At 63.3% G+C, this 56628-nt stretch carries 55 protein-coding genes and 1 pseudogene (1 of these 56 only partly in view); 34 read left to right on the forward strand and 22 right to left on the reverse strand.

The features are described from left to right. A partial coding sequence (locus ACODTW_RS20845; protein ID WP_488948006.1) for an IS256 family transposase occupies window positions 1–700 on the reverse strand: 700 nt, incomplete at its 3' end. Between the two features lie 449 nt (window positions 701–1149). Then, a complete protein-coding gene (locus ACODTW_RS20850) occupies window positions 1150–3321 on the reverse strand; it encodes a malate synthase G (protein WP_488948007.1) in 2172 nt (723 codons plus the stop codon). A gap of 151 nt (window positions 3322–3472) precedes the next feature. Between ACODTW_RS20850 and ACODTW_RS20855 the strand changes: the two genes are divergently transcribed. The 3 genes from ACODTW_RS20855 (at window position 3473) to ACODTW_RS20865 (ending at window position 6706) form a co-directional block, all read left to right on the forward strand. Then, a complete protein-coding gene (locus ACODTW_RS20855) occupies window positions 3473–4300 on the forward strand; it encodes an IclR family transcriptional regulator domain-containing protein (protein ID WP_488948008.1) in 828 nt (275 codons plus the stop codon). A 120-nt stretch (window positions 4301–4420) separates the two neighbouring features. Then, window positions 4421–4786 carry a response regulator gene (locus ACODTW_RS20860; protein WP_488948009.1) on the forward strand — a complete coding sequence of 122 codons (366 nt, stop codon included), beginning with the start codon at window positions 4421–4423 and terminating at the stop codon, window positions 4784–4786. Window positions 4787–4834: 48 nt separating this feature from the next. Beyond that, complete coding sequence (locus tag ACODTW_RS20865) at window positions 4835–6706, forward strand: response regulator (protein ID WP_488948010.1); 1872 nt, start codon at window positions 4835–4837, stop codon at window positions 6704–6706. A gap of 22 nt (window positions 6707–6728) precedes the next feature. On the opposite strand, the gene ACODTW_RS20870 is transcribed toward ACODTW_RS20865, so the two are convergent. Continuing rightward, window positions 6729–10343: a response regulator gene (locus tag ACODTW_RS20870; protein WP_488948011.1), complete on the reverse strand. Its 3615-nt coding sequence runs from the start codon at window positions 10341–10343 to the stop codon at window positions 6729–6731. A gap of 230 nt (window positions 10344–10573) precedes the next feature. Here ACODTW_RS20870 and ACODTW_RS20875 point away from each other — a divergent pair, with 230 nt between their 5' ends. Genes ACODTW_RS20875 through ACODTW_RS20885 form a run of 3 tightly spaced genes read left to right on the forward strand, consistent with a single transcriptional unit; the run spans window position 10574 to window position 15439 of the window. After that, the gene (locus tag ACODTW_RS20875; RefSeq protein WP_488948012.1) at window positions 10574–12019 is read left to right on the forward strand and encodes an efflux RND transporter periplasmic adaptor subunit; all 1446 of its coding nucleotides are present in this window, start codon (window positions 10574–10576) and stop codon (window positions 12017–12019) included. Then, on the forward strand, window positions 12016–13998 hold the full coding sequence (locus tag ACODTW_RS20880; RefSeq protein WP_488948013.1) for a MacB family efflux pump subunit: 1983 nt from the start codon (window positions 12016–12018) through the stop codon (window positions 13996–13998). Before ACODTW_RS20875 ends, ACODTW_RS20880 begins: the two co-directional genes overlap by 4 nt. 19 nt (window positions 13999–14017) lie before the next feature. Then, window positions 14018–15439: an efflux transporter outer membrane subunit gene (locus ACODTW_RS20885; RefSeq protein WP_488948014.1), complete on the forward strand. Its 1422-nt coding sequence runs from the start codon at window positions 14018–14020 to the stop codon at window positions 15437–15439. Here the strand turns inward: ACODTW_RS20885 and ACODTW_RS20890 are convergent. Together ACODTW_RS20890 and ybaK are read right to left on the reverse strand one after the other, a co-directional pair. After that, a complete protein-coding gene (locus ACODTW_RS20890; protein ID WP_488948015.1) occupies window positions 15426–16466 on the reverse strand; it encodes a GGDEF domain-containing protein in 1041 nt (346 codons plus the stop codon). The two genes, ACODTW_RS20885 and ACODTW_RS20890, sit on opposite strands and share 14 nt — an antisense overlap. Window positions 16467–16577: 111 nt before the next feature. Continuing rightward, window positions 16578–17063, reverse strand: a complete 486-nt coding sequence (gene ybaK, locus ACODTW_RS20895; protein ID WP_488948016.1) for a Cys-tRNA(Pro) deacylase — start codon at window positions 17061–17063, stop codon at window positions 16578–16580. Between the two features lie 177 nt (window positions 17064–17240). Here ybaK and ACODTW_RS20900 point away from each other — a divergent pair, with 177 nt between their 5' ends. Next, window positions 17241–17972 (forward strand): response regulator, encoded by a 732-nt coding sequence (locus ACODTW_RS20900; RefSeq protein WP_488948017.1) that lies wholly within the window; start codon window positions 17241–17243, stop codon window positions 17970–17972. Further along, entirely contained in the window at window positions 17969–19396 is a 1428-nt protein-coding gene (locus ACODTW_RS20905) for a sensor histidine kinase (protein ID WP_488948018.1), read from the forward strand. Before ACODTW_RS20900 ends, ACODTW_RS20905 begins: the two co-directional genes overlap by 4 nt. A 4-nt stretch (window positions 19397–19400) precedes the next feature. On the opposite strand, the gene ACODTW_RS20910 is transcribed toward ACODTW_RS20905, so the two are convergent. The 4 genes from ACODTW_RS20910 to ACODTW_RS20925 all read right to left on the reverse strand — a co-directional run bounded on the left by ACODTW_RS20910 (window position 19401) and on the right by ACODTW_RS20925 (window position 24615). Continuing rightward, window positions 19401–21065 (reverse strand): YjbH domain-containing protein, encoded by a 1665-nt coding sequence (locus ACODTW_RS20910; protein ID WP_488948019.1) that lies wholly within the window; start codon window positions 21063–21065, stop codon window positions 19401–19403. A 76-nt stretch (window positions 21066–21141) separates the two neighbouring features. Continuing rightward, window positions 21142–22533 carry a glutamine synthetase family protein gene (locus tag ACODTW_RS20915; protein WP_488948020.1) on the reverse strand — a complete coding sequence of 464 codons (1392 nt, stop codon included), beginning with the start codon at window positions 22531–22533 and terminating at the stop codon, window positions 21142–21144. Beyond that, window positions 22530–23909, reverse strand: coding sequence for an aspartate aminotransferase family protein (locus tag ACODTW_RS20920; RefSeq protein WP_488948021.1), 1380 nt, complete (start codon window positions 23907–23909; stop codon window positions 22530–22532). The genes ACODTW_RS20915 and ACODTW_RS20920 overlap by 4 nt, the downstream gene beginning before the upstream one ends. Before the next feature lie 100 nt (window positions 23910–24009). Further along, a complete protein-coding gene (locus tag ACODTW_RS20925; RefSeq protein ID WP_488948022.1) occupies window positions 24010–24615 on the reverse strand; it encodes a helix-turn-helix domain-containing protein in 606 nt (201 codons plus the stop codon). Window positions 24616–24969: 354 nt separating this feature from the next. Here ACODTW_RS20925 and ACODTW_RS20930 point away from each other — a divergent pair, with 354 nt between their 5' ends. The 8 genes from ACODTW_RS20930 to ACODTW_RS20965 all read left to right on the forward strand — a co-directional run bounded on the left by ACODTW_RS20930 (window position 24970) and on the right by ACODTW_RS20965 (window position 31842). Beyond that, a complete protein-coding gene (locus tag ACODTW_RS20930) occupies window positions 24970–26469 on the forward strand; it encodes a CoA-acylating methylmalonate-semialdehyde dehydrogenase (protein WP_488948023.1) in 1500 nt (499 codons plus the stop codon). Window positions 26470–26567: 98 nt separating this feature from the next. Further along, window positions 26568–27707, forward strand: a complete 1140-nt coding sequence (locus ACODTW_RS20935; RefSeq protein WP_488948024.1) for an isobutyryl-CoA dehydrogenase — start codon at window positions 26568–26570, stop codon at window positions 27705–27707. A gap of 27 nt (window positions 27708–27734) precedes the next feature. Continuing rightward, window positions 27735–27938 carry a tautomerase family protein gene (locus ACODTW_RS20940; RefSeq protein ID WP_488948025.1) on the forward strand — a complete coding sequence of 68 codons (204 nt, stop codon included), beginning with the start codon at window positions 27735–27737 and terminating at the stop codon, window positions 27936–27938. 30 nt (window positions 27939–27968) lie between these two features. After that, window positions 27969–28751 carry an enoyl-CoA hydratase gene (locus tag ACODTW_RS20945; RefSeq protein ID WP_488948026.1) on the forward strand — a complete coding sequence of 261 codons (783 nt, stop codon included), beginning with the start codon at window positions 27969–27971 and terminating at the stop codon, window positions 28749–28751. Window positions 28752–28879: 128 nt separating this feature from the next. Continuing rightward, the gene (gene bktB / locus ACODTW_RS20950; RefSeq protein WP_488948027.1) at window positions 28880–30067 is read left to right on the forward strand and encodes a beta-ketothiolase BktB; all 1188 of its coding nucleotides are present in this window, start codon (window positions 28880–28882) and stop codon (window positions 30065–30067) included. Between the two features lie 126 nt (window positions 30068–30193). After that, a complete protein-coding gene (locus tag ACODTW_RS20955; protein WP_488948028.1) occupies window positions 30194–31111 on the forward strand; it encodes a ribokinase in 918 nt (305 codons plus the stop codon). 78 nt (window positions 31112–31189) lie between these two features. Further along, on the forward strand, window positions 31190–31594 hold the full coding sequence (locus tag ACODTW_RS20960) for a hypothetical protein (protein ID WP_488948029.1): 405 nt from the start codon (window positions 31190–31192) through the stop codon (window positions 31592–31594). Next, window positions 31594–31842 carry a hypothetical protein gene (locus ACODTW_RS20965; protein WP_488948030.1) on the forward strand — a complete coding sequence of 83 codons (249 nt, stop codon included), beginning with the start codon at window positions 31594–31596 and terminating at the stop codon, window positions 31840–31842. Before ACODTW_RS20960 ends, ACODTW_RS20965 begins: the two co-directional genes overlap by 1 nt. A gap of 38 nt (window positions 31843–31880) precedes the next feature. Here ACODTW_RS20965 and ACODTW_RS20970 read toward each other — a convergent pair whose 3' ends face one another. After that, window positions 31881–32423 carry a PadR family transcriptional regulator gene (locus ACODTW_RS20970; protein WP_488948031.1) on the reverse strand — a complete coding sequence of 181 codons (543 nt, stop codon included), beginning with the start codon at window positions 32421–32423 and terminating at the stop codon, window positions 31881–31883. 96 nt (window positions 32424–32519) lie between these two features. Continuing rightward, entirely contained in the window at window positions 32520–33365 is an 846-nt protein-coding gene (locus ACODTW_RS20975; RefSeq protein ID WP_488948032.1) for a class I SAM-dependent methyltransferase, read from the reverse strand. A 187-nt stretch (window positions 33366–33552) separates the two neighbouring features. On the opposite strand from ACODTW_RS20975, the gene ACODTW_RS20980 reads away from it, so the two are divergent. The 4 genes from ACODTW_RS20980 to ACODTW_RS20995 all read left to right on the forward strand — a co-directional run bounded on the left by ACODTW_RS20980 (window position 33553) and on the right by ACODTW_RS20995 (window position 35687). Then, the gene (locus tag ACODTW_RS20980; RefSeq protein ID WP_488948033.1) at window positions 33553–34314 is read left to right on the forward strand and encodes a response regulator; all 762 of its coding nucleotides are present in this window, start codon (window positions 33553–33555) and stop codon (window positions 34312–34314) included. Further along, window positions 34311–34844 (forward strand): hypothetical protein, encoded by a 534-nt coding sequence (locus ACODTW_RS20985; RefSeq protein ID WP_488948034.1) that lies wholly within the window; start codon window positions 34311–34313, stop codon window positions 34842–34844. The genes ACODTW_RS20980 and ACODTW_RS20985 overlap by 4 nt, the downstream gene beginning before the upstream one ends. A 153-nt stretch (window positions 34845–34997) precedes the next feature. Further along, window positions 34998–35471: a MarR family winged helix-turn-helix transcriptional regulator gene (locus tag ACODTW_RS20990; protein ID WP_488948082.1), complete on the forward strand. Its 474-nt coding sequence runs from the start codon at window positions 34998–35000 to the stop codon at window positions 35469–35471. A gap of 12 nt (window positions 35472–35483) precedes the next feature. Continuing rightward, the gene (locus tag ACODTW_RS20995; RefSeq protein ID WP_488948035.1) at window positions 35484–35687 is read left to right on the forward strand and encodes a DUF6898 family protein; all 204 of its coding nucleotides are present in this window, start codon (window positions 35484–35486) and stop codon (window positions 35685–35687) included. Window positions 35688–35835: 148 nt separating this feature from the next. Here the strand turns inward: ACODTW_RS20995 and ACODTW_RS21000 are convergent, their stop codons facing one another. Beyond that, a complete protein-coding gene (locus ACODTW_RS21000) occupies window positions 35836–36267 on the reverse strand; it encodes a Ros/MucR family transcriptional regulator (protein ID WP_488948036.1) in 432 nt (143 codons plus the stop codon). Between the two features lie 538 nt (window positions 36268–36805). Here ACODTW_RS21000 and rpiB point away from each other — a divergent pair. The 4 genes from rpiB to ribD all read left to right on the forward strand — a co-directional run bounded on the left by rpiB (window position 36806) and on the right by ribD (window position 40256). Next, window positions 36806–37240 carry a ribose 5-phosphate isomerase B gene (rpiB, locus tag ACODTW_RS21005; RefSeq protein ID WP_488948037.1) on the forward strand — a complete coding sequence of 145 codons (435 nt, stop codon included), beginning with the start codon at window positions 36806–36808 and terminating at the stop codon, window positions 37238–37240. 87 nt (window positions 37241–37327) lie between these two features. Further along, window positions 37328–38608, forward strand: coding sequence for a serine hydroxymethyltransferase (gene glyA, locus ACODTW_RS21010; protein ID WP_488948038.1), 1281 nt, complete (start codon window positions 37328–37330; stop codon window positions 38606–38608). An 80-nt stretch (window positions 38609–38688) separates the two neighbouring features. Continuing rightward, window positions 38689–39150, forward strand: coding sequence for a transcriptional regulator NrdR (nrdR, locus tag ACODTW_RS21015; protein ID WP_488948039.1), 462 nt, complete (start codon window positions 38689–38691; stop codon window positions 39148–39150). 11 nt (window positions 39151–39161) lie between these two features. Further along, window positions 39162–40256 carry a bifunctional diaminohydroxyphosphoribosylaminopyrimidine deaminase/5-amino-6-(5-phosphoribosylamino)uracil reductase RibD gene (gene ribD, locus ACODTW_RS21020; RefSeq protein WP_488948040.1) on the forward strand — a complete coding sequence of 365 codons (1095 nt, stop codon included), beginning with the start codon at window positions 39162–39164 and terminating at the stop codon, window positions 40254–40256. A gap of 20 nt (window positions 40257–40276) precedes the next feature. On the opposite strand, the gene ACODTW_RS21025 is transcribed toward ribD, so the two are convergent. Both ACODTW_RS21025 and ACODTW_RS21030 read right to left on the reverse strand, forming a co-directional pair. Continuing rightward, complete coding sequence (locus ACODTW_RS21025; protein WP_488948041.1) at window positions 40277–40591, reverse strand: hypothetical protein; 315 nt, start codon at window positions 40589–40591, stop codon at window positions 40277–40279. Next, on the reverse strand, window positions 40548–40775 hold the full coding sequence (locus tag ACODTW_RS21030; protein ID WP_488948042.1) for a hypothetical protein: 228 nt from the start codon (window positions 40773–40775) through the stop codon (window positions 40548–40550). The genes ACODTW_RS21025 and ACODTW_RS21030 overlap by 44 nt, the downstream gene beginning before the upstream one ends. A gap of 407 nt (window positions 40776–41182) precedes the next feature. On the opposite strand from ACODTW_RS21030, the gene ACODTW_RS21035 reads away from it, so the two are divergent. From ACODTW_RS21035 to thiL, 5 genes are read left to right on the forward strand one after another with little or no spacing between them, the layout of a single operon-like run. Further along, the gene (locus ACODTW_RS21035) at window positions 41183–41773 is read left to right on the forward strand and encodes a riboflavin synthase (protein WP_488948043.1); all 591 of its coding nucleotides are present in this window, start codon (window positions 41183–41185) and stop codon (window positions 41771–41773) included. A gap of 1 nt (window position 41774) precedes the next feature. Beyond that, window positions 41775–42917: a 3,4-dihydroxy-2-butanone-4-phosphate synthase gene (ribB, locus tag ACODTW_RS21040; protein WP_488948044.1), complete on the forward strand. Its 1143-nt coding sequence runs from the start codon at window positions 41775–41777 to the stop codon at window positions 42915–42917. A gap of 32 nt (window positions 42918–42949) precedes the next feature. Then, the gene (locus ACODTW_RS21045; protein WP_488948045.1) at window positions 42950–43414 is read left to right on the forward strand and encodes a 6,7-dimethyl-8-ribityllumazine synthase; all 465 of its coding nucleotides are present in this window, start codon (window positions 42950–42952) and stop codon (window positions 43412–43414) included. A 14-nt stretch (window positions 43415–43428) separates the two neighbouring features. After that, on the forward strand, window positions 43429–43983 hold the full coding sequence (nusB, locus tag ACODTW_RS21050) for a transcription antitermination factor NusB (RefSeq protein WP_488948046.1): 555 nt from the start codon (window positions 43429–43431) through the stop codon (window positions 43981–43983). Further along, on the forward strand, window positions 43980–44981 hold the full coding sequence (gene thiL, locus ACODTW_RS21055; RefSeq protein WP_488948047.1) for a thiamine-phosphate kinase: 1002 nt from the start codon (window positions 43980–43982) through the stop codon (window positions 44979–44981). Before nusB ends, thiL begins: the two co-directional genes overlap by 4 nt. A 12-nt stretch (window positions 44982–44993) precedes the next feature. On the opposite strand, the gene ACODTW_RS21060 is transcribed toward thiL, so the two are convergent. Beyond that, complete coding sequence (locus tag ACODTW_RS21060) at window positions 44994–45410, reverse strand: VOC family protein (protein WP_488948048.1); 417 nt, start codon at window positions 45408–45410, stop codon at window positions 44994–44996. Between the two features lie 283 nt (window positions 45411–45693). Here ACODTW_RS21060 and ACODTW_RS21065 point away from each other — a divergent pair, with 283 nt between their 5' ends. Continuing rightward, a complete protein-coding gene (locus ACODTW_RS21065; protein ID WP_488948049.1) occupies window positions 45694–47691 on the forward strand; it encodes a cache domain-containing protein in 1998 nt (665 codons plus the stop codon). Window positions 47692–47723: 32 nt separating this feature from the next. Here ACODTW_RS21065 and ACODTW_RS21070 read toward each other — a convergent pair whose 3' ends face one another. Continuing rightward, window positions 47724–48293: a PAS domain-containing protein gene (locus ACODTW_RS21070; RefSeq protein WP_488948050.1), complete on the reverse strand. Its 570-nt coding sequence runs from the start codon at window positions 48291–48293 to the stop codon at window positions 47724–47726. Between the two features lie 207 nt (window positions 48294–48500). Between ACODTW_RS21070 and ACODTW_RS21075 the strand changes: the two genes are divergently transcribed. Then, window positions 48501–48938 (forward strand): tetratricopeptide repeat protein, encoded by a 438-nt coding sequence (locus tag ACODTW_RS21075; RefSeq protein ID WP_488948051.1) that lies wholly within the window; start codon window positions 48501–48503, stop codon window positions 48936–48938. Between the two features lie 34 nt (window positions 48939–48972). Here the strand turns inward: ACODTW_RS21075 and ACODTW_RS21080 are convergent, their stop codons facing one another. Next, window positions 48973–49170 (reverse strand): (2Fe-2S)-binding protein, encoded by a 198-nt coding sequence (locus ACODTW_RS21080; protein ID WP_488948052.1) that lies wholly within the window; start codon window positions 49168–49170, stop codon window positions 48973–48975. Window positions 49171–49413: 243 nt separating this feature from the next. On the opposite strand from ACODTW_RS21080, the pseudogene ACODTW_RS21085 reads away from it, so the two are divergent. From ACODTW_RS21085 to ACODTW_RS21095, 3 genes and pseudogenes are all read left to right on the forward strand, one after another. Then, window positions 49414–50322, forward strand: a pseudogene (locus tag ACODTW_RS21085) (IS30 family transposase); the annotation flags it as partial. Window positions 50323–50522: 200 nt separating this feature from the next. Beyond that, on the forward strand, window positions 50523–51104 hold the full coding sequence (locus ACODTW_RS21090) for a carboxymuconolactone decarboxylase family protein (protein ID WP_488948053.1): 582 nt from the start codon (window positions 50523–50525) through the stop codon (window positions 51102–51104). Window positions 51105–51305: 201 nt separating this feature from the next. Next, window positions 51306–52349 carry a LacI family DNA-binding transcriptional regulator gene (locus tag ACODTW_RS21095; RefSeq protein ID WP_488948054.1) on the forward strand — a complete coding sequence of 348 codons (1044 nt, stop codon included), beginning with the start codon at window positions 51306–51308 and terminating at the stop codon, window positions 52347–52349. 204 nt (window positions 52350–52553) lie between these two features. On the opposite strand, the gene ACODTW_RS21100 is transcribed toward ACODTW_RS21095, so the two are convergent. The 5 genes from ACODTW_RS21100 to kynU all read right to left on the reverse strand — a co-directional run. Then, a complete protein-coding gene (locus ACODTW_RS21100; RefSeq protein ID WP_488948055.1) occupies window positions 52554–53345 on the reverse strand; it encodes an acid phosphatase in 792 nt (263 codons plus the stop codon). Window positions 53346–53432: 87 nt separating this feature from the next. After that, window positions 53433–55070 (reverse strand): AMP-binding protein, encoded by a 1638-nt coding sequence (locus ACODTW_RS21105; protein ID WP_488948056.1) that lies wholly within the window; start codon window positions 55068–55070, stop codon window positions 53433–53435. Between the two features lie 46 nt (window positions 55071–55116). Beyond that, the gene (gene kynB, locus ACODTW_RS21110; protein WP_488948057.1) at window positions 55117–55752 is read right to left on the reverse strand and encodes an arylformamidase; all 636 of its coding nucleotides are present in this window, start codon (window positions 55750–55752) and stop codon (window positions 55117–55119) included. Further along, window positions 55749–56582, reverse strand: a complete 834-nt coding sequence (gene kynA / locus ACODTW_RS21115) for a tryptophan 2,3-dioxygenase (RefSeq protein WP_488948058.1) — start codon at window positions 56580–56582, stop codon at window positions 55749–55751. The genes kynB and kynA overlap by 4 nt, the downstream gene beginning before the upstream one ends. Window positions 56583–56596: 14 nt before the next feature. Then, window positions 56597–56628, reverse strand: the end of a protein-coding gene (gene kynU, locus ACODTW_RS21120) for a kynureninase (protein ID WP_488948059.1). Its footprint extends 1207 nt past the window's final position; 32 of the gene's 1239 nt are visible here — the last part of the coding sequence; the start codon falls outside the window, past its right edge; the stop codon is at window positions 56597–56599.

A 56628-nucleotide genomic window follows, 5' to 3' on the forward strand; every position in this document is an offset into this window, starting at 1 on the left:
CCTTGATGCCCTCGTGGGCGTCGGAAATGACCAGCTTCACGCCCTTCAGGCCGCGCCGTTTCAGCTTGCGCAGGAAGTCGGTCCAGAAGGTTTCGGCCTCCGATGGGCCGATATCCATGCCCAGCACCTCGCGGCGCCCGTCATTATTGACGGCCATGGCGATGGTCACGGCCACCGACACCGTGCGCTTGTCCTGGCGGACTTTCACATAGGTGGCGTCGATCCACAGATACGGCCAATCGCCCTCGATCGGCCGTTCCAGGAAGGCCTTCACCCGGTCATCAATATCGGCGCACAGCCGGCTCACCTGGCTCTTGGAGATGCCCGACATGCCCATGGCCTGCACCAGATCATCGACGGAGCGGGTGGAGATGCCCTGGATATAGGCCTCCTGGATCACCGCCGTCAGCGCCTTCTCCGCCATGCGCCGGGGTTCCAGGAACCCTGGGAAATAGCTGCCTTTACGCAGCTTGGGGATGCGCAGTTCCACCGTTCCGGCCCTGGTTTCCCAGTCCCGCTCCCGGTAGCCGTTGCGCTGAACCAGCCGATCCGCAGACCGTTCGCTATGCCCGGCACCCGTCAGCCCCTGGACTTCCAACTCCATCAACCGCTGCGCGGCAAAGCCGATCATTTCCCGCAGAACATCCGCGTCAGCACCCTTTTCCAACATGCTGCGCAGTGCCATCATCTCATTGGTCATCGTGGTCACCCTCGGTTGGGGATTGTTGTGGTGACCAGACTTTACCGAAGAACCACGATGACCGCCCGCCGGGGCAGACCCTCCACCCGGCTACGCCGACCTCCAGGTCTGACCCGGCGCCAGCGCTCCTACACCACGCACGGGGACGTGATCCGGTCATGCTCACCCAGAGTTTGTCCGGTTTACGTTGAAGCATATTCTCCCGTCATCCCCGCGGAGGCCCATTGAGGCTAACTTAGTCAATTGCACCTTCCCTGCCTCCCCCGCGAAAGCGGGGGGCCAGGGGCCAAGGGCACCGAGATCTAGATCTTGTGGCCCCTGGATCCCCGCTTTCGCGGGGAAGGCACCTCATTCCAGGGGGCTAAATTAGCGCTTATATGCCTTCGCTGGGATGACGGAAAATGGGTGATTCGACCTTATAGTCTCCACTGCCCGTTAGGACACATGCCTCAGCCCCGCGCCTTCAGCGCGCGGCGATGCTTGTGCAGCAGCGGTTCGGTGTAGCCGCTGGGCTGTTCCACGCCCTTGAGCACCAAGTCACAGGCGGCCTGGAAGGCAATGGAGCCGTCGAAATCCGGCGCCATGGGGCGGTAGGCCGGATCGCCTTCATTCTGCTTGTCCACGACGGCGGCCATGCGCTTCATGACGGCCAGCACCTGATCTTGGGTGCAGACCCCGTGCAGCAGCCAGTTGGCGATATGCTGGCTGGAAATGCGCAGGGTGGCGCGGTCTTCCATCAGGCCGACATTATGGATGTCCGGCACCTTGGAACAGCCGATGCCCTGATCGACCCAGCGGACGACATAGCCCAGAATGCCCTGGGCATTGTTCTCCAACTCCTCGTTGATTTCCGCTTCCGACCAGTTGACGCCGCGGGCCAGCGGGATGGTCAGGATGTCGCGCAGGGATGCGCGGGGCCGGCTGGCCAGTTCGGCCTGACGGGCGGCCACATCGACCTGATGATAGTGCAGGGCATGCAGGGTGGCAGCGGTGGGCGAGGGGACCCAGGCCGTGTTGGCGCCGGCCATCGGGTGGCCGATCTTGGTCTTCAGCATGTCGGCCATCCGGTCGGGCATGGCCCACATGCCCTTGCCGATCTGGGCATGGCTGCGGAAGCCGGCAGCCAGACCGTTATCAACATTCCAGTTCTCATATGCCGTGATCCAGGCCGACGCCTTCATGTCCGCCTTGCGGATCATGGGGCCGGCCTGCATGGAGGTGTGCATCTCGTCGCCCGTGCGGTCCAGGAAGCCGGTATTGATGAAGCAGACCCGGTCCTTGGCGGCGCGGATGCATTCCTTCAGGTTGACGGTCGTGCGCCGCTCCTCGTCCATGATGCCGATCTTCAGGGTGTGGCGGGCCATGCCCAGCACATCCTCGATCCGGTCGAACAGATGGCTAGCGAAGGCCACTTCCTCCGGCCCGTGCATCTTGGGCTTCACGATATAGACCGAGCCGGCGCGGCTGTTGGACAGGCCGCCCGTGCGGCGCAGATCATGCAGCGCGATCAGGCTGGTGACGATGCCGTCCAGGATGCCTTCCGGCACCCAGGACCCATCCTCCAGCGTCACGGCATCAATGGTCATCAGGTGACCGACATTACGGATGAACAGCAGCGACCGGCCATGCAGCGTCACCGTGCCCGTGCCATCGGCGGCCGTGTAGACGCGGTCGGGGTTCAGGGCGCGGTCCATGGTGCGCCCGCCCTTTTCGAAGGTCGCCGTCAGGTCGCCCTTCATCAGGCCCAGCCAGTTGCGATAGACGGTGACCTTGTCGGCCGCATCCACGGCGGCGATGCTGTCCTCGCAATCCATGATGGCGGTCAGGGCCGATTCCAGCACGATGTCAGCGACACCGGCCGCATCGCCCTTGCCGATCGGGTGGCTGCGGTCGACGATGATGTCCAGGTGCAGGCCATGATGGGTCAGCAGGATGCTGGACGGTGCCGCCGCGTCGCCCAGATAGCCCTTGAACTGCGCGGGATCCGCCAGGCCCGTCACTGACCCGTCGGCCAGCGCCACGGCCAGGGCACCGCCCACCACGCTGTAGCCCGAAGCGTCCTTGTGGCTGCCCGTGGCCAGCGGGGCGGACTGGTCCAGCACCTCGCGGCCCTTGGCGATGACGGCGGCCCCGCGCACGGGATCATAGCCTTTGGCCCCGGGTGTGCCGACATCGCCCAGCGCGTCCGTGCCATAGAGCGCATCATAGAGGCTGCCCCAGCGGGCATTGGCGGCGTTCAGGGCAAAGCGCGTGTTCATCACCGGCACGACCAGCTGCGGCCCCGCCACCTGGCTGACCTCCGGATCGGTATTGGCCGTGGTGATGGCAAAGTCCGGCCCCTCCGGCAAAAGATAGCCGATATCGCGCAGGAAGGTCTCATAGGCCTCCGGATCGATATCCTGGCCGCGGCGGGCGATGTGCCAGCCGTCAATCTTGGCCTGCAGCGCGTCACGGCGATCCAGCAGGCGCCTGTTCACCGGGGCAAGGTCGCGGAACAGGGAGGCAAAGCCGGCCCAGTAGGCAGCGGGTTCCACGCCGCTGCCGGGCAGCGCCTCTTCCGTGATGAAGCGGTGCAGTTCGGCATCAACCTTCAGGCCATGGACATCGATATAGGCGGACATGGACATATTCCCTGGTGGCATGTTCGTTGTCATCAGGGGTAACAGGCCGATTGGCGCAGCGCAACAGGTCGTGGAAGACTTTCCACGATGTGGAAAGTCCGGCGCCACTATGCTATCAACAAGGTCTCACTGTCCCCGAAATGGTCATCACATGCCCAAAGCCAAACCTGATAATGCCGCCAAGGATGCCGAACGCAGCGGCAATGTGCAGGTGCTGGGGCGTGCCGTTGCCATCCTGAACCATCTGGCGCAGGCCGACAGCGGCGCCAGCCTGACGGAGGTGGCGAACGGTGTCGGGCTGGCGGCATCCACAACGCACCGCCTGCTGACTTCTTTGGAATCCGAACGATATGTGCGATTCGATGCGGAGACCAAGCTCTGGTCCGTGGGCGTGCAGGCCTTCATCGCCGGCAATGGCTTCCTGCGCACGCGCGATGTGGTCCGCATGGCCCGCCCCCATATGCGCAGCCTGATGGAAGCCAGCGGCGAAACAGTCAATCTTGCCATCGAGGATCAGGGGGCGGCCGTCTATCTGTCACAGGTGGAATGCCGTGAGATGATGCGCACCTTCGCCCGGCTGGGCGCGCGCGTGCCCATGCATTGTTCGGGTGTGGGCAAGGCGCTGCTGTCGGCGCTGGACGATGCTGCGCTGTCACGTCATGTCGCCCGGCATGGACTGGCGCAGATGACAGCCCGCACAGTGACCAGTCTGGCCGACCTGAAAGCCGATCTGGCCGGAATCCGCGCCCGCGGCTATGCCATCGATGACGAGGAGCACGCGGTGGGGCTGCGCTGCGTCGCGGCGACGGTGTTCAATGAACATGGTGATCCGATCTATGCCGTGTCGCTGTCGGGCCCGATGGCCCGCATTACCGACCTTCGGATCGCGACATTGGGAGCCCTGGTGCAGCAGGCGGCGGATCGGATCATGCGCGACATTGGCGGCACCCCGTCCGACCGAATGACATTGTCCACATGATGGAAGGGCACCGCACCTTAGTCCGTTCGCCATAAAGCACAGTGCTTAAAGCCTGAAGAGGCGGCAACGCGCTATCATGGTGCCGAGAAGGGGCCGAAGCTGCCATGCAAGGTCGCATACATGGGTGTTGAACAAAGAATTCTGGTCGTCGAGGACGAATTCCTGATTGCCATTCATGTCGCCGACATGATGGCCGATCTTGGATTCGCGGTGGCCGGACCTGTCGGCAATGTGGATCAGGCACTGGCTTTGATCTGCGAGGACCATATTGACGGCGCAATCCTGGATGTGAATCTTTCGGGGCAATTGGTTTTCCCCTTGGCCCAGGCATTGGCTGACCGCGACATACCATTCATCCTGACCAGCGGGTATGACACCAGCGGGTTGCCGGTGGAGTGGCGGAACCGTCCGCATTTGCGTAAACCTGTGGTGGAAAGTGATCTGGCGCGATTGGCCGTGGCCACCTTCCGGGGCGGCCGGGCATAGCAGATAGGGGACCTGTGCCCAGCCGCCTTCAGCCTTGGGGTAAGGAATTTGGCACGCATCCTTCTGGTTGAAGACAGCCCGACCCAGGCGTTGCGCCTGCGCCTTCTGCTGGAGGACGAGGGGTACGAGGTCGGGCAGACGGCCAGCGCCGAAGAGGCCTTGGCAGAACTGAACCGTGCCCCCCCGCACCTTCTGATCGTGGACCATCACCTGCCGGGGCTGCAGGGGGCGGACCTTTGTCGCCTCATCCGGTTGCATGTTGCCACCTTGTCCATGCCGATCCTGATGCTGACGGCCGACGAGACGCCGTTGCGGCAGCGGGAGGGGCTGGACAGTGGCGCCGATGATTTTCTGCCGAAATCCACCGATCCGACCCTGCTGCTGCTGCGGGTGGCCCAACTGCTGCGGCATGCACAGCGCGATGTCGATGTGGGCCTGCTGCCCCCTCCGCATTTTCGCCCGCCCCGCGTGTTGATAGCGGGTTTCCCGGTCGGGCAGGAGGTGGAACTGCGGGCCCTGCTGTTGGAGGAAGGCTGTCTGGCCGACCATGTGGACAGCGCCGCCGCGGCTCTGGCGCTGCTGCGCAAGACCCTATTCGACGCCGTCCTGGTGGCCGACAATCTGCCGGACATGGACGGGATGTCGCTCTGCACCCGCTGCGGGCAGGAGGCGATTGGTCATCCGTCGCTGATCCTGGCGCATGGGCACGGCGCCGGGCGAGAGGTGATCCAGCAGATTCTGGCCGCCGGCATCGACGATCTGTTCCGGGTCGATGAGCTGGCGCCGCTGCGCGCCCGTTTGCGCGCGCTGCTGCGTCGGCGCTTTCTGGAAGAGCAGAACCGGCGGCTGCTGGCGGATTTCCGGGCGCGGGAAGGTCGGGCATTGCGGTTGGAGGCAGAACGCAATGCCGCCCGCACCCGGGCGCAACTTGCCGACCAGTTGGCCTCGGCCAATCGCCGGCTGGCCGATCAGGCATTGATCACGACGACCATCACCCGCAATGTCCCGGCAGGTCTGGTCCTGACCGACGCGGAGGGAACACCCACCTATCTCAATCCGCCCGCCATGGCGATGTTGGGAGGGGATCTTCCGGGGACCACCTTGTTCGACCGCCTGGGACTGCCTCTGCTGCCCGACGTGCCGATCCCGGCCATCGCGGAGCAGGCAGCGGCCCTGACGGCACCGGACGGGCGCCATGTGCCCGTGCTGTTCTCCATCACGCCCCTGGATAGCGACCAGGGACCGTCCGGGGCCGTCATCCAGATTATCGATGTGACGGAACGCCGGCAGGCGGAAGAGCGCCAGGCCCTGCTGATGGCCGAGCTGTCGCACCGTGTGAAGAACACGCTGGCGACGGTAATTTCGATCGGCAGCCAGACCCGGCGCCGACATGGCGACATCGCCGGTTTCTGGTCATCATTCGAGGGGCGGCTGCGGGCCTTGTCGGAAACGCACAATCTGCTGGCCGACCATTTCTGGGAATGGGTGCGGTTGGACCAGATTGTCCGGCACGAGGTCACGCCCTATGCGCAGGAGGCCAGCGACGTCTCCCTGTCGGGCCCCGCGATCGAACTGCGGCCCAAGGCGGCGCTGGCCCTGGCACTCGTCTTCCACGAACTGGCCACCAACGCGGCCAAATATGGGGCCTTCTCGCAGATGGGCGGCAAACTGGACGTCAGCTGGTCGCTTCGCCGCGACCATGGGCAGGGCGAGACCGTCAGTCTGGACTGGAAGGAAAGTGGTGGTCCAGATTCCCGGCCCGACGGCGCCTCAGGCTTCGGGACGACCCTGATCCGTCGCTCCATCGCCTATGAGCTTCAAGGGCGTTCGGTCATCCATTTCGAACCGGCTGGCCTGCACTGCCATCTGGAATTCCCCCTGGACGACGCCATCCGGCATCGGGTGCCTTCGGAAGGGTGAAAAGCAGGGGCGGTGTACGCCGTCAGGCCGCCGGTGCCGTTGTCAGCTTGGCCGCGTGCCGGGTCGCCGCATCCCAGCCTGTCGGGGCCAGATCCAGCATGGCGGTCAGCAGACCGGTGGCATGATCGTGATCACCGTTGATGATTGCCATTTCAAGGTCACTCGCCAGATGCTGGATCTGGCGCAGACCCAGATTGCCGGCCAGGGAGATCATGCTGTGCGCCTCGCGCCGCAGGTCATCCCATTTGCCATCGCGGCGTAGACCCTCCATGCGGCTGACCCTCTCCCGGCCTGTGGCGATGAAACGGCTCAACAGCTGGGCCAGTTCATCGGCATCGGTGAAGGCCAGGAGCCCATCCAGGGCCTGGGGGTCCAGAACCGGGTGTCTCTCATGCGTTGAAGCCGCCGTGGCGGCAGCGGTGTTCATGATGTCTTCCTTGTTTGCTGTGGGGTCGGCGGGCGCAGGCGCGTCGTGACCGCTGGGCATGGCGTCGGGCGTAGGGGCCGTGTCGCGCACGCCGGCCCAACGGGCAGCCACCTGCAACAAAGTCATGGGGTCGTAGGGCTTGGACACATAATCGTCCATTCCCGCTTCCAGATAGCTTTCGCGCATGCCGACCATGGCGTTGGCGGTCATGGCGATAATCGGCGTGCGCTGATTGCCGGCCTGGGTTTCCTGGGTGCGGACCAGACGCGTCGCTTCGATCCCGTCCATACCCGGCATCTGCACATCCATCAGGATCAGGTCATAGCGGCAGGCGGCGGCAGCGGCCACCGCCTCCATTCCATCACCGACCAGATCGACGCCATAGCCGTCACGTTCCAGTATCAGACGGGCTACATTCTGGTTGACCAGATTGTCATCGACCACCAGGACCCGTCTTCCCCGCCCCCGCCCTGCATCCAGCACGGTGGCCATATCCGCCATCTGTTCGCCGCCGCTGAACAGACGGCCCAGCATGTCGCGCAAGCCCTGCAGGCGGACGGGCTTTGACACCACCGCGTCGAAAATGTCGGCCGCGGGGTCGCCCGCATCCAGCCCGCCGGCTGAGGTGACCAGCACCAGTTTCAGGCTGGCGAAATTGGGATGGTTACGAAGCCAGCCGCCCAGCGTGTCGCCGGCCATGCCGGGCATGGTGTGGTCGACCAGGATGACGTCGGGACAGGTATCCTCCTTATAGGCGCGGTCCAGTTCGGCCAGGGCGGCGGAGCCGCCATTGACCGGTATGGGCTTCATGCCCAACTGTTCCAGCTGCCGCGTCAGGATGCGCCGGTTGGTTTCGACATCGTCGATGACCATGACGCGCAACCCTTTCAGCCGCGCGGGGATATCGGTCTTGTTGGGCAGGGGGGCCGCCGCCGCCGGCAGCGGGACATTGAACCAGAACCGGCTGCCCTCGCCTGGAGAGCTTTCCACATGGATGTCGCCATCCATCAGTTCGACCAGTTGTCGACAGATGGTCAGGCCCAGCCCCGTACCACCGAACCGCCGGGTGATGGAATTGTCAGCCTGGTGGAACTTCTGGAACAGCCGCTCCAGGTGATCCGGGGTCATGCCGATGCCCGTGTCGGTGACCGTGAAGCGCAGACGCGTCGTGCCTTCGGGTGCCGGGCCCCCATCGACCGTGGGCCGTACATCGATCGCGACGCGCCCTTCATCGGTGAATTTTACGGCATTACCGGCCAAATTCAGCAGGATCTGGCGCAGCCGCGTGGGGTCGCCGCGATAGGCCCGGTTGATGGCGGGATCGACATAGGCGGACAGCGTAACGCCCTTCTGGCGCGCACGGGGGGCCAGAAGGGCCACGACGCCGTCGATGATCTCCTCCAGCGGGAAATCGATGCTCTCCAGATCAAGCTTGCCCGCCTCCAGTTTGGAGACGTCCAGGATGTCATTGATGATATAGAGCAGGGCATCAGCGCTTTCGCGGATGGTTTCCGCGAACGCGCGCTGTTCCGCCGTCAACGGCGTGTCCAACAGCAGCCCCGTCATGCCGATGATTCCGTTCATCGGCGTGCGGACCTCGTGGCTCATGTTGGCCAGGAACTCGGACTTGGCCAGATTGGCGCGCTCCGCCTCGCCCCGCGCGGTTTCCGCGGCGGCAGCTGCTGCCTCCGCCACACGCCGGGCACGATCCAGGTCGGCCGCCAGCGCCTGCAGGCTGTCCGCCTGATCACCCAACCTGTCGCGGGCGGCGCGGAGTTCCTGTTCCTGTGTCACACGCTCGCTGACGTCACGGGTGGCGGACACGATGCGCTGACCGGCCAGCGCATCGGCGGCCAGGGCAAAGGCGGTCTCCACCCAGATCCAATGGCCGTCGCCATGGCGGACGCGGTAGGTGACGGGCGGGCAGGGCATCCCCGCCAACAGGATCGAAAGGGACCGTTCGATCGTTTGGACATCCTCTCCATGGACGCGGTCCAGAGGATTCCCGCCAACCAGCTGTTCAGGGGCATAGCCCAGCATCCAGCCAGAGGTCGGAGAGACATAGAGATAAGTGCCATCCAGCGCATGCAGTGCCACGACGTCACTGCTCTGCTCTGACAAAAGCCGGTATTGGGCGTCGCGTGTGGCCAGTTCCGCGGTCTGCCGCTGCAGGCTGGCGGCCATGTCGTTCACTGCCTGGGCCAGGACACCGATTTCGCCCGGTCCTGTCGTCGCCCGCAAAGACAGTTCCCCTCGGCCCAGGCGTTGTACTGTGCTCAGCAGCTGCCGCAATGGCTCCAGCACCGTCCGCGACAGGCCCAGATAGAGGATGAGATTGGCCAGAACGCTGAGCGCGATGACAATCGCCATATGTCGGCGGAATTCAGCTGCCGCCGCAGCCAGGGCCTGTTCAAGCGGATAGGAGACGATGATGCGCATGCTGCTGCCGCTGACGGAAGCGAAACCCATCAACCGGGCCGTCTGGTCCAGGCCCGGTCCCTGCCAGGTGCCGGTATCCTGCGCCATGGCAGCGCGCACGAAAGGTGTGGCGGACAGATTTGTACCGTTCAGTTCGGCAACCGCTGGATAGCGCGCCAGCAAGGTGCCGTCGCTGTCCAGTGCGATCAGTTCCGCACCCGGCACCGATGCCAGGGCGCGGCCGGCGACGGAATCCAGCCAGTCCAGCAACAGGCCGGCCAGCGCGACCCCGACAACCTGACCATCGTCGTTCAGGATGGGCTGTGCCTGAACCATGATCGACCGCCCGTTGACCTTGGACCGCAGATAGCCGCTGGTCACGGGCCGGCCGGTGGCGACGACCTGTTGGAAGTACTCACGATCACCAAGATTGATCTCGTCATCCTCCGCGGCGGTGGAACAGCGGATGGAGCCGTCCGGGCGGGCGACGAAGATGTTTGATATCCATGGCTGCGTTCCCTTCAGGGTTTGAAGGGTGGTGGCGCATTCCTGGACTGATTGCATGGAAACGCGGGTGGCGGCGATGCGGACCAGCCGTTGCTGGGTCAACATCAGCTCTGTCTGCTGAGCTGCGGCGAAACGGGCGATATCCTGGGCCCGGATCATCGACTGCTGTTCGGCATCCACCTGACGCGCACGGTTTTCCAGCAGCAGAATAAGGGACAGCGCGGCAATGACCGCCGCCACCAGGAAGATCAACCGTGCCCGTAAAGAGAGAATCTGTAACGCCATTCCCGGTCCGCGCTTTGATCCGTCGCAAAAGCCCGCTGACAGATGAAGCGAGCATACGACGACTGGCCATTTCGCAGAAGGGTGCCGATCCGGAACCGAGACGGTTCATTGGGATAGGCGGTTCGTCGCCGTGAACTGACACAGAATTTAACACATTTTCAGCGAAGGGTTGGATGGCCTTCGGCGTATAAGGTTGGTCGAGAACCTGCTCACCTGTCTGAAGCCGAGAAATGCATTCCCAGAACGCCTTGTCATCAAAGCCCGCCGCGGGCCCCACGGGCCGTCGGCGTAAGCCATTTCTGTTTCGGCGCGGGCCTGTGCTGGCCATTGCCGGCATCGGTGTCGCCCTCTTTGCAGCATGGTGGTTCCTGGGGCGGTCAGGTTCGGCCGAGGAGGCCGCGCAATATCTGACGGCGACCGTCGATCGCGGCGCGATCGAGGACAACGTGACCGCTGTCGGCAATCTGCAACCGCGCGACTATGTTGATGTCGGCACGCAGGTTTCCGGCCAGCTGCGCAAAGTCTATGTGGAAATCGGTGAGGCCGTGACGCAGGGCGAGCTGCTGGCCGAGATTGACCCGACCGTTTACCAGACACGGGTTGAAGCCGATCGCGCCCAGCTGGAAAATCTGGAGGCGCAGCTGCTGCAACGGGAGGCGGAACTGGCGCTGGCCCAGCGGCAATTTACGCGGCAGAAGAACCTGCTGGCCGAGAATGCCACCAGCGAGGACAGTTTCCAGACAGCCGACAAGACCCTGCGCGCTGCTGAAGGGGCGGTCAAGGCCATCAAGGCCCAGATCCGCCAGACCAATTCGACCCTGCGCGGGGACGAAGCCAATCTGGGCTATACCAAGATCTATGCTCCCATGTCGGGCACGGTCGTTTCCCAAAATTCCAAGCAGGGCCAGACCCTGAACGCCAACCAGCAGGCGCCGATCGTGCTGCGTATTGCCGATCTGTCGGTGATGACGGTGACGACCCAGGTGTCGGAGGCCGATGTCTCCCGGCTGAAGATCGGCATGCCGGCCTATTTCACCACCCTGGGCCGTCCGGATCAGCGGTGGCGCGGGACGCTGCGCAAGATCAACCCGACACCGGAAACCGTGAACAATGTTGTGCTCTACAACGCTCTGTTCGATGTGGAGAATCCCAACGGCGATCTGATGACGCAGATGACGGCGCAGACCTTCTTCGTGGTCGCCGCCGCTGACAATGTGATCCGGGTGCCCGTTTCGGCCTTTCAGCGACCGCAGGGCCGGCCGGGGATGGGGATGCCGGGGCAAAGGCCCCCCAGTGGCCTGCCGGGCCCGCAGACGGGTGGCGGCCGGCCGCAGGGCGAAGGCGCTGTCGGCGCACCGCCACAGGATGCGCCGCGCATGGCGGCCGATCAGGCGCCCGGCAATGCCGAAGCGACCCGTCGGCCGCGCGAGGGCGGCCCCGATGGCAATGGCCACCAGCGGCCGCGCATGGTCCAGGTCCTCAAGGCCGATGGCACCTTGGAGGAACGCCGGATCATGATCGGGGTCAGCGACCGCGTGAATGCCGAGGTGGTTTCCGGCTTGCAGGAAGGGGAAACCATCGTCGTCGGTCGCAAGCCGACGGCTGCGCAATTGAAGATTCAGCAGCAGCAACAGCAGCAGAACATGCAGCGCATGCGTCCGCCGGGGATGCTATGAGCAAGCCGCAGTCGAGAGGGGAGGCGACACCGCTTATCGAGCTGGTGGACGTCACCAAAACCTATTCCAGCGGCGAGCTGGCCGTCCAGGTGCTGAAAGGCGTCTCGCTGAAGATCTACCCCGGCGAGTTCGTGGCCATCATGGGGGCCTCTGGGTCGGGCAAGTCCACCTTGATGAATATCCTGGGCTGCCTGGACCGGCCGACGACGGGGCAATATCTGTTCGATGGCCGCGACGTGTCGACCTTTGACCGTGACATGCTGGCGATGCTGCGGCGCGAGGCCTTCGGCTTCGTGTTCCAGAGCTACAACCTGATCCCGATGAGTACGGCCGCCGAGAATGTCGAGGTGCCGGCCATCTATGCCGGCATGTCGCGCGATGCCCGCCATCGGCGGTCCGTCGAGCTGTTGACGGCGCTTGGCCTTGCCGACCGCATGGATCACCGGCCCAGCCAGTTGTCCGGTGGCCAGCAGCAGCGCGTTTCCATCGCCCGTGCCCTGGTCAATGGTGGTCAGGTCATCCTGGCCGACGAACCGACGGGCGCGCTGGACAGCCGCAGCGGCGAGGAAGTGATGCGGCTGCTGACCGATCTGGCCGCCCGCGGACACACCGTCATCCTGATCACCCATGACCGGGACGTGGCCAACAATGCCCGACGGCTGGTGGAGATCAAGGACGGCCAGATCGTGGCCGACGGGCCCACACCGCATGCCATCGAGGACGGCCCCGTCGCCCCCGTTCCCGCCCGCACCATCGCGGTGCCGGAACAGGGTGACGACAGTGACTGGAACCTGGGGGAGGTGATGGAAGCCTTCCTAATGGCGCGCCGTGCCCTGTCGGCCAATCTTTACCGTACCGTTCTGACCCTGCTGGGTATCGTCATCGGCGTGGCCTCCGTGGTGACCATGCTGGCGGTGGGCAACGGGTCGGAAAAGGCCATGGTCGAAAAGATCAGCGCCATGGGCACCAACCTGCTGGTCATACGTCCCGGCGCCCCCGGCCAGCGCAACGCCAACGGTGTCGCCACCTTGGTCCCCGACGATGTCACGGCGGTGGCCAAGGTGCCCAACGTCGTCGTTGCCGTCCCGGAATATAATGGCAGCATGACGGCACGCGCCGGCAATCTGGACTATCAGACCACGGTAACGGCGACGAGCCCGGATGTGCAGCTTTCCCGGTCCTGGGAACCAGCCAGCGGGGTCTTTTTCGACAAATCGGCATTGGATCAGTACCAGCCGGTGGCCGTGCTGGGCCAGACAGTGGTGAACAACCTGTTCCCCGGCGTTGATCCCATCGGCAAATATATCCTGCTGCGCAATGTGCCATTCCAGGTGGTCGGTGTCATGTCGCCCAAGGGCGCCAATCCGGGCGGTCAGGATCAGGATGACGTGGTGTTCGTGCCCCTGACCACGGGCAGCTATCGCCTGTTCGGTCAGCGTAATCTGCGATCCATGACCGTGCTGGTGGACGATCTGTCCCGCATTGACGAGACGCAGGCCCTGATCACCACGCTGCTGACGACACGTCATCAGTCGGAAGATTTCCAGATCCGTAACACGGCTTCCTTCATCGACACGCTGTCGGCGATGCGTCAGACCATGACCATCCTTCTGGGATCGATCGCTGCCATCTCGCTGCTGGTCGGTGGCATCGGGGTCATGAACATCATGCTGGTCAATGTGACGGAACGGACGCGGGAGATCGGCATCCGCATGGCAACGGGTGCCCGCGCCCGGCACGTCATGCAGCAATTCCTGCTGGAAGCGTTGCTGGTCTCCGCTCTGGGTGGTGTCATCGGCGTCGTGCTGGGTATCGCTGTCTCACTGTTCCTGACCGTGTTCAGCGTCGATATCCAACTGACCGTGCCGCCCATGATGCTGGCATTCAGCTGTGCTTTCGCCACCGGCCTGATCTTTGGCTATGCGCCCGCGCGGCGTGCGGCTTTGCTCGACCCCGTCGTGGCTTTGGCCGCCGACTGACCTTTTCCGGATGATCCAGATGATCGCCCCACGTTCCCTTACACTTGTTTCGCTTCTGCTGGCCGGAACGGCGCTGCTGTCCGCCTGTGCCCACGGCGATTATGGCACGGTGGATAGCCCCGTCGCTGCCCCGACCGCCTGGAGCCAGGCCGAAGCTGACGCCAGGAACGGCGTATGGCCGGCCGCCGACTGGTGGGGTGGCTTCGGTTCGGCAGAACTGGTAACGCTGCTGGCCGATGCCCGCAGGGCCAATCCCGACCTTGCCGCCTCTGCCGCCCGCCTGCGTCAGGCCGACGCCCGTGCCCGCGCGGCCGGTGCTTCCCTGCTGCCCACGCTGGCGGCGTCTGCCGGTCTCAGCCGGCAGGAAAGCGACCTGTCAGGACCGGGCGGCAAAAGCGGGCGGACCAGCAGCAGCGCCGGACTGTCCGCTTCCTACGAGCTGGATTTCTGGGGCGCGAACCAGGCTGCGGCCGACAGTGCTGCCGCCAGCGCCCTGGGCAGCCGTCTGGATCAGGAGACGGTGGCCCTGACGGTGACCTCCACGGTCGCCAACAGCTATTTTCAGGTGCTGTCCCTGCGGGACCGGATACAGAGTGCGGAAGAAAGTCTGACGCTGGCTGAACGTGTGATGACCATTGTGGATGCGCGGTATCGCAACGGTGCTGCCACGGCGTTGGAAGTGGCGCAGCAGCGCAATACCCTGGTCAGTCAGCGTGCAGCACTGCCCGCTCTGCGTCAGCAGGAACTGGCCGCCATCAACAGCCTGGGCGTGCTGCTGGGTTTGGCACCGGCCGATGTGAAGGTTGCAGCCACCGGGCTGGGCGGTCTGGGCCTGCCGGCGACAGGTGTGGGCGTGCCAGCCGATCTGCTGGAACGCCGTCCTGACCTTAAATCGGCGGCTGTGGCCCTGGTCGGGGCGGGTGCCGACATCGTGTCGGCCCGCGCCGCGCTCTATCCCTCTGCAACCTTGAACCTGTCCGGCAATCTGACGGGCAGCGGCCTTTCCAGTCTGGTGGATGCGCCAAGTGCGGCCGCCAATCTGGCCCTGTCATTGAGCCAGACCCTGTTCGACGGCGGTCGCCGTCAGGCACAGGTGGAGATCGCCGAGGCACGGCGTGTTGAACTGGTCGCCACCTATCGCAAATCCATCCTGACCGCCTTTTCCGACGTGGAGACGGCATTGGCTGCCGCCCGCAATACCGCCCGGCAGCGGGAGTTCCAGGAGGAAGCGGTGCGCCAGTCGCGTGAACTGTTCCGATTGGCCGAAAGCCGCTACCGGGAGGGTGCAACGGACCTGATCACCCTGCTGGACGCCCAGCGTTCGCTGCTGTCGGCGCGTGATCAGCTGACCCAGGTCCGGCTGGCGGAATTGCAGGCTGCCGTTTCGCTGTTCCGGGCGCTGGGAGGTGGCTGGCAGTCATCACCGTCTATACCGGGCTGACCGGTTCTGATGCCATCATCACCCGGTTGCGCCCCGCATGTTTGGCGGCATAGAGGGCGGCATCGGCACGGCGCATCGCACCACCAATGCCGCCTTGATCCAGGTGCAGGGCACTGATCCCGATACTGATGGTCAGGGTCAGGCTGGAGCCGTCCAGATCGAACGCCGCGCCTTCCACGGCCCGGCGCAGTCGTTCGGCCGCGGCGTAGGCTTGCGTTGAATTGGTGTCAGGCAGGATCAGGCCGAATTCTTCTCCGCCCGTGCGGGCGAAGACATCCTGGACCCGGATTTCGTCCGACAGGCGACGGGCGAACATCATCAGCGCGCGGTCGCCGGCCTCGTGTCCCAACCGGTCGTTGATCTGCTTGAAATGGTCAATGTCGATGGCCAGCAGGCTGGCCGGAGAGCCGTTACGCCGAAGTCGACCCAGTTCGCGCTCGGCCAGCGTCAGGAAGCTGCGTCGGTTCAGGACGGCGGTCAACGGGTCGGTATGGGCCAGCAGCGACAATTCACGGTTGGCCTGCCGCAATTCCATCTCGTCGATGACGATGCCGGCAAGGTCGGCCAGGATCGTCCTTTGCAATGGTGCCAGCTGGCGTGGCTGGTGATCGATGATGCACAGCGTGCCCAGCGCATATCCGTCCCGGGTCAGCAGCGGGGCCCCGGCATAGAACCGGACATGGGGGGCATCCGTTACCAGCGGATTGGCGGCAAAACGTGAGTCCTGTGACGCATCCTCCACCACCATGACATCGGTCTGGCGGATGGCATGGTCGCACAGGGCCTGAGAACGCGGGGTCTGCTGCACCAGCACCCCACGGTGCGCCTTGAACCATTGCCGGTTCTCGTCCAGCAGCGTGATCAGGCAGATCGGCGTGCCGAACAGCCGGGAGGTCATTTCGACGATGCGATCGAATTGGGGTTCAGGACCCGTGTCCAGAATCTGAAACCGGTCCAGCGCTTCAAGCCGGCGGCGTTCCTGAACATTGGCGACACCCTGAGCGATTACCGGAGCCGTGTGCATCATTTCCTGCCGGCGGGCGGTTGGCGATAATGGCCAATCATGCCGGGGAATGCTGTGCAGGCAAGGTATCGCCCGGTTTACTATCCGTAATAACGGCGTGGGCACCGGTTCCGGTCAGCGGGCAACCGTAATGGCAGCCAGTTTGGCGTCCAGAACCTTCCGGATATCGGCCGGAGCGGCAACGATCTGCAGGCCGCGGCGTCCCCCATTCATGATCATTTCCGCCAGCGTTGCCGCACTGGCATCGATCAGGGTTGGCAGGCGTCGACGCATGCCCAGCGGGCTGATCCCGCCGATGACATAGCCCGACACTTTCTCCGCCAGCTTCGGGTCGGCCAAGGCCGCCCGTTTACCACCGGCCGCCGCCGCCACGGCCTTCAGGTCCAGACGGGCTGGTGAGGGGATGACGCAACAGACCAGCCCGACCCCCTCCACATCCGTCACCAGCGTCTTGAACAGGATCGACGGGTCGACCCCCAGTGCGGCAGCAGCGGCCATGCCGATGGCATCGGCGTCGGGGTCATAGTCATATTCCAGCAGCCGGTGGTCGACCTTGGCCGCCTTCAGGGCCGTTACAGCCGGCGTCGATTTTGCGGACATCGCAAACGCTTTCAACCATCACAACGCAAGGCGCCATCTTCATCCGGCGGGTGGTGCAGGGTCAATACCGCGGCCTATGTCGGGTCGACACACTTTGATACCAACATCGGCTTTGCCGGGGCCGCGACGCGTGCCATCTTCCCGTATGTTCGCAAATGTAATGATGCCGTCCTGCCAATGCTGCCTGTCGAAAGCCCGCATATCGTTCTGGTCGATGACCACCGCGACATTCGTGAGACGCTGACGCGTTTTCTGGAAAAACACGGAATGCGCGTCACGGCGGCGGAGGACGCTGCCCATGCCCGCCGTCGCCTGAAGGCGGCGGCCCCCGACCTGATCGTGCTGGATGTCATGATGCCCGGCGAGGATGGGCTGAGCCTGTTCCGGCATATCAGGGAGACCATGGACACGCCCGTGATCTTCCTGACGGCCATCGGGGAGGCGACCGACCGCATCGTCGGGTTGGAAATGGGGGCCGATGATTATGTGACCAAGCCGTTCGAGCCGCGGGAACTGCTGGCCCGTATCCGGGCGGTGTTGCGCCGCAGCCATTCGCTGCCCGTGTCCGCCGCCCGCCGGAAATCGGAGGAACGGCGCCTGACCTTTGACGGGTGGCTGCTGGATCTGGGACGTCGGGAACTGACAGCGGCCGATGGTGTGGTGGTGTCGCTGTCCACGGCCGAATTCTCGCTGCTGGAAGCGTTCGTGCGCCACCCCAACATGGTGCTGACGCGTGAACAGCTTCTGGACCTGACAAAGGGTCGGGAGGCAGATGTGTTCGACCGGTCCATCGACAATCAGGTCAGTCGCCTGCGCCGCAAGATCGAACCCGATCCCCGCAATCCCACCTTGATCAAAACCGTCTGGGGCGGCGGCTATTGCCTGGCGGCCGAGGTGCAGGCGGCATGAGGGGGCGGGTCCTGCATTGGCTGCGGCGGCCCCGCACGCTGTTCACCCAGATGGTCGCCTTGCTGGTGGCAGCTGTGCTGATCGCAAAGCTGGGCAGCTGGACCGCTTCGCTGGACGACAAGGCCGCCGCGGTCCGCCGCACGCATGTGGAGGAGATGCTGCCGCGCATCGCGGCCACAAGTCGGGTGATGGCCGGGCTGCCGGCTGAATATCGCGGTGATGTCCTGGCTGCGCTGCGGGCGGTGGAGACGCGGTTTTCCCTGGATGATCATCCGGCCATCCGCCCGGATTACGAACCGACAGACGCACAGACCGTCGCGGCGTTGGCGCGTCTGCGGGAACTGATGGGTCTTCCGGCTGACGCGGTCTATCTGAAGATCTGGAACAAGGCGGAATATGATGATCCGAGCATGTTCCACAATCCATGGGCCGCCATCAATCCCGTGGAAATGGGCATGAAGTTTTCCGTCCGGATGCCGGACGGGCAATGGCTGAACGGCATCAACAAGCGCCTGGTCCAGCCCACGGTCTGGAGCAATACGGCCACCTGGTCGCTGCTCACCTCGGTTCTGATGGTGGCTTTGGCCGCCTTCTACATTTCCCGCCGCATTTCCCGCCCCTTGCGCCATCTTGCCGATGGGGCCGATCGGCTGGGCCGGGGAGAAAGCGTGCCGCCGCTGGATGCCGGCCAGGGCCCGGAGGAGGTGCAGCGCGCCACCCATGCCTTCAACGCCATGGGTGAGCGCATTCGCCGTTTTGTCGATGACCGGACGCGCATCCTGGCTGCCGTCAGCCACGATCTGCGTACGCCGATCACCAATCTGCGCCTGCGGGTGGAATTGCTGGAAGAGGGCGAGGCGAAGGCCCGCATGCTGGAAACGCTGGACGAACTGCGGGCCACGGTGGAAGCGACCCTTTCCTTCACGCGCGAGGAATTGGGGGAGGAGGCTGTCCGCGCCGACCTGACGTCGTTGGTCGAAAGCGTCTGCGATGATTTCATCGATGTCGGCCGTCCCGTCAGTTTTACCCCTGCGGACCGGCTTCCGGTTGTCTGCCGCACGGGCAGCCTGCGCCGTGCCGTCCGCAATCTGGTGGAAAACGCCCTCAATTATGGCGGTGTCGCCCGCGTCGCCATCCGGTCGACAGCGTCGGGGGTGGAGATTACCGTGGCCGATGACGGTCCCGGCATTCCAGAGGCGGATATGGAGCGGGTGTTCGAACCCTTCATGCGGCTTGAAACGTCGCGCAACCGTCGCACCGGCGGGGTGGGGTTGGGCCTTTCCATTGCGCGTTCCGTCGTGCGCGGTCACGGTGGCGATATCAGGCTGGTCAACCGGCCGGGCGCCGGCCTGGACGCGGTGATCATGCTGCCCATCGTCGCCAGCCCGCTGAACGACAATCATACCATCCGGCACGTCGCCTGATCCTTCACGGTCGGAAATTCCGGTCCCAATCGGCCAGCAGGCGACCATAGCCGGCGCTGTAGCGCAAATCACCCAGGACCAGGGCACGGTCCAGCCGTTCGGCACCGGCGCCCGACAAGGGGGCTGCCCGGATGCTGCCGGTCAGATCAACCGCCGGACCGACGGTGCCGAAGGGGATGGTCAGTGTCAGCCCGGCGCGGGTGGCCCGCGTCGTGATGTCCAGATCGGCTGACAGGGTGGCGCCGTGCCCGAACTGCCGGGTCAGGCCGATGCCGCCGCCCCAGTCGCCATCCAGATACCGGCCGCCACGCAGTTCTGACCGGGCTTGCGCATCGGCACTTTCCCAACCGATGGTGCCATGCCCGGTCAGGCGCGCCTGATCGCGGTAGAGCGCATCCCAGTTCAAGGCACGCTTCCAGACGTGATGCAGGGCGACACCGGCCGACCAGCGCGCCAGCACCGGCTGGTATCGCAATTCCCCGCCCACACCGCCGAACTGGCTTTCCAGATGCCCGGCATCCAGCAGCAGGTCCAGGGCGGGGGAGAGAGCGCCGACATAGGCCAGTTGGGCGCGTTCCAGTTCGTAATGGCGGCCGATATAGCGGACCGCGTCCTCCCGACCGGATGTGGGCACCCTTTCTTCTGTCTCAGCGATCCCGGCCGCCTTGCCGATGCGTCCGGCGGCCGTCAGCACCAGTCCGGGCCAGGGCAGCAGGTCCAGCCGGCCCCCGATCGACGTCCGGCGGGGCCATTCCTCCCCATAGGCGGCGGGTTCCAGTTCCAGCCTGGCATCCAGTTGCACCTGCCAATGCCGATCCAGACTGTCCGGGCGGCGGGCCCGTTGGAACTGCGTATGTCGGCGCACCTCTGCCGCACTGCGCCGGCCCTGGCGAAGTCGGGACAGATCTTCGGTCATGATGGTGGCGGCCACACCCGGCAAGCCCAGGGCGTGGGTGGAAACCGTGACGGGCGCGGGCGTTGCGGCGGGCAGGGCCAGGGCCAATTGTCGGGCCGGTGACTGCCAGGGGGTGACCTCGGTCGGATCATGCCGGTCCGGGCGCCGCTCCCGTCCGGGCCAGGGGGTTGTCAGGCGGCTGACATCGAGGCTGAAGCTGAAGCCAGCCGTCACCCCCTGCGCACGGCGCCAGCCGCTGATGAGATTGAGGAAGGGCAGCGGCTGCCAGCCAAGTTCCACCCCCGGCCCGTCGCCATGGCCGATGTCGGCCGACAACCAGCCATCCAGGGTTTGGACGGGCAGTCGCAGCCCCAGGATCGGGCGAAGGCCGCCGGCACCCGGCAGCGCGGCACCCCCCGTCACTTCCAGCCCAAGGATGTCCAGACCCAGCAGCAGGCTGTCCAACGCGTCGTCGCGCGATCCACCAAGTCCGCGGCTGTCAAGGACCAGGGAAGGCCGCCCATTCGCATGCGCCATGATCTCAACGGCGATGTCGGCGACGGTGCCGTCATTGCCCTGACGCACTGCCATGGTCACCGCCCGTGTGGGGCGCAGCCCCATTGTGCCGCGCGGCTGCGGTTCAGCGTCGGTGGTTATGGCCGACAGCCACGCTGTTCCCACCGGCGGCAGAAAGGCTGTCGGCTGTGTCGCTGGCGGCACCTGAGCAGCCGCAGGCAGGGCGATCAACAGCAGGGCGGTGAGAATAAGCCGCATGGGCGGTGACGCATGATCGCTGAAGTCGGATCATTATCAGCCAGCCAGATGCGCCATGGCAACCGTTAAGGGATGATCAAACCTGATGAAGATACATATGGTAGTCTGAATCCGGCACGGTACCGGCAATACTGGCATATTCTGCCTGTTTGATCGCGATGAACGCGCGGTGCAGCGCCTCTCCCAGCGCCTGTTTCAGAAATTCGGACTGCGCGGCCTGCGCCAAGGCCGAACGCCAGTCGGCCGGCATGAGGCCGGCAAAGGGCGTGGCCTGGGTGAATCCCTGGTATTCTGCGGCGGGCCCCGGATCGATCCGATCCCGCAGGCCCCGCTGCATGCCGGCCAGCACGGCGGCGCCGACCAGATAGGGGTTGGCGTCGACCCCGGCGGGCCGGTGTTCCACACGCCGCGCCGTGGCCGGTCCCGCCGGCACGCGCAACGCCACCGACCGGTCATTCACGCCCCAACTGGGCTGCACCGGTGCATAAAGCTTGCTGACATAGCGCCGCCAGGAATTGGCATGGGGGGCGAAGACCAGCATGGCGTCTCCCATGCTGGCGGCCAAACCGCCGATGGCGTGGCGCAGCAGGGCGGCCGGCAGGTCTGTCCCTTCCGTCTCTGCGAACAGGTTGTGGCCTTGCCCGTCATTCAGCGACACATGCAGATGCATGCCGGACCCGGCCAGGCCGGCAAAGGGCTTGGCCATGAAACAGGCGATCATGCCGTGGCGGCGGGCCATGCCCCGCACCAGCCGCTTCAGCATCACCAGATCATCGGCTGCACGCAGCAGGTCGGTGCGGTAATGCAGGGTCAGTTCATACTGGCCCGGTGCATATTCGGAAATCAGGGTTTCCAGGGGTAGTCCCTGGGCCTTGGCTGCCGCGTAGACAGGGCCGAAGAAAGGCTGCATCCCGTCCAGATCATCCAGACCATAGACCTGTGTCTGCCCATGCCGGCGTCCATCCAGTGCCATGGAAGCGGGCCGCGGCCTGCCATCCGGCCCGGGCTGGGCATCCAGGAGATAGAATTCCAGTTCGAAGGCACCGGCCGGGTATCGGCCTTCTGCTGCCAGCCCATCCAACTGCCGGGCAAGAGCGTGGCGCGGGTCGGCCCCGTGCGGACGGCCATCCAGATGATAGAGGCTGACCAGAACCTGGGCCCGTGCGGGGTCGGTGTGGGGAAGGGGAACCAGCGTGCCGGGTATGGGCCATGCGCGCAGGTCGGCATCGCCGACCGACCAGACCAGTCCTGTTTCCTCTACATCCTGTCCCGTGACGTCCAGGCCCAGGATGGAGGACGGAAGGTGACGTCCCTGCTTGTAGAGTCCCTCCAACTCGTGACGGCGGATGATCTTGCCCCGCCCGATGCCATTGGCGTCGGTCAGCACGATGTCGATGGCTTCCACGTCGGGATGCTGGACCAGGAAGCGTTCCGCTTCCTCCCAGGGGGCGATGTGCGGGTTGGTCATGCCGCCACCTTGTCTTGGGCCAGGATGCCGGCCACGTCTGTGAAGGCCGCGATCAGCGCGTCCACCTGGTCGCGGGTGGTGGCGGGACAGACCAGCATCATGTTGTGAAAGGGGGCGATCAGGATGCCGCGGTTCAGCAGTGCCAGATGAATGGCCTGTTCAAGGGCGGCAGCGTGGGCTCCCTCGGCTTCGGTCCCGTTGCGCAGCGGGCCCGGCGCGCAGATGAATTCCACCCGCGCCCCGACGCGGACCACATGCCAGGGCAAGCCCAGTGCAACCAGGCTGGCGGACAGACCGCTGGCCAGATGCCCAGCCAATGATTCCATATGGGCATAGGCCGCCGGCGTCATGACATTTTCCAGGACAGCCCGCATCGCCGCCAGCGCCAGGGCATTGGCGGAAAGCGTTGTTCCCATCCCGGAATGACCGGAGGGTGTCATGGCGCGTACAGCATCAAGCCGCCTTGCCACATCCTCGGTGAAGCCCCAGACGCTGGCGGGCACCCCACCGGCGATGGGCTTTCCCAGCACGAACAGATCTGGTTCCAGCCCATAAGCGCCGGTATAGCCGGCGGGCCCGGTCGAAATCGTGTGTGTCTCGTCGATCAGCAGCAGGGTGCCGGCCTCCCGCGTCAGGCGCCGCACGGTCGCGTGGAATCCGGGATCGGGCAGCACCATGCAGCAGTTCGTCAACACCGGCTCCGTGATGACGCAGGCCACATCCCCGTCGGCAAGCGCCTTTTCCAGCGCAATCGGGTCGTTGAACTCCACCACCCTGGTCTGCGCTGTCAGATCGGTGAATTGTCCCAGCAGTCCGGGACGATTGACCGCTGCGCCATCGGCCAGCCGGACGAAGGTTTCGTCCACAGTGCCGTGATAGCAGCCATTGAAGACCAGAATTTTGGGGCGGCCGGTAACGGCGCGCGCAACCCGGAGCGCAAACCGGTTGGCATCGGTGGCCGTGGTGGCGATCTGCCAGTGTGGCAGGTCGAACCTGTCCTGCAGCAAGGTCCCCACAGCCAACGCATCTTCTGTGGGTAGCATATAGGTCAGGCCAATCCCGGCCTGCTTTTGAATCGCATCACGGACGGGGCCAGGAGAGTGGCCGAACATGGAGCCGGTGTCGCCCAGGCAAAAATCAGCAAGGACATGACCGTCCATGTCCGTCAGCGTCGCTCCCTCGGCACGCGTAACCAGGAGGGGGAATGGCATGGGCCAGTCCCGCATCCAATGCATCGGCACGCCCTGGTAAAATCCCGGCAATCCGTCACCGGCGCGCGCCGCGGAGCGGGGATTATTTCGGGCGAACCGTTCCTGCTCCGTTGCCATCAGATTGTCAATGGCGCAAGCGTCGATACCGCCGATGCTGGCCTTCATTCATCCGGTTCCCATGGCCATTCCTGCCTGCACTGAATGTCAGGGGCGGAAAGGGGTGGCGTCAAGGGCCACCCCGCCAAAAGGCAACCGTTATGGACGATCAGTGCGAGAACCAGACGCCCGTGACGCGATGCAACTTCTCCACATCCTCAATCGTCAGGTCGATCCGGCGACGTGAAAGCGTCATGCCGTAAATCGTGCCCTCATCGTCCTGACGCAGATAGAAGGCCAGCGGCGTGTAGTTGAGGCGGTTGATCACCAGGTCACCGACATTGGCCGGCGTGTCCGGATTGACCAGCAGCGTCGTGCCGATACCCAGCGCCGGTGAATTTGACAGGTCATTCACCGTCACGGCATAGGCGCCAGCGATGCCCCGCAGCTGCGGCGGCCGCGAAATGCCGCTGCGCGCCGTCGCGCCCAGTCCGTCCCGGGCCAGGTCACGCCCGTCGAACAGTGGCAGTTCGGAATCGGCCTTGCTTTCGCTCAGCATGCTGCGCAGCGGGCTGGCGGGGGACAGCATCTCCGTGGGGCCGACGCCGAAAATCTTGGCCAACCGAATGACATGATCCGGCCGGAAGGGGCGAACGCCATTTTCCAGCTTGGATATCTCGCTTTTGGACAGGCCGGCCGACGTGGCAAGCGCCGCCAAGCTCATGCCCCGTGACGTGCGCATCATGCGCAGATGGACACCGTCATGATGTTGCACTTGTTGATGTCTCCCCTGACAGACTATGGAGGAAACATACATTGTTAACGGTTCCCGGAAAGGTCGCAGGACTAGTCCAAACGGATAGGTCGCTTTTTAGGAAAGTTGTTCGTTAAAGCGCGCAGCGCCTTCTTCTCATTTTTCGGAGCGTCTCCCCCCTGGAATGCTGAGCAGATTGCGGTGAGGCTTGTTCCAGATGATATAGTGGAGAGAGAAAGGGAGCAGGAGGGCGGTCCGGACATTGTGCGGTCCGGCTATATGGGGGATTTTGCACATTTAGATGGGCTAATCCGCGCCTTGTCGTGCGCCCTGTCCCGTGCCACCTTCCCTGTCAATCAGTTTAGGGAGGATCAGGTGGTCGAGAAGCTGTATCACTTCATTGGTGGCGCACGGGTTGAGGGCAAGTCCGGCCGTTTCGCGCCGGTCTTCACGCCCATGACCGGTGAAATTTCCGCCGAGGTTCCGTTGGCCAGCGCGGTGGAACTGGCCGAAGCCGTCGCCAACGCCAAGGCCGCGCAGCCCGCCTGGGCCGCGACCAATCCGCAGAAGCGCGCCCGCGTGCTGATGAAGTTCCTGGAGCTGCTGGCCCGCGATTTTGAGAAGATCGCGCTGAAGCTGGCCTTGGAACATGGCAAGACCCTGCCCGACGCGCGCGGCGACATTCAGCGTGGTCTGGAAGTTGTGGAATTCGCCATTGGCATCCCGCACCTTCTGAAGGGAGAGTACACAGAGGGCGCCGGGCCCGGCATCGATATGTATTCGATGCGTCAGCCGCTGGGCGTTGTCGCCGGCATTACGCCGTTCAACTTCCCGGCCATGATCCCGATGTGGAAATTCGCCCCGGCCATCGCCTGCGGCAATGCCTTCATCCTGAAGCCGTCGGAGCGTGACCCGTCGGTGCCGCTGATGCTGGCCGAGTTGATGTACGAGGCGGGCCTGCCCAAGGGCATCCTGAATGTCGTCAATGGCGACAAGGAAGTCGTGGATGCCATTCTGGACCATCCCGACATCAAGGCCATCGGCTTCGTCGGGTCCACGCCCATCGGGGAGTACATCTATACCCGCGGTACGGCCAACGGTAAGCGCGTGCAGGCCTTTGGTGGTGCCAAGAACCATGCGTTGATCATGCCCGATGCTGATCTGGACATGGTGGCCGACGCCCTGATCGGCGCCGGCTACGGTTCGGCGGGCGAACGCTGCATGGCCATTTCGGTGGCGGTGCCGGTGGGCGAGCAGACGGCTAACGCCCTGGTTGAACGTCTGGCCCCTCGCGTCCGGGCCCTGAAGGTCGGCCCGTCGACTGACGAAAAGGCGGATTTCGGTCCGGTCATCACCCGCCAGCACCTGGAAAAGGTGAAGGGTTACGTGGATATCGGCGTGCAGGAAGGGGCCGAACTGGTTGTCGATGGCCGCGAGATCAGCCTGCAGGGCTATGAAGGCGGCTATTACGTGGGAGGCGTCCTGTTCGACCGCGTCACGCCCGACATGCGCATCTACAAGGAAGAGATTTTCGGGCCCGTCCTGTCGATCGTGCGCGCGCCGGACTATGAAACGGCGCTGTCGCTGCCGACCAATCACGAATATGGCAACGGCGTCGCCATCTTCACCCGCGATGGCGACACGGCCCGTGATTTTGCGGCGCGAGTGGATGTCGGCATGGTCGGCATCAATGTGCCGATCCCGGTGCCGCTGGCCTATTACACCTTTGGCGGCTGGAAGCGGTCGGGCTTCGGTGACCTGAACCAGCATGGTCCGGACAGCATCCGCTTCTACACCAAGACCAAGACGGTGACGGAGCGTTGGCCGTCCGGCATCCGGTCCGGTGCCAGCTTCGTCATCCCGACGATGGGCTGATCTCCCGCCGATCGGGCGGCTGTCATTGCCGGACCCACCGGCGATGGCAGCCGCCTGTTTGGTATCCATGGCTTTCAAAAAGGCAGGAGCCATCCACGATGGATTTCGACCTGACCGAAGACCAACGCGCCATTCAGGATATGGCCCGCGGATTCGCAGCAGAACACATGGCGCCGTTCGCTGCTGAATGGGACGAACAGCATATTTTCCCGGTCGATACCCTGCGCAGGGCTGCCGAACTGGGCCTTGCCGGTATCTATTGCGGGGAAACCCATGGCGGTACCGGACTGGGCCGTCTGGATGCCAGCATCCTGTTTGAGGAATTGTCGGCGGCGTGCCCTTCCACCGCCGCCTATCTGTCCATCCACAATATGGCTGCCTGGATGATCGACACCTATGGTGACGAGGACCAGAAGGCCCGTTTCCTGCCCGACCTGTTCAGCATGGCGAAATTCGCCAGCTATTGCCTGACGGAACCCGGTGCGGGGTCTGACGCCGCATCCTTGCGCACACGGGCGGAGCGTGATGGTGACCATTATGTGCTGAACGGAACCAAAGCCTTCATCTCCGGCGGCGGGATGTCCGACATCTATGTCGTCATGGTCCGTACCGGTGGTCCGGGGCCAAGGGGGATTTCCTGCCTTGTCGTGGAAAAGGGCACACCCGGCCTTTCCTTCGGCAAGCAGGAAAAGAAGATGGGCTGGAACAGCCAGCCCACGGCGCAGGTGATTTTTGAGGATTGCCGCGTCCCCGTCGCCAACCGCCTGGGCGCGGAAGGGGACGGGTTCAAGATCGCCATGAAAGGGCTGGATGGCGGACGGCTGAACATCGCCTCCTGCTCTCTGGGGGGGGCGCGGGCGTGTCTGGAGGCGGCGCGGTCGCACCTGGAGGTGCGGCAGCAGTTCGGCAAGAAGCTGAATGAATTCCAGGCCTTGCAGTTCAAGTTCGCGGACATGGCGACAGAGCTGGAGGCGGCCCGTCTGATGGTCCATCGCGGGGCGGCCAAACTGGACGCCAAGGACGCCGACGCGACGCTTTACTGCGCCATGGCCAAGCGCTTCGCGACGGACGCGGGATTCAAGGTCGCCAATGATGCGCTACAGCTTCATGGCGGCTATGGTTATATCCGCGAATATCCGGTGGAGCGCATCCTGCGCGATCTGCGTGTCCACCAGATCCTGGAAGGCACCAACGAGATTATGCGCGTGATCATTGCCCGCCGGCTGCTGGGGGCCTGACCTGAGCGTCGAGAGGAGACCGGCCCCATGCCCTATGTCAATCTGCAGATTACCAAAGGTGCGACCCGCGAACAGAAGGAACGCATCGTTCGCGAGTTCACGGCCACGCTGGTGGCGGTGCTGGGCAAGAAGCCCGAACATACGCACATCGTCATCCAGGAAATCGCAGATGAGGATTGGGGCTTCGCTGGTATGCTGACGGATGATTATCGCCGCATGTCGCAAGGCTGAGGCGCCGCTGAAAAGCACAGGAAGAGGGACATGACCGAGAGCTACGAGAACATCCTGGTGGAAACCAAGGGCAAGGTCGGCATCATCCGCCTGAACCGGCCCAAGGCGCTGAATGCCCTGTCCGACGGTCTGGTGACCGATCTGGAAAAGGCCCTGAACCTGTTCGAAGATGATAATTCCATCCATGTCATCATCGTCACCGGCTCTGAACGGGCCTTTGCCGCGGGCGCCGATATCAAGGAGATGGCGAAGTTCACGTATCAGGACACGTACCTGAACGATTTCATCACCAAGAAGTGGGGCCGTCTGGGCACCTGCCGCAAGCCGACCATCGCTGCGGTTGCCGGCTTCGCGCTGGGTGGCGGGTGCGAACTGGCGATGTCGGCCGATTTCATCATTGCCGCCGACACTGCCAAGTTCGGTCAGCCGGAAATCACCATCGGCACCATCCCCGGCGCCGGCGGTACTCAACGCCTGACCCGCGCCATCGGCAAGGCCAAGGCCATGGAACTGTGCCTGACCGGCCGGATGATGGATGCGGCCGAGGCGGAACGGTCGGGTCTGGTGGCCCGGGTTGTGCCGGCGGCCGACCTGATGGATGAAGCCATCAAGACGGCGGAGAAGATTGCGTCCATGTCGCGACCGGTGACCATGATGGTCAAGGAAAGCGTCAATCGCGCCTTTGAAAGCAGCCTGGCCGAGGGCCTGCTGTTCGAACGCCGCGTCTTCCACGCCACCTTCGCCCTGGATGATCAGAAGGAAGGCATGGACGCGTTCGTCAACAAGCGCACGGCCACCTTCACCGACCGCTGAAATGAGGGGCCGGCGGGGACGCGCAAGAGTGCGCGGCCCCGCCGGCGTCCCCAGATGTCGGTTGATTTTGCAAATGCGAAGACATTAAATTGCGCTGCAATGTAAAATAACGAAATCGGGGGATCGACATGAGTGCGTTGAACGATGTGGTGATCGTCGCCGGTACGCGTACCGCCATCGGCGGATTCGGTGGCAGCCTGAAGGATTTCAGCCCGGCCGAGCTGGGCAGCATGGTGATAAAGGAAGCCATCGGCCGGGCCGGGATCGCGGCCACCGATGTGCAGCATGTGGTCATGGGACAGGTCATTCCCAGCGGCCCGCAGGACGCCTATCTGGCGCGTGTCGCTGCTGTGGAGGCCGGCGTCCCCGTGGCCTCTCCCGCCCTGACCCTGAACCGCCTGTGCGGGTCGGGCGTGCAGGCCATCATCTCCGCCGCCCAGATGATCAAGCTGGGGGAATGCGACGTTGCCGTTGCCGGTGGTGCGGAAAACATGAGCCGTTCGCCCCATGTCATGCCGTCGGTCCGTTGGGGCCAGCGCATGGGCGACGCCGCCGTGGTCGATGCCATGGTGGCGGTGCTGACCGACCCGTTCCACAAGATCCACATGGGTGTGACGGCGGAGAATGTGGCCGCCCGCCACGATATCGACCGCGCAGCGCAGGATGCCCTGGCGCTGGAAAGCCACCGCCGTGCCGCCCGCGCCACGGCCGAAGGTCGTTTCAAGTCGCAGATCCTGCCCGTGGAAGTGAAGGTGAAGGGCGGCACCAAGCTGTTCGACACCGATGAGCATTTCCGCCCGGATGCCAGCGAGGCGGACTTCGCCAAGCTGAAGCCGGTCTTCAAGAAAGACGGCTCGGTCACCGCCGGCAACGCCTCGGGTGTCAATGACGGTGCCGCTGCCGTGGTGCTGATGTCTGCGGCTGAGGCCGGCAAGCGCGGGGTCAAGCCGCTGGCCCGGATCGTGTCCTGGGGCCATGCCGGCGTGGAGCCGGAGGTGATGGGTCTGGGGCCAATTCATGCAGTGCCCATCGCGCTGGAGCGCGCGGGCCTGAGCGTGGCCGATATGGATGTCATTGAAAGCAACGAGGCTTTCGCTGCCCAGGCCTGTGCCGTCGCCAAGGTGCTGGGCTTCGATCCGGAAAAGGTGAACCCCAACGGGTCGGGCGTCTCGCTGGGGCATCCGGTCGGGGCCACGGGTGCCATCATCACCGTGAAGGCAATGTATGAGCTGGAACGCATCGGTGGTCGTTATGGCCTGGTCACCATGTGCATCGGCGGCGGTCAGGGCATCGCCATGGTGATCGAGCGGCTGTAACAAGCGCCTTTTCTTCGTCGGCGTCGGCCCGCCCACCGTCAGGTGAGGCGGGCCTTTTGCTTTCCATCTCTTTGCAGTCCTCTTCCGGCTTGATAGGAAAGGGGCTGCAACGAGAGGAAAAGTCCCATGTCCAATGTCATCGTCGTCGGCTCCATCAATTACGACATTCTGTCCACCATGCAGCGCGCGCCAAAGGCGGGTGAGACGGTGAATGGCGAGACGGTGCAACTGATGCCCGGCGGCAAGGGGCTGAACCAGGCGGTGGCGGCCGTGCAGCAGGGCGCGCCCGTGCATTTCGTCGGCAAGGTCGGTCGCGATATGTTCGGCGACCGCATCCTGGATTTCTTCAAGGACAAGGGGATCGAGGCCAGCCATGTGGGCCGGTCGGACAGCGAGGCGACGGGATCGGCCCTGATCCTCGTGGATGCCACGGCGGAGAACCGGATCGTGGTTATTCCTGCCGCCAACAAACATGTTGTTCCCGCCGATGCCGACGGGCTGGTCATCGCGCCGGGCGATATCCTGGTCAGTCAGTTCGAGGTGCCGCGCAACACCATCGCCGCCCTGTTTGCCAGGGGCCGGGCCGCCGGCGCCCGCACCGTGCTGAACGCTGCCCCGGCCCTGGACGACGCACCCGCCGGCCTGTGGGCCGATACTGATATCCTGATCGTGAACGAGACGGAGTTGGGCCATTTCGCCGGCGTGGAGGTGGCCGGGGATGCGGCTGTGACGGAAATCGCGACGGCAGCGCGGAGCCTGTTTCGTCGCGATGATCAGACGATCATCGTCACTTTGGGGGTGCGCGGCGCCCTGGCCGTGACGAAATCGACAGAATTCCTGGTACCTGGCCGCAAGGTTGCCGCTGTTGATACCACCGGTGCCGGTGATTGCTTTGTCGGCAGCCTGTCGGCCCGGTTGGCCGCAGGTAACGATCTGGCCACGGCCATGCGCTATGCCAATGTCGCTGCCTCCATCGCCTGCACCCGTGTCGGCACAGGCACCGCCATGCCGATGGCGGAAGAGGTACAGGCCGCCCTGCAATGACGGCGATGTAAAATTGTTTGGGCTTGCGGGGTCCGGTTCGCTACTCTGCCCCCATGATCCATCCAGGGGAGCCGGGCGATGAGCGATACCTATGTCACGCTCAAAATCCGTGAGGCGTTGAAGGCGGCTCAGGGCAGCCGCAGTCAGGCGCAGCGTGTGCTGATCGCCTGGGCGCTGGATGACGAGCAATTGCTGCGCGGTCTGTGCAAGCCCTTCCTGAAGGCCATCGCCGGCAGCGCCGTGGACCGCGTGGCCCGTGGTGGTGGCGCTGCCCCCACCGCGGTGCCGGCTCCGGGGCAGGGCGTGGTCCGTTCCGCCCGTGTCTCCTCCGGGCCGAAGAAGCTGCCGCCGCATGTACTGGACGCCATCATCGCCCGAATGGGGACGGGTGGCGGCGGTGCGGCTCCGGCCGATGACGGGCAGGAGCAGGCCGATAATCTGAAGGCGCTGGCCGCCGCTTTCACCCAGCGCAAGAAGCCCTGATGATACGCGGGCGGCGGCTTTGGCCGGTATTGTTGCTGCTGACAATGGCGGCCCTGCCGGTTCGCGCGCAGCAAGCCGAAGCAAAGGAGACCGCCCGGTCGGCAAGCTGCACACCGGGCAAGCTGGAAGTGCTGAAAGCCGTGACGGGCCGCCTGCCGGAAACCATCTACAAGATCACCTGCACCGTTCCCAAGGATATGGTGCTGGTGGTGCAATGCCGGGACAGGACCTGCACGATCCTGCGTTGAGCGCCGGTGCGACACCCGCACCGGCGGGGCAAAGCCAATCAGGCGACCTGGCTTTCCATCAGGGCGGCCGCGACCAGTTCGTGCCGGTGTTCTTCCAGATAGGAGACGACGGCACGATAGATGGCCAGTCCCATGCCTTCGACAAAACGCTCGCCCGGCGTCCGCAGCGCTGTTTCGCCTTCCACTTCCAGGACGGCAATCATGCGGTGATAGTCGCTGATACGTTCGCCAATGATCCGATCCAGATGGCGGGGCGGCAGCAGATGCCCGAAGCTGAGGATGAACATCAGGTCGGATCGCAGCTTGTCCGCCGACGGCGTCCGCGTCAGCGCCTGATACAGCGCATGCCGGCCAGCCGGGGTGATGCGATACATCTTCTTATCGGGGCGGCCGTCGCCATTGTGCGGCAGCATCACGATATGCCCGTCATCCATGAGCCGACGCAGCGCCGGATAGATGGAGCCGAAACCCGCGTCACTGAAATGGCTGAGCGGGCCCTCCTCGAACTCCTTGCGGATTTCGTACCCAGAAGCATCCGCCCGGCTCAAAACACCCAGGCACAAGGTCTTTACGTCAATCATCACACACCTGTCTGAAGTACCGCCACGATAAAGGTAGCGATGACTTAGTCAAGCGATGCATCGTACCGATATATGTCGGATCGCTAATCCGGTGGTTCACGCATGCAGAAGGATCAGATGAACCGAGATGCGAACCTCGACTCGACCCGTCTCGTCTGCCTGTCGGGTGAATTGCTGGCCGATGGAACGGTGCAGGTCCTGGGTCGCCACGGCGTCCAGCGACGCCAGACGCTGGGCGAATCCCATTTCCAAGGTCGGTCGCCAGAATGGCTGGTCAGCCGCCGCCATCTGACGCAGGTGCAGCGGTTCGAGACGGGCCATTGAAAATCCCGACTCGCGGGCTAGCGCCAGGATGGCGGCCGGGTCCGCGAAGCGGAACAGAGTGGACAGCATGTCGTCGGGATCAGCGCCGATGTGCGTGTCCAGCAGCGTGCCCAGCTGGTCAAACAAGCTGTTGTCGGCACGCGGACCCCATACCGCCAGCACGGCGCGTGCCCCCGGGCGCAGCACACGGCGCATTTCCAACAACGCAGCCTGCACGTCGGGCACGAACATCAGACCGAAGCGGCAGAAGATCACGTCGAACCGCGCAGCGGGAAAGGGCAGGGATGTCATATCTGCGCCGACCAGGTCGAACGACGACATCCCACGCCCTGCTGCCCGACGGCGCAAATGCGCCAGCATTGACGGGACCAGATCGCAGGAAATCAGATGCCCGTCGTGAAGACGGGACGCCAGGCTCAACGTTGGCTCCCCCACACCGGCAGCAACATCCAGAACCATCGAATCGGGCTTGACCCCAGACAGGTCCAGCATCGGAACATTGATGCGCGCCGCAGGATCCGCCATGCGCTCGGCCCAGCGGTCCCAAAGGTCGGCGCTGACAGTCCATCGCTGCTGCTCCGCCCTGGCGCTTATAGGGTCCATGATCTTGTCCTGCATTGGCTTCTGGTGCTGCTTTCGTGTCCAATATTGCCGGAACGACCGGCCACCACTGTGAAAAATCGACTATCCGTCGGGATATGGTTACGACTGAGTGGATTTTCAGGTTAATGCAACGTAAATGACCAGTTTGACCAAGCTTTCCGTACTGAAAACGACTGGGTTCATGCTTAAGGACACATGATCTGTGCTTGCATTTGACCGCGAGATAGCGATAGCTGTCTGTCGTCGGTTTCCACCCGGTTGCCGTTCCCCATCTGCCGAACCAATGTCCAAGCCAAGCTCCAGCGGGAAATTCTATCGCTTCGACGGTTTGTCCGTGCTGGTTGCGGATGATAACCGCTTCGTACGTTCGATCATGGTCACCATCATGAAGGCCCTGGGCATCGGCAAGGTGCTGCAGGCTGAGAATGGTGAAGAGGCTATGGCTATCCTGGATGTTGCTGCCCAGATGGACAGTTCGGTCGGGCGCGATGTCGACATCATCTTCGCCGATCATCTGATGGAACCGATGGATGGTGTCGGTCTGTTGAAGTGGGTGCGGGAGCACGAGAACGACAAGATCCGCTTTCTGCCCTTCGTGATGATGAGCGGTGAAGCCGATGAGGCGGCGGTCCGTCTGGCCCGCGACAGCGGTGTGACCGAATATCTGGCCAAACCGATGTCGGTGATCAATGTTGCCAACCGGCTGCTGTCCATTATCGACAAGCCACGCGCCTTTGTACGCGCCCCCAATTATTTCGGTCCGGATCGCCGTCGCCAGTCGCTGCCTTATGACGGGACCGATAAACGCATCATGAATCCCGAAGATGTGCGGGTTGTCGACGAAGGGGCTCATATGGTTATCGACAGTCAGCCGGGAAGTGTGGAGAATCCGCCAGCTATGAATGAAGGGGGGAGCCCGGGGGCGCAGGACGCGTCCGCTGAGGCGCGACGGGTAAGTGCATGAACGACGATACCAAGCAGGAGGGCAAGCTGCCGTCCGGGGTCGAAATCATCAAGCGGCCGAACAAGCTGCGGGAGAAGGTTGGGGGTACGCCGGATGGAAAGCCCGGTCGTATCGACCCGGCCTCCATCGCGCGTGCGGCCACGCATGTCTCCCGGATGTCGGACGCCCATATCGCCCAGACCCGCATCGATGTGACGGAGCTTCAGCAGGCCTATCAGCGGGCGATGACCGATGTGGAGAATCGCAGTCAGCATCTTCGCCGCGTCATCAAGATCAGCGATGGCATCATGACGCTGGGCAAGACGTTCGGCTACGACTTGCTGTCCGAATTCGCCAACTCCCTCAACCACTTCCTGGTTCCGCTGAGCAACCCGTCGGTGTCGCAGCTGCAGGTCGTCGGCCTGCATATCGATGCGATGCATGTTCTGGTCCGCGATGACATCAAGGGAGATGGCGGCCAGATCGGCCAAGCACTGGCTTTGTCGCTCAATATGGCTCGCGCCAAATTGGGGGCCCGTCGCACCAGTTGACTCAGCAATAGGCTTTCACAGTGCCGCACCCGGGGCAATTGGTGTGTTGGGAGTATTGTTTTTGTCTAGGCATTACGTTGGATCGTGATAAAAGGCGGTGTCGTTGCGTGGTGGGACGCCGGTATGCGGTGACTGCGATAGATGGAGATGGCTTTGCGTCAACCCTATTATGACAGCATCTTGCTTATCGAGAGGCTGCACCGCCATTTCCTGGAAGTGCTGAAGATTGAGTTGGATCGTTTGGGCATACAGGACATCAACAACGTCCAAAGCCTGATCCTTTATAATATCGGTGATGACGAACTGACTGTCGGTGAGTTGACGGCCCGAGGCTATTACCTGGGTTCCAACGTCTCCTATAATGTCAAGAAGATGCATGAGAACGGCTATCTGGCGCAGGAGCGGTCGGCCCATGACCGTCGTTCCGTGCGCGTGCGGCTGTCCGATAAGGGATTGACCCTGCGCAATCGAATCAGTGAGCTGTTCGAGCGTCAGGTGGAGGCGCTGGACCGCAACGGCCTGTCGGCAGACGAACTGGCCGCCGCGAACGAAACCATGCGCAAGCTGGAGCGGTTCTGGACCTCCTCCATGTCCTATGGTGCGTATGTCGCACCTGGCAGTCTTTGACGGTGGCCCCCGATGGCACGGCCGCCACTGACGGAGAATGACGTTCTGATCGAATTTCAGGCGATCGGCAACATCATGCGGGTCAGTGCGATCGATACGGCGACCAATACGGAAGTGGTGATTCAGGGGCCCGTCAGTGCGGGCCGGGCCACATTGGCCCGCAATGCCGTTGCCAAACTCAACTACATGCTGCGCAAAGCCCAGGAAAGGCGTTAGACGCCGGCTGGCATGGGGACGCAGGCTGCTGGCGCGACCATGATGTGCCAAAACTGACCGCCCCTGCCGCAACAGTTTCGCCAATAAAAAAGGCGGCTACCGCCGTGATGCGATAGCCGCCTTTTGTCTGCATCCGTACCGATCGTGTTCAGCGACGACGCGTACGGGAGTTGCCGCGACCCAGGCCAATCTGCTTGGCAAATTCCGAACGCTGCGCCGCATAATTGGGGGCAACCATCGGATAGTCAGGCGGCAGGCCCCACTTGGCCCGATATTCATCCGGGGTCATGTTGTAAGTCGACCGCAGATGCCGCTTCAGCATCTTCAGCTTCTTACCATCCTCCAGGCACACGATATATTCCGGCGTCACCGACTTCTTGATAGGTACGGCAGGACGCACCGGTTCCGCGGGTGCCTCAACCGGAGCATCCTGAAGACCTGACAATGTGCCGTAAACGGCGTTGATCACGTCAGGAAGCTGCTGCGTGGACAGCGTGTTCTGACCGACATAGGCGGAAACGATCTCCGTCGTCATCCGCAGAAGCTCGTTGACCGAAATGTCGTTGACCGACTGTTCCATGTTCCTACTGTTCCTGAACTGTATTTTTAGACGGTGGCGACAGATGGCATGTTGGTGCGAATGTTGTCAATCTTGAACATGCACATCGGCGATGAAAAATACTTTAGGATTTGTAACTTGTACAGTGGATAGCAAAAATTGTCGCATTTATGGGCACATAGCGCCCGACAGATTGTCACGCCGACAATGAATATGGCTTTGAAATCGTATCCAAGATATTTAGAAGCTTGATCCTGTTCTGGTTTCGCCGCCGGCTATCATTCGCCAGTGCGCAGGCTGGGAGCGAAATGCGACGAATCAAGGTGGTGGAGACATGGACGGACATCTGTTTCAAATATTTCTACTTTGAAATATTTAAAACGGGCAGTCTGCGGGCCAGGGGTGCTAGATCGGCAATGCCGGGCTGCTTCATTGCCGGGGACAGGAACTGGTGAAAGCATCACGCTTCTGGTAGGGTCTTGCCCGTCCGAAACCCACTATCGCTGGGTTTTCTGCCTGTTATCGTTGCTCCGGGGAGTGACCCGGGAAGGAAATGTTCATGGGTGCGCTGACCATTGCGATCGCCAGTGACCATGCCGGGCCGGAACTGAAGGCTTTGCTGGCTGAACAGCTGCGGGCCGCCGGCCATACGGTGCTGGACCTGGGCACCAACGGGCCGGAATCGGTGGATTATCCCAGCTTCGCCGACGCATTGGCCGCGGCGCTGGCCGACGGGCGCGCTGCCTACGGTGTGCTGATCTGCGGCACCGGCATCGGTATTTCCATCGCTGCCAACCGGCATCGGCATGTCCGCGCCGCGCTGTGCCACACACCGACGGAGGCGCGGCTGACCCGCCTGCACAATGACGCCAATGTGCTGTGCCTGGGCGCGCGCACCATCGGTGTGGAAGTGGCGAAGGATTGTGTCGCCACCTTCTTCTCCACGGAATTCGAAGGCGGCCGTCATGCCCGCCGTGTCGCAATGTTGGGCTGAAAGTGCGGTCGCCTCGAATACTTGCATTCGAAGCGTGAAGCGCATGATCAACACAAAGCCCGACCGGTACCAGAGGACCAGACGCACATGAGCATTCAGGGTTTCTTTTCCGATAATCTGGCCGATGCCGATCCCGATCTCTATGCCGCCATCCGCAAGGAGCTGGGGCGGCAGCAGGACCAGATCGAACTGATCGCGTCGGAGAACATCGTCTCCACCGCCGTGCTGGAGGCCCAGGGTTCGGTCCTGACGAACAAGTATGCCGAAGGTTATTCGGGCAAGCGCTATTACGGCGGCTGCGAGTATGTCGATGTGGCCGAAACGCTGGCGATCGAGCGCGCGAAGAAGCTGTTCGGCTGCGAATTTGCCAATGTCCAGCCGCATTCTGGCGCCCAGGCCAACCAGGCCGTGTTCATGGCGCTGTTGCAGCCCGGCGACACCTTCATGGGCATGGACCTGGCCGCTGGCGGCCACCTGACCCATGGTTCGCCCGCCAACCAGTCGGGTAAGTGGTTCAAGGTCGTTTCCTATGGCGTGACCCGCGACACCAACCTGATCGATTATGACGAGGTGGAAGCCAAGGCGCGGGAGCATAAGCCGAAGCTGATCATCGCCGGTGGCTCCGCCTATCCGCGCCAGATCGACTTCGCCCGCTTCCGCAAGATCGCGGATGAGATCGGCGCCCATCTGATGGTCGATATGGCGCATTATGCCGGTCTGGTCGCCGCCGGTGTCTATCCGTCGCCGCTGCCGCATGCCCATATCGTGACCACGACGACGCACAAGACGCTGCGCGGTCCCCGTGGCGGCATGATCCTGTCCAACGACCTGGAACTGGGCAAGAAGATCAATTCCGCCGTGTTCCCCGGCCTGCAGGGCGGGCCGCTGATGCATGTCATCGCCGCCAAGGCCGTGGCCTTCGGTGAGGCGCTGAAGCCGGAATTCAAGACCTATGCCGCCAGCGTCGTTGCCAACGCCAAGGTCCTGGCAGAGCGGCTGATTGCCGGTGGCCTGGACATCGTGTCCGGCGGCACCGACAGCCATATCGTGCTGGTCGACCTGCGGCCGAAGAAGCTGACGGGCAAGGCGGCTGAGCATGCGTTGGAAAATGCCGGTATGACCTGCAACAAGAACGGCGTGCCGTTCGACCCGGAAAAGCCGTTCGTGACGTCCGGCGTGCGTCTGGGCAGCCCGGCGGCCACGACCCGCGGTTTCGGGACGGCCGAATTCGCGCAGGTCGGCGACATGATTGTCGAGGTCCTGGATGCGTTGGCCGTCAGCAATGGCGACAACAGCGCGGCGGAAAGCCGGGTACGCGCGCGGGTACAGGAACTGTGCCGCCGCTTCCCGATCTACCCGACGCTCTGAGGAAGTTCACCCCCGGTTCCGGCCACAGGCAGGGACCGGGGGTTTTTGTTTGGCAACGACAATAATGACGGAGGGGATTCATGCGCTGCCCGTTCTGCGGGAATGACGATACCCAGGTGAAGGACAGCCGTCCGACCGATGACGGTTCCGCCATCCGCCGCCGGCGCTTCTGCCCGGCCTGCGGTGCGCGCTTCACCACCTTCGAACGGGTGCAGTTGCGTGAACTCTATGTCGTGAAAAGCTCCGGTCAGCGTGAACCGTTCGATCGCGAAAAGTTGCTGCGTTCCATGCGCATTTCCCTGCGCAAGCGTCCCGTGGATGCCGATCGTATTGACCGCGTCGTCAATTCCATCGTTCGGCAACTGGAAAGCAGCGGGGAGACGGAAATCCCCTCCACCCAGATCGGTGAGATGGTGATGAATCACCTCAACGGCATCGATAAGGTGGCCTATATCCGTTACGCGTCGGTCTATCGCGATTTCCGGGAAGCGTCGGACTTCAACCAGTTCGTGGAAACGCTGCGCCCTGAAAGCGCTGATTGACCGGAACCCGCATGGACGCCGCCCCCTTCACCGACGCCGACCGCGCCCATATGGGCGCGGCACTGGGTTTGGCGGCGCGCAATCTGGGCCGGGTCTGGCCCAACCCGTCGGTCGGCTGTGTCATTGTCAAAGACGGGGCTGTGGTCGGGCGCGGCGTGACCGCCCCCGGTGGCCGGCCCCATGGGGAGCCGCAGGCGCTGGCCCAGGCGGGAGAGGCGGCGCGGGGCGCCACCGTCTATGTCAGCCTGGAACCCTGTAACCATCACGGCAAGACACCGCCCTGTTCGGAGGCGCTGGTTGCCGCCGGTGTAGGGCGTGTCGTCGTCGCCTGCGAAGATCCTGATCCCCGTGTATCGGGCGGCGGTATCCGACGGCTGCGCGACGCGGGCATCCAGGTCGATGTCGGTCTGTTGGAACAAGACGCGCTGGACCTGAATTTCGGCTTCATCACCCGCATCCTGAAGGGCAGGCCGGGCGTCACCTTGAAACTGGCCACCAGCCTGGACGCGCGCATCGCCACCGTGACTGGTCACAGCCAATGGATCACGGGCCCGGAAAGCCGGGCACGCGGGCATCTGCTGCGTGCCAACCATGACGCCATTCTGGTGGGGATCGGCACAGTATTGGCCGATGACCCGGAACTGACCTGTCGCCTGCCTGGGCTGGAGGATCGTTCGCCCGTGCGCGTCGTGATGGACAGCGCGCTGCGTCTGCCCCCGACCGCCAAACTGGTGAAGGGGGCTTCCGATGTCCCGACATGGGTCATGACCAGCCCGAGCGCCGATAGCGAACGCGCTTCAGCGCTGGAAGGGGAGGGGGTACGTGTTATTCGGGTTCCGAATGGCACGGATGGTCGGTTATCCGTACCCAAAGCATTGTCTGCATTGGCGGAACTTGGCATCACCCGCCTGTTGGTCGAAGGTGGCGCTGCCGTCGCGACCAGTTTTGTGCGTGCGGATTTGGCTGACAGAATCGAATGGTTTCGCGCCCCGCTATTGATCGGCGGCGACGGCAAGGCTGCGATCGGCAGCCTCGATGTCGATCAATTGCGCGAAGCACCAAATTTCCGCACTGCCGACGATGTCCATATCAGCTTGCGGCGTTGACGACAGATCGATACCTGCCCCTATCGGTCATATTTCATGCTGACATGTTGAAAGCGGGTGAGCCGGATTTCATCGCTGTCCGACAGTTCACCCGATGCCAATCTCCAGATCACGCGAAATGAATGTTTGCCATCGGCGCTGTGAATGACCATGTCTTCATCGCGTGTCTGCCGTATACGGAGGCCGCGCCGATAAGGGCTATAGAAAATCCTATTTAATTTTGATTTCAGCCTTTCAAGGGCCGAAATGGCGCCGGCAACTACACTGTCGCCACTCTTCTCAATAAATCTATCAAAATCCCTTGCGCACTGCTCCGACATGTTCAGTTCCAGCATTTTCTAATTTTGCCCCACCATAACCGATCTTATTTTTTGCCTTTTCAATCAAGGCCGTTGTCTTCTCGACGCCAATGAACCGCTCAACAGGCAAGTCCCTGGGAGCGTCCTTAAGCTTCTTGATGTTGAGCATTTTCCCTCTGCCGGGTGAGTAAAGGCCAGTCGTGTTCTTCAACTTTCGCATCGATCAGCTCCTTATTGCCTTTTACCCGATCTGGTTGATTTAGGCAAAGCTTTCCCGCGCCAGTTTGGTAACGCCAGTGTCGCAATTACCTCTGATTTCGGATTATAGTCCCAGCCCGCTGCTGAAGGCAAGCGGCGCGCCCAAGGGGAGCAGAGGGGGGTATGGTGGTGATTTTCGTACCTAATATGGGAAATAAAACATATTGTCCGCGCTGCGAACTTTGCAAATATCACCTGTGTGGAGCCTATATTGTGATGCCGTCGCGCAATAAAATGGCGACGCGTCCTTGCGAGCCATGATGCAGGTCGGATCGCGGAACCTCGTGCGCGCACAAGGGGTTCCGCCATGCGCCCTGCGCATCCATCGCCCCCTCGCGTAAATTCCCGCCACGCCATAGGTTATGCGCCATGTTTACTGGAATCATCACCGATGTCGGCCGCGTCGTGGAGATCGAGCGCCGTGGCGACCTGAGATTGACCATCGAAACGCGGTTCGAGCTGGACCGTGTGGCCATGGGCGCGTCCATTGCTTCCAACGGGGTCTGCCTGACCGTGGTGGAGAAGCTGGCGAACGCCTACAAGGTCGATGTGTCGGCCGAAACCATCGCCAAGACCACGGTCGGTGACTGGATTGTCGGTACGAAGCTGAACCTGGAACGCTCCTTGAAGCTGGGGGACGAGCTGGGCGGCCATCTGGTCTATGGCCATGTCGATGGCGTGGCCGAGGTCGTGTCCGTCACGCCCGACGGCGACAGCCACCGCTGGCGCTTCCGCGTGCCGCAGATGCTGAAGCGTTTCATCGCGGCCAAGGGCTCCGTTGCGCTGAATGGCGTCTCCTTGACGGTGAACGAGGTCGAGGACGATGTCTTCGGTGTCAATATCATCCCGCATACGGCGGAACAGACGACCTTCGGCCTGATCGGGCCGGGGGCACGCATCAATCTGGAAGTGGATATGCTGGCGCGCTATGTCGCCCGGCTGGTTGGAAAGGACGCCTGAGATGACGCCCACGGAAACCCGCCTGACGGAAGAGGATCGGCCCGTGCTGAGCAGCACCGAGGAACTGATCGAAGAGGCACGTCAGGGCCGCATGTTCATCCTGGTCGATGACGAGGACCGGGAGAACGAGGGCGATCTGGTGATCCCCGCCAGTGCCGCCACGCCGGAAGCCATCAATTTCATGGCCCGTTTCGGTCGCGGCCTGATCTGTCTGGCCATCGACGGCGCCCATAATGAGCGCCTGCGCCTGCCGCTGATGGCGCAGCAGAACGGCACCCGCCACCAGACGGCCTTCACCGTTTCCATTGAGGCGCGCACCGGCGTGACGACGGGCATTTCCGCCGCCGATCGCGCCCGGACCATCCAGGTCGCCATCGACCCCAATGTCGACAGCCGCGACATCGTCACGCCCGGCCACGTCTTTCCGCTGTTGGCACGCGAGGGCGGTACGCTGGTCCGCGCCGGCCATACCGAGGCGTCGGTCGATTTCTCCCGTCTGGCCGGTCTGCCTGCGGCGGGCGTGATCTGTGAGATCATGAATGACGATGGCACCATGGCTCGCATGCCGGACCTGGTGAAGTTCGCGCAGCTGCACGGGTTGAAGGTCGGCACCATCGCCGACCTGATCGCCTATCGCCGCCGGACGGAGACGATTGTCGAGCGCAGCTATCGCACGTTCCTGGACAGCCATCATGGCGGCCGGTTCGAGATGATCGTCTATCGCAACCGCATCAGCGGGGCCGAACATATCGCCCTGGTCAAGGGCGACATCCATGACGGTGCGCCCGTGCCCGTGCGCATGCATGCGCTGAACATCGTCAAGGATCTGCTGGGCGACAGCCGCCACGGCCCCGTCGGCAGCCTGGAAGCCGCCATGAAGCAGATCGGCGAGGAAGGGCGGGGCGTCATCGTCCTGATGCGCGACGCGCAGCCCTTTTCCCTGGCCGACCGTCTGCGCGGTATGGATGACGGCAATGCCGAGCCGCAGGGTGAACTGCGCGATTACGGCATCGGTGCCCAGATTCTGAACGATCTTGGCGTCCAGCGCATGGTTCTGCTGAGCAATACCAAAAAGACGGTGGTGGGCCTCGAAGGCTATGGCTTGACCATTGTCGGCCAAAGGGCCATACCCACCCCCTTCTGATCCCTTGATCCCCGTCTGACAGGACAAGACCCATGGCCGACGCGCCCCATATCATGATCGTCGAGGCCCGTTTCTACGACGACCTCGCGGACGAACTGGTGAAGGGCGCCGTCCAGGCGCTGGATGCCGTCGGCGCCACCTATGAGATCTTCCAGGTGCCCGGCGCCTATGAGATCCCGGCGGCCATCCAGTTTTCCGTCCGCTCCATGGATTTCTATTCCGGACGCCGCCGTTTCGATGGCTATGTGGCGCTGGGTTGCGTGATCCGGGGCGAGACGACGCATTATGACTATGTCTGCCAGGAAAGCGCGCGCGGCCTGTCCGATCTGGCCCTGCGCCACACGCTGGCCATCGGCAACGGCATCCTGACGACGGAGAATTTCGAGCAGGCCTGGGCCCGCGCCGCCGTCAACCAGAAGAACAAGGGCGGTTTCGCCGCCAATGCCTGCCTTCAGATGATCGAGCTGAAGAAGCAATTCCGTCTTTATTCCCGCTGAGTTCCAGGTTCACCATGCCCCCGCGCAAGAAGATCACCGCCCCGGCTGCTGCTCCCGAGGCCCCGCCCAAGATCAAGCCCACCGGGTCCGCCAAGGCTCGCCGTTCGTCCGCCCGTCTGGCGGCGGTTCAGGGGCTTTACCAGATCGATCTGGCGGGTGCGTCCAGCGAGACGGTGATCCATGAATTCGCGCGGCACCGCATCGGGCAGGAACAGGATGGCGAGGAGTTCGTGACCCCGGACCCGCAGCTGTTCGCCGACATTGTGCGCGGCGTGCAGGCGCGCCTGGCGGATGTCGATCAGCTGCTGGGCGGCCTGCTGGACCGGCAATGGTCGCTGGAGCGCATGGAGCTGTTGCTGCGCGCCATCCTGCGCGCTGGCGCCTGGGAGTTGCTGGCCAACAGCGCCGTGGCCCCGCATATCATCATCAACGACTATATCGACGTTGCCCATGCCTTCTTCGCCGGGCGGGAACCCGGCATGGTCAATGGCGTGCTGGACAAGCTTGCCCGGACGCTGCGGGCCGATGAGATGGCGGCCAAGGGCAAGGGCGGGGCAGGGGCGTCGTGACCAGCGGCAGGTCCAGCGGCCTGGGCGAATTCGGCCGGATCGAGCGTTTCTTCCGACCGCTGGCCGTGGGTGTTCCCGGGGCTTTCGACCTGACCGACGATGCTGCTGTGCTGGACGTGCCCTACGACCAGCAATTGGTGGTCACCACCGATGCCATGGTCGCGGGTGTGCATTTCCTGCCCCATGACGATCCGGCGGACCTGGCCCACAAGATACTGGCCGTCAACATGTCGGATCTGGCGGCCAAGGGTGCTGAGCCCCTGGCCTACAGTCTGGTGACGGCGTTGCCGCGCGCCCTGGGCGACGAATGGGTTGAAGCCTTCGCCCGGGGATTGGGCGTGGCGCAGAAGCAGTTCAAGGTCAACCTGCTGGGCGGAGACAGCGTCTCCACTGCGGGTCCGCTGTCGCTGACCATTACGGCGCTGGGACTGGTGCCACGCAACCGCATGATCCGACGCAAGGGAGCCAAGGTCGGTGACGGCGTTTTTGTCACCGGCCATATCGGCGACGCTGCCCTGGGCCTGCGTCTGGCCCAAGGCGGGCTGGTGGCGCCCGTGTCGGATGCTGACCGCGCCTATCTTCTGTCCCGCCTGCGGCGACCGACGCCAAGGTTGGATCTGGTGGCGTCGCTGCGTGTGTTCGCGACGGCTGCGCTGGACGTTTCCGACGGGTTGGTGGCCGATCTGCGGCATCTGGCGGAGGTCAGTAAGGTTCGTCTGCGTCTGGATGCCCAATCCGTCCCCTTGTCCGGGCCCGCGCTGCGCGTCCTGCTGGCGGCGCCCGACCTTCGCGGTCTGGTTCTGACCGGTGGCGACGATTATGAAGTGGCCTTCACCGCATCGGTGGAGAAAGCCGAGGATATCGCCGCGGCGGCGTCTACGGTTGGTGTGTCCGTCACCTGTATCGGCCGCGTGGTCGATGGGGAACCGGGACTGGATGTTATGGGCCTGGACGGCACGCAATCCGACCTGGGCCCCGGTGGCTGGCGCCATTTCTGAGGCCTGGCTTTTCTAAGGCGCCACTGGTGCTTTCAATTCCACGACATTGTCCTCAGGATCTGTCAGATAGATCGACGGACCTTCGCCATTGGCGCCGTAACGCAGGCCCGTGGCGCCGATACTGACGCCGTGGCCGGCAAGATGGGTTCTGATCTCTGCTTCGTCGAACCGATCGATTTCCAGGCAAAAATGGTCCATGTTGCGGCCTTCCGCCCCGGGGCCAGCACCACCGGCCTGACCCAGCTTACCGTCCAGCGTGACAAGGTCGATCAAGGTGCTGCCAGCCCGGAGTTGGTATAGCCCCAACTCCGCCTGCACCCGCTCCAGCGGGCATCCCAGCACGTCGCGATAAAAGGCCAGCATGCGGTCCAGATCGCGGATGCGCAGAACAACATGGTCAATGCCCAGCAGGCGGAACGGGGCGGACATCCGGTTTCTCCGAAAGTGAGGACGACCTTGGTATCTGCGACGCGGTGTCGCAGTCTGGGATATCATACACGCCCAGGGCGGTTTCCTGAGGAGCAAAGTGGCAGTCTATATCTTTGATAATAATAAGATTAACATAGATGTTAACCGGAAGTTAATTTGTCTCTCACCTTTATTGAAGAAAAGTTGATTGTTCATCGTTGCTACTTCGCGGATACAGGGTCAATGCGTCGAACAGCGATCCAACTGTAAAATAGAGATGGAAAGAGGCAAAATGATGCGGTTGGTGAATATTTCAACGTGGTTCCATAATACCGGAATTTCCAAGCGTCTGGGGCTGATCGTCCTGATTTCGGTTGCGGGTCTGGTGGCGTTTGCCGCCCTCACCAGCCAGCAGCAATATGCGCAATTGCAGGAACGGTACAGCGCCAGCGCACATTCGGCGGTTGAGGGCGCGACCGCTGTCGTAGCCTCGTATGTGGCGCAGGAGAAGGCCGGAACCCTGCCGCGCGACGAGGCACAGCGCCGGGCCCTGGAAGCGGTAAAGGCCATGCGCTTTGCCGGAGAGTATGTCTGGGTCAACGATACCGCCCACAAGATGGTCATGCACCCGATCAAGTCTGAACTTGACGGCAAGGACATGACGGATTTCAAGGACCCGGCCGGCACCTTCATGTTCCGTGACTTCGTGAAGGCGGCAACCAGCGCCGCGAAATCCGGTTACGTCCCCTATAAATGGCCAAAGCCGGGCTATGACCAGCCCGTTGACAAGATCTCGTTTGTCGCTCTTGTGCCCGACTGGAACTGGGTGGTTGGCTCCGGTGTTTATCTGGACGATGTTGGCCGCAAACATCGCGATCTGCTGATCATCCAGTTGGCCGCTGTCATTGTGTTGGGCGTCCTGTCGGTTGCGGCATCCATCGCCGTGGCCCGCACCTTGGCGCGGCCGCTGTCTACGCTGACCGCCGTCATGGATGATCTTGCCGATGGCAAGCTGGACGTGGATGTACCCGAAGCCACCGCAACCAATGAAATCGGCGCCATGGCCCGCGCCATCGCCGTCTTCCGCGACAATGCGCAGCGTGCCCATGGGCTGGAACTGGAAAAGCAGCAAGAGGAGCTGGCGAAGGAACGCCGGCGCCAGGCCTTGGAAGTGCTGACCCGCGACTTCAAGCTGGCCGTTGCCGGCAAACTGAAGACGGTGGCAGCCGCGGCGACCGAACTGGAGGCGACCTCCGGCGGCCTGCAGCAACAGGCGGAGATGACGGGAACGCGGTCCAATTCCGTGGCCGAGAATGCACAGGTCGCCCGCGATAATGCCCAGACCGTGGCAGCCGCGACGGAGGAACTGTCGGCCTCCAGCGCCGAGATCGGGCGTCAGGTGTCGATCACGGCCGACATTACGGCAGCAGCCGTTGAAAAAGCCCATAATGCGCGCCGGACTGTCGGTGAGTTGTCGGAGGTGGTTGCCAATGTACAGGGCGTTGTCGGCCTGATCGCCGATATTGCCAGCCAGACCAACCTGCTGGCGCTCAACGCCACGATCGAGGCGGCCCGCGCCGGGGAAGCCGGCAAGGGCTTTGCCATCGTGGCTGGCGAGGTGAAGAATCTGGCCGGACAGACTGCCCGCGCAACGGAGGATATCGGCAATCAGGCGCGCGCTGTACAGGTTGCGGCTGAAGACGCGGCAGCGATGATGGGGGCCATTGCCGACATCATCGACAGCATCGGTCAGAATTCCGGCACCATCGCCAGTGCTGTCAGCCAGCAAGGTGCCGCGACGGCGGAGATCAGCCGCAATGTCCATGAGGCTGCGATGCGCACGGGCGAAGTGTCCGAGAGTATCGTGGCCGTGCGGGAAGGCGCGCAGTTCACCATGGCGGCGTCGACGCAGTTGCACGGGGCCGCAGGTGAATTGTCCGAACAGGCGGAACAACTGCGTCGGGAGGTGGAGGAGTTCCTGGCGGCCATGGACCGGGCCGGTGACCGGCGCGCCGTTGAACGCCGCAGCGTCGACCTGCCCGTGACCATCATCGCGCCTGCCAGCCGCCACCATGCCGCCATCCAGGCACCCGGCCGCACAGCCGATCTGTCCACGGCCGGCGCAGCCATCCGTGTCACGCTGGACATACAGCCCGGGGAGCAGCTGGAGGTCCATGGCCTGTGCCGGAATGCGCCGCTGACCGCACGAGTCATCAGCAACGCCGACGGACTGCTGCGCGTGCAGTTCCGTCTGGACGAGGCGACGGAGCAGCGGATCGTCACGATCCTTGAAGCGGCCTGATCAGCCTTGTCGGTTTTGGCCGGTACCTGTGCCTAAAGCACCAGGTACCGGCAGTCCGTCTCGTCCAGCGGGCGGGCGCTGATCATGCCATCGCCGGCTGCCAGACTGGCCGCCGCGGGTGACGGATCGAAAACCCGCAGCATGCCGATAATCTGTGTCGGCTCCCTGCTGTCGGCCACGGCGGCCGGGAGCAGCAGCCGGAGAGATGACCGCCATTCCCGGCCCTGCGGCGCCAGATAGGCCCGATAGAACACAGGCATGCCGCTATCAATGCAGCGGTGGAACAGGGCCGATCGGCTGGGCAGGAAGTGCGTGGGTGCCATCTGGTCCAAAAATCGTCCGGTACTGTCGGCACCGAAAATGTCGCGCATCTTCGTTCCGGCCAATCGGCATCGGAAGCGATCTTCCACATGTTCATAGACGAACATGAAGGGCAGGGCGGGCCGGGGAAAGGAGCATGGATCCAGTTGCGGCCGCGTCGGCACGGCCCCGCCATTATCTTGTCTGGCACGCCACCACAGGGACAGCAGAATGCGCATGGCGCGGTCTGCCTTCAGGATTTCCAGATCTTCCTGCACATTGTCGAATATTCCGGCAATCATCGAATTCCTCCCCGATGCCAGAATGCGCATTGTCGAGCACTTGGTAAACAGCCGATGAAGCGTTCCAGATCGGCAAGCGAACAGGACAGGCCAGACTTGCGACAAGCGCTGTGTTCGGCCACCCTGTCAATGATGGCCGGGGGCAATCCCGGTCGGGCCTGAGCCCATCCCTTGCAGGGAAGGCCCGGCCGGCAAGGGGGAGTGGAGATGAAGGGTCCGCGCAAAATTGTCGCCAGTCTGTTCCTGTTCACGGTACTGGCTGCATTGCCGGGATGCCTGACCCCGAATTGGGCCAAACCGATCAATCCATGGAAGGATGATGTCGTCGATCGAGGCAAGGCAGCGTTGGCGGCCAAGGATTACGTCATGGCCCAGCAGTTTTACGCCGAGATCGTCGCCGATCAGCCTGACAATATGCTGGCCCATTATCAGTTGGGCCAGATCTACCAGGAACTTGGCCGCTACGAAGAGGCGCTGCGCCTTTATCGGGTCGTTTATGTTTCCGGGAACGAGGATCCGGCCCCATTGCCGAACGGTGAACTGGAGGGGGAGCCGCTGTTTCGTGCGGCCGAACGTAACATCCGTCTGCTGCGTGCGCGCCTGGGCATCAATGACGGGCGGCCGGACCCGATGAAGCAGCAATAGAAGGTCCTGGCAGGGGCGAGCGCTGGATATCCGCTTATTCGGCGGCGATGGCCGTGCCATTCACCATGGCTGCGTTGCTGCTGCCTACCATGTCGCGGATGGTCGTAAAACAACGACCGCATTGTGGTGTCTTTCCACAAGCTTTGAAGACGCCAGCCACGCTCCGCGCGCCATCATCGACGGTGCGCCGTACGGATTTGCAGTTGATTGCATTGCAGACGCATACATACATGGTCGGACGAACCCGGGCCTTGTGTGAGACAGTCTGTTCCTTTCAGGAACGGTATGAACGTACTGCAAATCATTCGCATGCGCTAGATGATTTTGCGAATTGGTAGCAGTACCATCTTGAAGGCATTGGAGAAATAATAATTTCCATAACATTCCTTATCAATCCAACGGCTGTAGGCGGGGTGGGTTCTATTTTGAAGTGCGACATTCCTTTAATATCATATGGTTATCTATGGGGGTGGCCATGGGGGAATGTTATTCGCACCTGAGTTTGGCGGAACGGCGGGTGATTGACGAGATGCTGCAGGCATCGATGCCGGTCTGCAAGATTGCGGCGCGGCTTGGCCGACATCGCGGGACGATCCATCGTGAGATCAACCGGAATTTCTATCACACGAGTTTCCGGGACCGGTTCGGGAACGACTACCGGGGCTATTACTGCATGACGGCGAACGCGCGGGCCAAACGGCGGCGGCGTGGCCGGGTAAAGCTGCTTCGGCATCCGGCTCTTCTGGCACATGTGCTGGCAAAACTGCATTCGGGCTGGTCGCCACAGCAGGTTTCCGGCCGTCTGAAGGTTGATCCGCAGCCGATGGGACGGATATCGCACGAGAGCATCTATCGCTTCGTCTACAGCGCGGAGGGTCGGGAGGCAAAGCTCTATGCCTTGCTGGCTGTCGCCCGACGGCATCGCCGCCGGCGGGCCGGCCGCAAGCCGCGCAGTCCGGTGATCCCGGCAGAGCGGTGGATTGAAGCCCGCCCGTCCGAGATCGGTGAACGCAGCCAGTTCGGCCATTGGGAGGCGGATCTGGTGATCTTTGCCCGCAAGCATGGCAAAAGCAACGTCACCTCGCTGCAGGAGCGGCAAACCCGCTATCTGCTGCTGCTGAGCAATGAAGATCGGCGTTCCGCGGGTGTCATGTCCCGGATCACCGACGCTCTGGCCCCCCTGCCCGCTTCCGCCCGGCGCAGCATCACTTTCGACCGGGGCACCGAGTTTGTGGGTGCCTGGCGGTCATTGCCCATGCCAAGCTGGTTCTGCGATCCGCACAGTCCCTGGCAAAAGGGCGGCATTGAGAATGCCAACGGACGGGTGCGACGCCGTTTGCCGCTCGACAGTCCGGTCAAGGATCGATCGGTGGGTTCTATTTTGAAGTGCGACTTTCCTTTAATATCAGATGGTTGGGCTGGTTCTGCCGGGAATATGCCTGCGCATCTGAGCGTCAGGGTTCATTGTCGGTCCTGGCCTGAACAACCGCCTTTTGCCTAATCGGTCGCGGTGGTTGTTGGTGCAGGAACGGATTTGAGACCATATTGTTCCATAGACATATCATTGGAACATGTGGGGGCCAGATGCCAAACACCGTCATGCCGCGCGTGCCGCTTGATCAGATGGGCCCATCTATCGCCGCCGCCTATCACCGCTGCGTTGAAAAGACGGGCGACGGCACCATCATCGAGGTGATGGCCCATCAGCCTGACATCATGAATTGGTATTTTGATGGGTTCTACGGTGGGGTCTTCTATAACCAGTTGCCGGGCATGAGAGTGGATGTGCGCAGCAAGGAGTTGCTGCGCCTGAAGCTGTCCAAGCAGCATGGCTGCCAGCTGTGTAACCGGAACAACCGTCTGGCGGCGCTGGCGGTGGGCATTTCCGACGAGATGATCGACGTTATCCATGTCCCCTCCTCTCCGCTCTGGACGGACAAGGATGCTGCTGTGATCGCGCTGGCGGAGGAGATGGCGCTGCAGAACATGGAGGGGCACCTGTCGGCGGATCTGTATGCCCGCCTGCGGGCCCATTATGATGATGGTCAGATCATGGAGCTAGGCTTTGTGGCCGCCATTCTGACCGGCATCGCCAAGATGATCTTCACCTTCGACATTGTCGATCGGGAAGAAACCTGCCCCATCGGCCGGCCTGTCCAGAAGTGACAAAAGGGGCCTGCCCTGATCATGCGACGCCTGCGGCCCCCGTGCCACTCGCATTTTATCCGACTGTCGGTCAGATTGTCCGCGAACGGACGGCCGCAGGCGACCGCAACCCGGGATCGGCCCTTATTCCTTCCCTGAATCCCCGCGGCTGGGATACCGTACGGGACGGACCTGTCCCCCGGTGCCGGAGCATTCCCTTTCGTGAGCAAGCCGACCATCCATGATGTCGCCCGTTTGGCCGGCGTCTCCATTAAGACTGTATCGCGAGTCCTGAACGGTGAACCCAAGGCCAGCCCGGCCACCCGCGAGCGGGTGAAGGCAGCGGTTCTCCAGCTCAATTATTCCCCCAACCTGTCGGCGCGCAGCCTGTCGGCCGCCCGCAATTTCATGATCGCCTTCGTTTTCGGAACCTATCCGGACAATACGGCACAGTTGCTTATCCACGAGTATATTGCGGGCTTGCAGGTCGGCGCCGTGACCGCGGCGCGGGCGGCGGGTTTTCATCTGCTGATGGAGCCGTTGGATCTGACCTCGCCTGGATTCTCCGAACGGGCGGCGCAGTTGATCGCCATGCCCGCCGTTGATGGCTTCATCATCATGCCCGGTCTGGCCGATGATCCACGTCTGCTGGCGGTGCTGGAAAATCGACCCGGCCTTTATGTGCGGGTCAGCCCTGGGGTGGAGGTTCCTACCCTGCCCGCCATGGTCCGTATTGATGATTATCAGGCGGCACGCGACATGGCGCGTTATCTGCTGGGTCTGGGGCATCGCCGCATCGGCTTTGTGGCCGGTCGCCGCGGTTTCGGGTCGGCTGAACTGCGCCAACAGGCCTTTCAGGATGAGACGGAAAAGCTGGGCTGTTACGACCCGTCGCTGATCGTTGATGGCGATTATACGATGGAGTCCGGACAGGCAGCCGGAGAAAGGCTGTTGTCATCACCCCATCGCCCGACCGCCATCTTTGCCGCCAATGACAGCATGGCGCTGGGCGTGCTGGCCCAGGCGCATCGGCGGGGCCTGAGGGTGCCCGATGATCTGTCGGTGGCCGGCATCGATGATGTCCGGATGGCATCCAGTGTCTGGCCCAGCCTGACCACGATCCGGCAGCCGATCATGGAGATGGGGGCCGCAGCGGCCAACCATATCATCGCCAGCACTCGCAATGGCGCCCGTCCGGCGGCCCTGCCCTACTTCGCCCATGAGTTGGTGGTGCGGGAATCGACGGCGCCCCCCGCGCGCGCGTGAGGCACGGCTCTCTCTTTCAGATCGTACCATCGGTCATAATTCATGACCGATGGTACGGCGGCGACTGCCGACGCACCGCGCGTGCGGCGTAGCCAAGCCTGAGGCTGTAGGCGCCGCTGGTATCAGAGAAACGCAGCCGGCATTCCGACATCACCCGCCAACCCCGATCATGATCAATCCCGCGTCCGTCATCGGTGCTGGCGGTCAAAGAACCGGAATGGCCAAGGCTTCGGCTTCGGCGCGACAGCGGTCTGCATCCGGGGCCGGTCGTTTGGTCAGGGTTGCCAGTTCCTTCTTCGCGGCGGCCAGATCGGCCTGGAAGGCCGGTGAAGTACGCATACGGGTGGCCGACAGGGTGCCCGACAGACGTCCCGCCTCCACCGCACTGGCATTATGCACGCCACAGACGATGCGGCTTTCACCAAAGCTGCGGCCCCGCGCCAGGATGGGGGTGGCCTGTCCGGGCAGCAGTTCGGCCAGGATCTGTGCCCAGACCCATCCCCGTGTGGTGTGACCGGACGGATAATCGTAACTGTCCTCCACATGGGCCCGCTGCTCACAGATATTGCCGGCGTCGTAATGAAAGGGGCGTCGGCGTTCGTACCGGTTCTTGACGCCCCGGTTCGCCGCGGACGCATCGCGGGCCGCCGTCGTCAACAGCCGCGTCGTTACGGGGATCATCTGCGGGGTCATTTCAATACCGGCCGCACAACTGAACCCGCGCAGCATCTCCGCTTCCGTCTCCCCGATATCGGCGACGGCCTGGGTCCAGCGTGGCGTCGCTTCCAGGGTGCGCGTGGCACGGAAAATGGCGCGGTCGGCCTCTGCCCGGGCGTCCCCCACCTTTGGCGCCGGCGGCAGGATGGCCACCAGGTCGATATCGCCCTCCATCAGATAGGACGGGGCCTGGGCGGCCACCGGCTCCTTGGCCCCCGCAGGCGCTATGCCGGCCAGCAGAACGCCGGCGACCGAAACAGCCAGAACCCGCAATCTCATCGTCATTCCCAACCGCCACGGCATTCCGTCCAAGCCGGCGACGATAGCATGACGATAAAGGGAATCCAGCCATCCGTCGGCGGACGCTCAACTTCCGGCGCCAACCTCCATATGGCGCAGGACGAAACGCTGGATCTTGCCCGTCTGTGTCTTGGGCAGGCTTTCCAGAAAGGTAATGGCGCGGGGATATTTGTAGGGGGCGATGCGTGCCTTCACGAAATCCTGCAGCTCCCTGGTCAGTTCCGGACCAGGGGCGGCATCGGGCAGGACTACCACGAAGGCCTTCACCATATTGCCGCGTTCGGCGTCTGGCACACCGATGACGGCACATTCGGCCACGGCCGGATGGGCAAGAAGCGCCTGCTCCACCTCCGGACCCGCAATATTGTAGCCGGAGGAAATGATCATGTCGTCGGCCCGCGCCACAAACCAGTAATAGCCATCATCGTCGCGGCGATAGGTGTCGCCCGTAACGTTCCAGCCCTTGATGACATAGTTCCTTTGCCGGTCGTCGGCCAGATAGCGGCAGCCGGTCGGACCGCGCACGGCCAGCCGGCCGATCCCCGGCCCGTCAATCTCTCGTCCCTCCCCGTCCAACAGGGTGGCGTGATAGCCGGGAACGGCGCGACCGGTGGCGCCGACGCGAATATCGGGGCCGGCGGCGGAGATGAAGATATGGATCATCTCCGTCGCCCCGATGCCATCAATGATGCGCAATCCCGTGGCCGCGAACCAGGCGTCGGACGTCGCGACGGGCAGCACCTCCCCCGCCGACACACAGGTACGCACAGAGCCGATGTCGAAGCTGCCCAGCTGGCCCAGCATGGCCCGGTAGCCGGTTGGCGATGTGAACACCATGGTGGCTCGGTGGCGCTGGATGGCGGCGATCAGGCTGGGCGGCGTCGACTGGTCCGGCAGGGCCGTGGCCGCCCGGAAGCGTAGGGCAAAGGCCAGCACCGCGCCCAGGCCGAAGGTGAAGGCGATGGGGGGCGTCCCGATCAGGATGTCATCGGGACGGGGGGCCAGCAGATGCCGGGCGAACCCGTCGCACATCACCATGACGTCGCGGTGGAAATGGGCGCAGGCCTTGGGCTGGCCCGTCGTGCCGGAGGTGAAGGCCAGCAGGCAGACATCGTCCTGGGACGTGGCGACGGCGGGAAAGCGGCCGCCATGGTCAGCCATGCGCTGCTCCAGTTCCGCGTCATCCCGGCCGAAGCCCAGGACATGGCGCAGTCCCGTCCGCCCGATCCGCGCCGTCTCCAACTCTTCCAGAAGGCCGATATCGCACAGCGCGATGCCAATGGCGGCCTTCTCCAGCACCTGCCCCAATTCGAAGGCGCGCAGCAGTGGCATAGTGGCGACGGCGACCAGTCCCGCTTTTACCACGGCCAGCCAGCAGGCCAGCATCATCGGACTGTTGGGACCGCGCAGCAGCACGCGGTTTCCCGGCACCGCGCCCAGGTCTGCCGTCAGGACCTGGGCGATGCGATCCACCCGATCGGACAGGTCGGCATAGGTCCAGACCTGGGCGCCGCACAGGATGGCGGGGCGGTCGCCATGACCCTCTGAAAGTGCCTTGTCCAGCAACTCCACCGCACAGTTCAACTGGTCCGGATAATGATATAGAGACCGGTCGAAAATCAGTTCCGGCCACTCATCGGGGGGCGGAAGATTGTCGCGGGTGAAGCTGTCCACATGGGCAGATGGCAGAAGCGTCATGGACATTGGATCCCTTCCCTTCCTGAATTCATCTTCCCCCGCAGTGGGGACCTTATGGCTGACCAATCACCCTCAGAACGGCACGCACGGGTGACGCGTCGGCGGTGGCAAGCCGCAGGGGCAGTGCAATCAGTTCGAAAACCCCTTCCGGTACAGGGTCCAGCACCAGCCCTTCCAGGATGGCCATGCCATGCCGGCGGACGGCCATATGGGCATCCATGGTCTTGCTGGTCTGCGGGTCCAGGGACGGGGCGTCCACCCCGATCAGCCTGACGCCGGCGGCGGCCAGCCCATCGATCGTGGCGGCTGCCAGCGCTGTGAAGCCGCTGTCCCAGGCCGCATGCGGGAATTGTTCATAGGTACGCAGCAGCAGCCGCACCGTCCCCGCCGGCACACGGGGCAGCAGATGCGCCGGTTCAATCACCGCCAGTCCCGGTGGCATGTGCAGGACAAGGGCCGGTCCCAGATAGGGGGTAAGGTCGACATCACCGATGGCAGCCCCGCCGGCATCATAATGCAGCGGCGCATCGGCATGGGTGCCGGTATGGGTGGACAGGGTCAGGCGGCTGACATTGACGGGACATTCCGGGCCGATGGCCCAGTTCCGCGTTTCGGCATAGTCAGTGTCGCCCGGCCAGACCGGGATGCCCGCCCGTACGGGCTGGGTGATGTCGTAGATCTGTCTCACAGCGAGGTCCTGAGGCTCAGCAGTTCGGGGAAGAAGCTGATTTCCAGGGCCTTCACCAGATATTTCACGCCACTGGTCCCGCCGGTGCCGCTGCGATAGCCGATGATGCGTTCCACCGTCTTCATGTGGTTGAAGCGCCATTGCTGGAACCGCATTTCCAGATCAACCAGCTTTTCCGCCAGTTCATACAGTTCCCAATGCCGGCCCGTGTCGCGATAGACGGCGCGCCAGGCCGCTTCCACATCCGGGTGCGACTGATAGGGCTGGCTGAAATCGCGGTCCAGATGGTCGGCCGGGATGACGAAGCCCTTGCGCGCCAGGAGGCGCAGGCTTTCATCATACAGCGACGGTTCGGCCAGCGCCTGGGTCAGGGTGGCAAAGGCAGGCGGGTCGGCACGATGCACCTGGATCGTGGCCGCGTTCTTGTTGCCCATCATGAATTCCAGCAGACGGTACTGCCAGGACTGGAACCCGCTGGACTGGCCCAGATGGGGGCGGATGCGCGCATAATCGGCCGGCGTCATGGTGGTCAGCACGTCCCAGCTCTGGATCATCTGCCGCTGCACCTGGGCGACCCGGGCGATCATCTTGAAGGCGGGGCCCAGTTCGTCCTTGCGGATCTGGTCACGCGCCGCCCGCAATTCGTGAATGCAGAGCATCATCCACAGCTCGCTGGCCTGATGGATGATGATGAACAGCAGCTCGTCATGTTCGGGCGACAGCGGGTGCTGTGCGGACAGCAGCTGTTCCAGGCCCAGATAGCGGCCATAGGAGATGTCGGGGCTGGCGTGGAACGTGTCGCCCGTCGGCATGGTGCCCTGCTGGTTCATCTTCCCCTCTCCCATCACGTCACCGCCGCGCGTGTCTGAAACCGCT

This window comes from Niveispirillum sp. FG148 (assembly GCF_057809655.1).

Excerpts from the sequence above, each read along its gene's own strand:
- ACODTW_RS20850 (WP_488948007.1), bottom strand. The coding sequence starts at position 3,321 with ATGTCCGCCTATATCGATGTCCATGGCCTGAAGGTTGATGCCGAACTG.
- ACODTW_RS20855 (WP_488948008.1), top strand. The coding sequence starts at position 3,473 with ATGCCCAAAGCCAAACCTGATAATGCCGCCAAGGATGCCGAACGCAGC.
- ACODTW_RS20860 (WP_488948009.1), top strand. The coding sequence starts at position 4,421 with ATGGGTGTTGAACAAAGAATTCTGGTCGTCGAGGACGAATTCCTGATT.
- ACODTW_RS20870 (WP_488948011.1), bottom strand. The coding sequence starts at position 10,343 with ATGGCGTTACAGATTCTCTCTTTACGGGCACGGTTGATCTTCCTGGTG.
- ACODTW_RS20875 (WP_488948012.1), top strand. The coding sequence starts at position 10,574 with ATGCATTCCCAGAACGCCTTGTCATCAAAGCCCGCCGCGGGCCCCACG.
- ACODTW_RS20880 (WP_488948013.1), top strand. The coding sequence starts at position 12,016 with ATGAGCAAGCCGCAGTCGAGAGGGGAGGCGACACCGCTTATCGAGCTG.
- ACODTW_RS20885 (WP_488948014.1), top strand. The coding sequence starts at position 14,018 with ATGATCGCCCCACGTTCCCTTACACTTGTTTCGCTTCTGCTGGCCGGA.
- ACODTW_RS20890 (WP_488948015.1), bottom strand. The coding sequence starts at position 16,466 with ATGATGCACACGGCTCCGGTAATCGCTCAGGGTGTCGCCAATGTTCAG.
- ybaK (WP_488948016.1), bottom strand. The coding sequence starts at position 17,063 with ATGTCCGCAAAATCGACGCCGGCTGTAACGGCCCTGAAGGCGGCCAAG.
- ACODTW_RS20900 (WP_488948017.1), top strand. The coding sequence starts at position 17,241 with ATGCTGCCTGTCGAAAGCCCGCATATCGTTCTGGTCGATGACCACCGC.
- ACODTW_RS20905 (WP_488948018.1), top strand. The coding sequence starts at position 17,969 with ATGAGGGGGCGGGTCCTGCATTGGCTGCGGCGGCCCCGCACGCTGTTC.
- ACODTW_RS20910 (WP_488948019.1), bottom strand. The coding sequence starts at position 21,065 with ATGCGGCTTATTCTCACCGCCCTGCTGTTGATCGCCCTGCCTGCGGCT.
- ACODTW_RS20915 (WP_488948020.1), bottom strand. The coding sequence starts at position 22,533 with ATGACCAACCCGCACATCGCCCCCTGGGAGGAAGCGGAACGCTTCCTG.
- ACODTW_RS20920 (WP_488948021.1), bottom strand. The coding sequence starts at position 23,909 with ATGAAGGCCAGCATCGGCGGTATCGACGCTTGCGCCATTGACAATCTG.
- ACODTW_RS20935 (WP_488948024.1), top strand. The coding sequence starts at position 26,568 with ATGGATTTCGACCTGACCGAAGACCAACGCGCCATTCAGGATATGGCC.
- ACODTW_RS20940 (WP_488948025.1), top strand. The coding sequence starts at position 27,735 with ATGCCCTATGTCAATCTGCAGATTACCAAAGGTGCGACCCGCGAACAG.
- ACODTW_RS20945 (WP_488948026.1), top strand. The coding sequence starts at position 27,969 with ATGACCGAGAGCTACGAGAACATCCTGGTGGAAACCAAGGGCAAGGTC.
- bktB (WP_488948027.1), top strand. The coding sequence starts at position 28,880 with ATGAGTGCGTTGAACGATGTGGTGATCGTCGCCGGTACGCGTACCGCC.
- ACODTW_RS20955 (WP_488948028.1), top strand. The coding sequence starts at position 30,194 with ATGTCCAATGTCATCGTCGTCGGCTCCATCAATTACGACATTCTGTCC.
- ACODTW_RS20960 (WP_488948029.1), top strand. The coding sequence starts at position 31,190 with ATGAGCGATACCTATGTCACGCTCAAAATCCGTGAGGCGTTGAAGGCG.
- ACODTW_RS20965 (WP_488948030.1), top strand. The coding sequence starts at position 31,594 with ATGATACGCGGGCGGCGGCTTTGGCCGGTATTGTTGCTGCTGACAATG.
- ACODTW_RS20970 (WP_488948031.1), bottom strand. The coding sequence starts at position 32,423 with ATGATTGACGTAAAGACCTTGTGCCTGGGTGTTTTGAGCCGGGCGGAT.
- ACODTW_RS20975 (WP_488948032.1), bottom strand. The coding sequence starts at position 33,365 with ATGCAGGACAAGATCATGGACCCTATAAGCGCCAGGGCGGAGCAGCAG.
- ACODTW_RS20985 (WP_488948034.1), top strand. The coding sequence starts at position 34,311 with ATGAACGACGATACCAAGCAGGAGGGCAAGCTGCCGTCCGGGGTCGAA.
- ACODTW_RS20995 (WP_488948035.1), top strand. The coding sequence starts at position 35,484 with ATGGCACGGCCGCCACTGACGGAGAATGACGTTCTGATCGAATTTCAG.
- ACODTW_RS21000 (WP_488948036.1), bottom strand. The coding sequence starts at position 36,267 with ATGGAACAGTCGGTCAACGACATTTCGGTCAACGAGCTTCTGCGGATG.
- rpiB (WP_488948037.1), top strand. The coding sequence starts at position 36,806 with ATGGGTGCGCTGACCATTGCGATCGCCAGTGACCATGCCGGGCCGGAA.
- glyA (WP_488948038.1), top strand. The coding sequence starts at position 37,328 with ATGAGCATTCAGGGTTTCTTTTCCGATAATCTGGCCGATGCCGATCCC.
- nrdR (WP_488948039.1), top strand. The coding sequence starts at position 38,689 with ATGCGCTGCCCGTTCTGCGGGAATGACGATACCCAGGTGAAGGACAGC.
- ribD (WP_488948040.1), top strand. The coding sequence starts at position 39,162 with ATGGACGCCGCCCCCTTCACCGACGCCGACCGCGCCCATATGGGCGCG.
- ACODTW_RS21025 (WP_488948041.1), bottom strand. The coding sequence starts at position 40,591 with ATGCTGGAACTGAACATGTCGGAGCAGTGCGCAAGGGATTTTGATAGA.
- ACODTW_RS21030 (WP_488948042.1), bottom strand. The coding sequence starts at position 40,775 with ATGCGAAAGTTGAAGAACACGACTGGCCTTTACTCACCCGGCAGAGGG.
- ACODTW_RS21035 (WP_488948043.1), top strand. The coding sequence starts at position 41,183 with ATGTTTACTGGAATCATCACCGATGTCGGCCGCGTCGTGGAGATCGAG.
- ribB (WP_488948044.1), top strand. The coding sequence starts at position 41,775 with ATGACGCCCACGGAAACCCGCCTGACGGAAGAGGATCGGCCCGTGCTG.
- ACODTW_RS21045 (WP_488948045.1), top strand. The coding sequence starts at position 42,950 with ATGGCCGACGCGCCCCATATCATGATCGTCGAGGCCCGTTTCTACGAC.
- nusB (WP_488948046.1), top strand. The coding sequence starts at position 43,429 with ATGCCCCCGCGCAAGAAGATCACCGCCCCGGCTGCTGCTCCCGAGGCC.
- ACODTW_RS21060 (WP_488948048.1), bottom strand. The coding sequence starts at position 45,410 with ATGTCCGCCCCGTTCCGCCTGCTGGGCATTGACCATGTTGTTCTGCGC.
- ACODTW_RS21070 (WP_488948050.1), bottom strand. The coding sequence starts at position 48,293 with ATGATTGCCGGAATATTCGACAATGTGCAGGAAGATCTGGAAATCCTG.
- ACODTW_RS21075 (WP_488948051.1), top strand. The coding sequence starts at position 48,501 with ATGAAGGGTCCGCGCAAAATTGTCGCCAGTCTGTTCCTGTTCACGGTA.
- ACODTW_RS21080 (WP_488948052.1), bottom strand. The coding sequence starts at position 49,170 with ATGTATGTATGCGTCTGCAATGCAATCAACTGCAAATCCGTACGGCGC.
- ACODTW_RS21090 (WP_488948053.1), top strand. The coding sequence starts at position 50,523 with ATGCCAAACACCGTCATGCCGCGCGTGCCGCTTGATCAGATGGGCCCA.
- ACODTW_RS21100 (WP_488948055.1), bottom strand. The coding sequence starts at position 53,345 with ATGAGATTGCGGGTTCTGGCTGTTTCGGTCGCCGGCGTTCTGCTGGCC.
- ACODTW_RS21105 (WP_488948056.1), bottom strand. The coding sequence starts at position 55,070 with ATGTCCATGACGCTTCTGCCATCTGCCCATGTGGACAGCTTCACCCGC.
- kynA (WP_488948058.1), bottom strand. The coding sequence starts at position 56,582 with ATGAACCAGCAGGGCACCATGCCGACGGGCGACACGTTCCACGCCAGC.